Consider the following 56,116-nt stretch of genomic DNA (forward strand, 5'->3'; position numbering starts at 1 on the left):
GCGCCATGGATGGCGCGACCGAGCCTCCATGGACGGATTTACGGCGTCCCCCGCAACCGGACCCACCCCGCCATCCCACAGAAGGCCAGCTTTTGCTGTTGCTGTTGCTGTTGCTGTTGCTTCGGCTGTTGCTGTTGCTTCGGCCTCTGCAGGTGCCGGGCGCAGCCCGGCCGGACCCCCTACAGCACCTGGTACGCGCGCTCGGCCGCATCGAACACATTGCCCGGCGCGAACTGCTCGCCCAGGTAATGCAGCGCTTGCCGGTGCTGCTGCAACGAGCGCTGCGCCGCGCCGGGGCCCAGCAGCATCTGCTCGAATTCGATCAGGTCCTGCAGGATGCGCCAGTGCCGATACCACGCAATCCAGCGCGGATCGCCCAAGTCGCTGCCATAGCCTTCGGCGAAGCCCAGCGGATGCTCGCGCCCCCAGCGACCACCTACCGCGGCGCCGACAAACATCAGGTCGCGCTCGCGCGGGGCCAGTGCCAGTCCGTCCCAGTCAATCAGGTGCAGCGCATCGTCCTGTCCCATCAGCAGGTTGCCCGCGTGCAGGTCGGTGTGGCACAAGCGCAACGCCGGTGCTTCATCCTGCAATTGACGATGCAGCGCTTCGGCACGCTGGTGAAGTTCGGCGATGCGCGGCCGCTGCTGCTGCCACAGCGCCAGGAACGCACTGCCGGACCGATCCTGCGCCTGCGCCAGCGTCGAGGGATCGCGCAACCATGTCCCCACCGTGTCGACCGCTGCGGTTTCAAGCCGCAGCGTCGGCAGTGCCTGGCGCAGCGCCGGTGGAATCTCGGCCTCATGCAGGCGACGCAGCACTTCGCCCAGCTGGCGCCATTGCGCACGGCTCAGCGGTGCCTCGAAGCCCGACTGCCCTTCGATGTAGGGGAACAACGTGAACTGCAGGCCCCAGCGCTGCACCGATGCGCCGCCGGTCAATGCTGGCCACGGCGCAACAATCTCTTCTATGCCCAAGGTGCCACGCAGCCAATGCAGGCTGTCCCACACCGCGGGCGCCACCTGGAAGTTGCGGCACTTCAACCACCAATGGTCGTGGCGGGCATCGATGCGGAACACGCACGCATTGGCGTCGGCGCCCACCGGACGCGGCACCACCGCCGTCGCGTTGATGTCGTAGGACTGCTGCAGGACTTCAACGATCTGCTGCGCCGAAGCGAATGACATGGATGCAGGCGTGCTTTGGTGACGACACCTACTATCGCAGATGGCCCTGCATCCGCACAGGCAAACTGGTCACAACATCGCTCTCCTGCGACGAAATAACTAGCCGGCGATGCGTCGCATCACCGCTTCCAACGGACCGCGCGCGAACTGCCACGACCACAACCAGGCCGCCGCGGTCGCCAGCATCACGAACAGCAACGCGGCCATCAGCACCCACGACAGGCTTGCGCTGCCATCAAGCAGTCCGAGCGATTCCAGCACGCCCATGCCGATCAGGATGTGCGCCACGTACAGGCTCAGCGTCATCCGTCCGGCCGCGGTGAACGGTTCCAGCCAATCGCCAGGATGCAGCCGCACCAGCCACAGGCATGCCGCGATCAGTGCACACGCCGCGCCTGCGCCGGTCAGCAGATAAGCCGGGCCGGGCGGCATCGGCTGTGTCGCCAGCCACACCTGCCACACCGTGCCGTGACCCCACTGCTGCAACATCTGGCCGGCCCCCATCAGCAGCAGGCCGAGCAGCAGCAAGGCACGCTGCACCCGTAGTTGCGACAGCGGCAGCCGCGCCAGCAGCATGCCCAGAAGGAAAAAGCACAGCCACGGCAACACCGGATGGAAGCCATTGAACAGCAGGTTGCGCATCGCACCCGGCCATTGCCACAGCCCCTCGTAAGCCAGCGTCTGCCAGTTCCAGCCCTGGCTGTAGTCCCAGCGCAGCAGGGCCCAGCACGCGACCATCGCCAGAGCCACCATGCTACCCAGTAGAACACGGGGCGACGCGCGCAGCCACAGCACCGCCAGCGCGAAGTACACCGCGTAGTAATGCAGGATATCGGCAGGAAACACGGTCAGGTTGAGCAGGCCGAGCACGGCCAGGAACACGGCCCGCCGCCAGGTCTGCACGCTTGCCTGCCACCACGCCAGTCGCTGTGTGGCCAGCATCAGGCCCACCCCGGCCAGCGTCACGAAGGTCGCCGAAGCCTTGCCTTCCAGCAGGTGGAAGAATCCAGCAAGCCAGCCGCCGCCGTCGGTCTCGGCGGCCATCGCCAGGCGGAAGTTGACCAGCACCATGCCGGCCAGGGCGAGGTAGCGCGCCAGGTCCAGCCCATGCAGCCGCCGATCGTCAGTGCTCACGCACGCGCCCCAAGCAGTGCTGCCAGCAGGCCGGGATCAAGCACGTTGGCATCCGCCTCGCGCGCCTCGCCCAGCCCCTGCCGCAACGCATCGCTTTCGATCGCATCCAGCAGCACCTGCGACTGCAGCGTCGCCGACAGCGCGGGCCGGCGGCGCTCACGCCGCGCAACCTCCTGCAGGGCCTCGGCCAGACCGCGCTGCAACTGCGCGCGGTTGCCTGCAAATGCCGCCGCCACCGCCGGATTGCGCGCGCTCTCGGCCAGCACTTCCACACTCAGCAGCGCCCATTCCGGCTGCCGGCACAGGGCGTGGAAGTCCCGCAGGAACCCCTGCACCTGCGCACGTTCGCCATTGCATCCCGCCAACCGCTGCAGCAACGGCTGCAGTTCGTCCTGTTCGGCCTCGGCCGTGGCCAGGATCAGCGCCTCCTTGCCGGGAAAGTGGTTGTAGAGATTGCCCAGGCTCACCCCGGCCGCCTGCGCGATGTCGCGCATGCTGGTCTGGTGGAAGCCCTTGGACAGAAAGCACTGCAGGGCCGCCTGCAGGATCTGCGAGGCGCGTTGCTCATTGCGGTCGGTGCGGTTCATGCCGCAGACAATGAACGAACGTTCGTCCATTTGAAAGCCGAATCCAAGCCTTCGGCCAGTCGCCGTTCAGGCCGTCGCGCTTGACCTCAACCGCTGTTGAGGACCGATCCTGCCGCGCCCTGCTGCAACTGCGGACCCTGCATGTACCTAGAAGAACTCGTCCAGCAGGCGGTAGAACGCGAGTCGGCGTTCATCGGCACCCATGCCATAGCGGGCCAGCAAGGGCGCAACCCAGCGGGTGTCGTCATAGTTGTGGACCAGGCTGCGTGCGGCCAACGCCAGGTCCTGGCAACGATCAGCCACACCCAGCCGGCCACAATCGATGAAACCGCTGAAGCGGCCGTCGACCGCCATCAGATTCGGCAGGCATGCATCGCCGTGCGCTACCACCAGATCTTCATCCGCCGGGCACGTTGCGATCAGCTCGGCATACACCTGCTCGGCGCTCTGGCCCAGACGCTCATCGTCGAAATCATCCGCATCGATCAACCCTGCGGCAACGCGCGCAGCGACCTCCGGCAAGCGCGATGCAAGGCGATGATCGAACGGACAACCGGCAACCGGCAGCGCATGCAGGGCGCGCAGCGCGTCAGCCAGCAGCACGACCACCTGGTCGGGCGCCAGCGTCGGCGAGGACGCGAGGTCATGGCCGGGCAACGCGCTCATCAGCAGCCAACGCCGACCGCCCTCCTCCGCCGTATCCAACACCGTGGGCACCGGCTGTCCCTGTGCCCGCAACCAGCGCAGACGCAGGATTTCGCCCTCCAGTTCGCTGAAGGCGTCGATCACTTCCGATTTCAGGAACGCATCCGGCAACCCTTGACGTCGCACCCGCGCTACATCAGCGCGCGACACGCCGATGCCCTGCATCTCGATATCTGCATCGCGCAGCATGCTGCGCCAACGCGACGGCAAGGGCATGGCACCGCCATCGCTCGATCCTGCTTCCATCTTCGCCGCTCCGGCTCCGGTGACACCCTGGATTCTCTCCGAAGCGCACACTTCACAGCAAAGGACATCGCATGAAACTCATGGTCATCGGCGCCAGCAAAGGCCTCGGCCGCGCCTTCGTGGAAGGCCTCTGCCGGCCCGGCGATACCGTCATCGGCGTATCGCGCACACGCCCCACGCAGCTGGACTGCAGCGAGGGCGTCGACCTGCACTGGATTGAAGCAGACCTGAGCCAGCCGGTAAGGGCCGCTGCCAGCATCGCAGCGCAGGCGCCGTCGGATCTCGATGTGCTCATCCATAACCTTGGCATCTGGGAGGAGACCGCATTCAGTGACGACTACGATTTCCTCAACGAAAGTGACAGCGCGCTGGCGCAGCTGGTGGACGTCAACATCACCGCCACCCTGCTGCTGCTCAAGCAACTGCTGCCCCGCGTTCTCGGCGGGCGCCGCCCGCAACTGGTGTTGACCGGCTCGACCTCGGCGCTGCCACGCAGTGGCCGCCCCGAGGTGGCCTTCGGCGCGTCCAAGTTCGCGCTCAACGGCATTGCCGATGCCCTGCGCGAGGGCTTCCGCCAGCAGCGGCTGGCCGTGACGACGCTGCAGCTGGGCTACCTCAATACCGACGATGCACTGTCGGTGCCGCTGCAGCAGGCCGCCGCACGCGGCAATGGCGAGTACGTGCCGGTGCACGACGTGGTGGCGATGGTGCGCGCCCTGCTGCAGCTGTCGTCCTCCAGTTTCGTCCGCGAGCTGGTGCTGCCTGCGATCGCCGATCCGCGTTACTAGCGCTCGGCACACACTGGCAGCCCCGGTTTGGCCGCACACGCGGCCGTGGTTTACTCTGCGTCTACTGGCAGTTGGCCGCACACAGGACCGGCTATGGCTATGGATGCGCTATCAAGGGTTTCGACCCGGATCCTGGACAGCGCCCTGCCCAGCCTGCCGCTGTACCTGCTGCAGGCCACTGCGGTGATCGGCATGATCGGCGTGTTCCTGATCACCACCCGCCGCGGCGGCCATGCCATCGAGGGGCGCCGCGTCTACATCGGCGCGATCCTCGGCCTGATCTACCTGTTCAACTCCTGGTTCGTGGCCGGCTACGCGCAAGGCGTGGTCAAGCTCAACCTCGGCATCGACATCCTGCTGATCAGCGGCCTGCTGGGCGGCTGGCGCGGCGGCGTGACCTGCCTGCTGGCCAGCCTGCTGGCGCGCTACCAGTTCTCCGGCACGCAGTACTTCCTGCCCGCCGGCCTGGAAGCGGCGCTGCAGGTGCTTGCAGGCATCTGGCTGCGTGGGCGGATGTATCCACGCATGCTCACCCAGCTCTCGCTGCGGTTGATCCTGCAGGCCTGGGGGGTACGCATCGCGGTGACCCTGCTTGGACTGGCGCTGGGCGTGGCGATCATCGGCAGCGCGCAGCTACCCCTGCTGGAACTGGCCACCCAGCGGCTGCTTGCCCTGCCGGTATCGCTGCTGGTGCTGGCGGCGGTATTCGCACTGATCTACAACGATGCGCAGATCGATGCCCAGCGCCAACGCGAACATGCCTGGATGCGCATCGATCCGGTCAGTGGCCTGCCCAACCTGCGCGCCCTCGACGAGCGCCTGCAACGTCACTGGCGCAGCAGCGAAGATCGCGGCAATGCGTGCCTGATCGTGACCGAGATGAGCAACCTGCAGGACCTGCTGCTGCGCTATGGTCCGCTGAATGACAGCGGCCTGTGGAACCGGCACAACGCCGAAGCCGTGCATCGCACCCTGCTGCACGCAAGGCCAACCGGCACGATGGAGGTCTATCAGTTCGGTGACAGCGCGCTGGCGATCCTGCTGTTGGACGCAAGCCTTGCCGATCTCCGCGCGGATACCGAACTGCCAGCATTGGCCGACCGGTTGACCACGGTGATCGGCGATGATTGGCCGGGCTTCCGCCCGGTATTCCGCTGCGCGGTGGTCGAGCTGCAGCCGCCCACGCAGGACGACAGTTCCATCCCGTTCCGCGCGGTCACCCTGGCCTTGAACGCGATCGAGTCGGGCGTGGTGTTCTTCGATGATCCGATCCAGCGCGACAGCGAAGTGGATGCCCTGATCGAGACCGCGCTGGACCACTGGCTGCAGCACGCCGATGCACCACTTTACTACCAGCCCAAGTTCCGCCTGCAGGACCGCCACCTGGTTGGCGCCGAGGCGCTGCTGCGGATGCGCGATGGCGATGGCCACCTGATTGCACCGATGCGGGTGGTTTCGCTGCTGCGCCGTCGCGGACGCCTGGCCGAACTGGAATGGGCCACGCTGCAGGCGGCCACCGCCTTCCTTGGCCACTGCAGGGATGACGGGCATACGCTGACGATCGCAGTGAACGTGTCCGCCGAATCGCTGCGCCAACCCGGCTTCGGCGCACGCCTGTGCACCTTGCTGGAGCAGCAACGCATACCCGGCGCGATGCTGCGGCTGGAGATCGTCGAGTGGACCGAAATCGTCGAGCGCGACGTTGTCGACGCCAACGTCGTCGTTCTGCTGGCCGCTGGCATGAGCCTGTCATTGGACGACTTCGGCGCCGGCTATTCGACGCTGATCCTGCTGTCACAACTGTCGGTGGCCGAGGTCAAGATCGAGCGGGCGCTGATCGCCACGCTGTCCGATGCCAAGTCGCAGTCCATCGTCCGCTTCATCGTGGAAGTGGCGCACCGCTGCGGTGCCGTCGTCGTCGCCGAAGGCACTGAGACCTCGGCACAGGAACAGATGCTGCGTGCGCTGGGAGTCGATGTGGGCCAGGGCTATCTGTATGCACACGCCCTGCCGCCGGAACAGTTCCGGCAGCTGGCATGAGGGCCTTTCAGGCGAGACGCATCGACAGTTCCACATCCTCGGCGAACGGTACCGACAGATAGCCTGCGTTGCCCGAGCGCATGCGCTGCTGGTAGCGCGGGCTGTCGTCGGCATTGTCGGCCACCACCAGTGCGCCCGGACTCAGGCGTTCCTGCAGCAGGTCCAGCACGTCGTCGTACAGCACCTTGGCACCATCGAGCAGCACCAGATCGATCGTATCGGGCAGGTCCACCGCCAGCGTCTCCAGCGCATCGCCCACGCGGATCTCCACCAGATCGTCCAGGCCCGCTTCACGCAGGTGGCCGGCGGCACGGCGCGCCTTCTCCGGCTCGAACTCGGTGGTGATCAGGCGGCCGCCGCCGTTGTCACGCAACGCCGCAGCCAGATGGATGCTGGAGATGCCGAACGACGTACCGAACTCAACGATGCTGCGCGCGCCACTGCTGCGCGCCAGCAGGTACAGCAGGCGGCCGGTTTCCGGCGACACCGGCAGCCACAGGTCCTTCAGCAGCTCGCCATACAGGCGCCGGTATTCGGTGCGGCTGCCCAGCAGGCGCTGCCGCTCTTCGGGGGAAACGGAGGTCAAGGCCGGGCTGAGCGCGCTGTCGGCTTCGGTGAACAGGCGCGCAAGCAGGGGCGCGACCGGGGCGGAGATCAGGGTGGACATGGACGGGTGTTCCTTTCGTTGGCGGGGTTAGAATGCGAATGATTCGTCGCAATCAAGAATACGGACGATCCCCCGTTCCGCCTATTCGCATTGGAAAAGCCTCATGTCCGAACGTCGTCCGCCGCAGATTTCCTCGAGAAAACAGCCTTGCCAGTCACGATCGAACGACCTGGTCGCAGCCATCCTGGAAGCTGCTGCTCAGGTTTTGAAGCACGAAGGTGCCACTCGGTTCACAACCGCGCGGGTAGCCGAACGCGCCGGCGTCAGCGTCGGCTCGCTGTACCAGTACTTTCCCAACAAGGCAGCAATCCTGTTCCGCCTGCAGCGCGACGAGTGGCAGCAGACCGGCGCGATGCTGCGCGACATCCTGCAGGACACACGACAACCGCACCTGCAGCGCCTGCGCACGTTGGTGCATGCCTTCATCGTGTCGGAATGCGAAGAAGCGCAGACCCGTGGCGCGTTGAACGATGCCGCGCCGCTGTACCGTGATGCGCCGGAGGCGCAGGAAGCACGCAGCGAGTCCGACGAAGCGATGCTCGTGTTCATGGCCGAACTGCTGCCGCAGGCCTCGGCGGGCACGCGCCAGCTGGCGGTGGATCTGATCGATACCACGCTGGGTGCCACCGGTCGCGAATTCTCCAGTGAACCGCGCACTGCCGCCGAGATGCGCGTCTATGCCGATGCGGTCGCGGATATGTTCTGCGCCTATCTCAGGCAGCTGGGCGCGCACTGACGTGCAGCCGCTGGCTTACACCGCGTAGAAGCCCAGGAACATCGCCACGGCCGACTCGGCCACGCGCGTGCGTTCGGCCTGCGCCAGCGGCGCCTGGCCCATCGTCACCTGCGGCCAGAACGCGAAGCTCTTCACCAGGCCCTGCAGCTGATGGCCGGCGAATTCCGGATCGATCTCGCGCAGCCGCCCATCGGCAATGGCTGCACGGATCCACGCGCTGACGCCGCTCTCCTTCTCGCCCATGCGGCAGACGATCGCCTGCGCGCGCTCGGGTGAATGGATGATCTCGGCCATCGCCACCCGCGCCAGATCGATGAAGTTGGCATCACCCAGCAGGTCCAGCTTCTGCCGCAGCAGCTGCAGCAGCTGCACATCCAGCGGCTGGTCGGCGCAGTACGGCAGCTCGACGCTGGCCACGCTGCTCTGCCACAGCTCTTCCAGGATCAGCGCGAACAGTTCTTCCTTGCTCGGGAAGTGGTTGTAGACGGTGCGCTTGGAGACGCCAGCCACCGCCGCGATGCGATCCATGCTGGTCGCCTCGTAGCCGGCTGAGCGGAACTCCTCCACCGCCGCGCGGACGATGGCCTCGCGTTTGCGATCGGTAAGGCGTTGCGGGGCACGGGGCATGGCGGAACCAGACAGCTGAACGGATGCCACCATTTTACACCCAGCAGTGTACTTTCTGAAATCCGGAAACTACACTGTGCAGTGTACCCTGCGGACGTCACCCATGAAGCGCCTGCTCCTTGTCCTCCTGCTCGGAATCCTCGCCGTGACCGCCTATACCTTCTGCAAATCCTGGTCCCTCCCCGACTTCCCCGATTCGCCGCAGTACCGCGAAGGCAAGTTCCGCAATGCCCTGCCGAAACCGGCAATGGGCCTGCGTGATGGCCTGGAGATCTGGTGGACCTTCCTGTTCAACAAGCCCAAGGGCACCGTGCCCGACCACCCCATTCCGGTGCAGGCGCTGGACCGCGCCATCTTGGATGCGGCGCCCGACCGCAGCCTGTTCCGCCTGGGGCATTCGACGATCCTGCTGAAGCTGCGCGGCCAGTACTGGCTGACCGATCCGGTGTTCTCCGAACGCGCCTCACCGGTGCAATGGATGGGCCCGGCGCGCTTCCATGCGCCGCCGATCAGCATCGACGAACTGCCGCCGATCGCCGGCGTCATCCTCTCGCACAACCACTACGACCACCTCGACCACGCGGCGGTAATGAAGCTGGCCGGCAAGACCGCGCGCTTCATCGCACCGCTGGGTGTGGGCGACCAGCTGATTGCCTGGGGCGTGGATGCAGCCAAGGTCGAGCAACTGGACTGGTGGCAGTCCACCGAAGCCGCTGGCCTGCGCCTGACCGCAACCCCCGGCCAGCATTTCTCCGGCCGCGGCCTGGGTGACAGCGATCGCAGCCTGTGGGCGTCGTGGGTGATCCAGGACGGCGACTTCCGCATCTTCTTCAGCGGCGACACCGGCTACTTCGACGGCTTCAAGGCCATCGGCGAGAAGTACGGTCCGTTCGACCTGACGATGATCGAAACCGGTGCCTACGATCAACGCTGGGCGTTCGTGCACATGCAGCCCGAACAGACCCTGCAGGCGCACCTGGACCTGCGTGGCAAGTGGCTGCTGCCGATCCACAACGGCACCTTCGACCTGGCCCTGCACGAGTGGCAGCAACCGTTCGAACGCATCAGCGCATTGGCTGCAGCGAAGAACGTGCCGGTGGCCACGCCGATGATGGGCGAGGCGCTGGACATGCAATCACCGACCGCTGGTACGCGCTGGTGGGAGCGTGTGCAACTGTAACGGCCTGTGGCGCAGCGCCCCTCAGCCGGGAGGCTGAACCAGCCGTTCCTGCTCCTTGGCTACATTGATCTGCAGCGCCGCAGCAGCGAGCTCCGCCAGCTCGCTGCTGACCTTCTGGCTGCCGCGCGCCTGCATCCACGAAAGAATATCGGCCAGATGCCAGATCGACGCGCTGCCTTCGTGCACCGGTGCCGGAAACGTCTGCGGGTGCGCGAGCAGCAACTTGCGCATGTTCTGCCGTGACATGCCCAGCAGATCAGCGACATCCGTCAGCCCTACCAGATCGGGACTGACTTCGATCAGCTCTGCATCGGGTACGGCACGCTGGACGTCTCCCAGCGCGGAGCGCATCGCCTCAGCGGCACTGCTCGCCTCACGACAGAATTCCAGCGCCAGCCTTGCCGGGCTCCCTACGCCCAGCAGTGCATCTCCACATCCCGCATCGAGCAGGTGCCGTTCGAGGACGCCAGGATCACCCGAGGTATCGGGCAGGCGGTATCTCAGGGTGAAGTTGAATTCCGTCTTCAAAGGACCTGCGTCTCCCTGAGTCAGCAACGGCGGCTACCGCGAGCGCCACCAGACTGCCGAACCTACAGAATCTCCGTCGCGTTTCCAGAGGCGAATGCGCCACTCACAGTTCGAGGTGAACTCCCAACCCTGCCTCACCCTCGGCCAACTCAGGCCGCAGGCTCAGTGCAGGGATCAGATAATCACCGCCGTTCTGCCGCCGGTAGGCAATCACCGGATCGCTCGCCAGCCCATCCAGCCGCGCGCCCAGCCCCTCCAGCACGCCAGGCAAGGACGCCTCATCGATACGGCTGCTGCGGTAGATCACATGCGCGGGCAGCACGTCAAAGCCGGGATAGAACAGGATGCCATGCTGGATCGGGAACAGCACATCGTCGATCGGCCCATTGATGCCGCGCGGACCGTAATGCGACTCCCAGCCACCGGTGGTTACCACCAGCATCGCGCGCTTGCCGGACATCGCGCCCTCGCCGTAGCGGTCGCCCCAATGCCGGTCGGAGTGTTCGCCCACGCCATAGGCAAAACCATAGGCATACACGCGATCCACCCAACCCTTCAGGATGGCTGGCATCGAGAACCACCACAGCGGGAACTGCAGGATGACCGCATCGGCCCAGCGCAGCTTTTCCTGTTCGGCGGCGATGTCGGCGCTCTGCCGGCCGGTCCTGAAGGCGTCGCGCGAATCCAGTGACGCGTGGAACGGCACCGAAGGATCCCGCCCGGGGTGATCGTCGGCATCGATCTGCGCCTTCCATTGCATGGCATGCAGGTCGGACACCTGCACGGTGTGGCCGGCGCGTTGCAGGTGCTCAACCGTGAAGGCCTTCAGGGTGCCATTGAGCGAGGTGGGTTCGGGGTGGGCGTAGACAAGCAGAACGTTCATGGTGGCACCAGGGAGGGAATGCCAGCCATGTTGGGTGCCGCCACGCTATAGTTGAAATGAATTCCTGCAATCCCCGGCATTGCCATGGACAATACTCTGCGTCGCATCGACCTCAACCTGCTGGTAACCCTGCAGGCCTTGCTGGAAGAGCAGAACGTCACCCGCGCGGCCGAACGCCTGCATCTGGCCCAGCCCACGGTCAGCGTGCAGCTGGCGCGCCTGCGCCACCTGTTCGATGATCCGCTGCTGCTGCCGGGGCCACGCGGCATGCGTGCTACTGCACGTGCCGATGCGCTGCGCGAACCATTGGCCGAAGCACTGGCTGCACTGCAGCGTGCGGTCGCACCGGTGCAGGCGTTCGATCCCGCCCAGGCTACGCAGACCTGGCGGATCATGGCGTCGGACTTCGGCGAAACCACGATCGTCCTGCCGGCATTGGCCGACCTGCGCGTGCGCGCACCCGGCACGCGCCTGGCCGTGGTCAGCCTGGCGCCGGCGCAGATGGTGGCGCAGAGCGAGCGCGGCGAGATCGATCTCGCCCTCCACATCACCTCCGACGCGCCTCCCTCGCTGCACCATCGCCCGCTGTTCCAGGAACGCTACGTACTGGCCGGGCGTCGCGATCATCCACGACTGAAGCGGCGGCCGACGCTCAAGCAGTTCTGCGCGCTGGACCATGTGATCGTGTCACCGGATGGCGGCGGTTTCCATGGCGGCACCGACAGCGCGTTGGCGCATGTGGGCGCGCGTCGCAACGTGGTGCTGTCGGTGCCGCACTTCCTGTTCCTGCGCAGCGTGCTGCTGCGCACGGACCTGGTGGCGATGATGCCCTCGCGCCTGGTCGCGCAGGACCCGGCCTTGAAGGCGGTTGCGGCGCCCATTGATGTGCCGGGGTTCGAGATGGTGATGCTCTGGCACGAACGCGTGCATCGCGATCCGGCACATCGCTGGCTGCGCGAGCGTATCTGTGCGCATTCATGAAACGTCGCGCCAGGACGCGCCCGGGAAATATTGCGACGCGTCATGTAACCGGTTACATCCCTTGCTAGCGTAGGCCCGCCCGTTCCCGGGCCCTGCCGATGTGAGGCCTTCGCAATGACGTTGTGCGCTGACCGCTGGACCGCTCCCTGCCTGCCGAACCGGCGCCTTGCCGCGGCCCTGCTGCTCGGCCTCTCACTGGCCGCCACCGCCACCGCACAGAACCTGCCACCGCGCGCGCAATGGCAGGCCAGCGCGTCGTCGCAGCAGGTTCCGGCGATGGCGATCAGCCACCTGATCGACAACGATCCGAAGACGGTGACCGGCGGCGCGTTCAGTCCTGGCCACTGGTTCCAGGTCGATCTCGGCAAGCCTGCGATGCTGGCCGGTGCACGCCTCACCTGGGATGTCTCCAACCCCGAGGGCTATTCGCTGCAGACCTCGCTCGACGGCAAGCAGTGGCAGAGCGCCTACGTGATGGGCGATTCGCTGGGTGGCATCGAGACCCTGTACTTCGCGCCGCGACAGGCCCGCTACCTGCGTCTGGCCAGCCCGCAGCGCACCTCCGACTGGGGCGTATCCATCTTCGAAATGGAACCGCTCGACACCGCACTCAGCGCACGGGTGACCGGGCTGGACGCCCCCCAGTCCGCTGCGCTGTGGCAGGGCGGCGGCACGGTTGCCATCCCCGCAGGCAAAGGCGGCATCCACACGCTCGACATCACCCTGCCCCGCGCCCAGCCCAGCACCGGGCTGGCGGTGGACTGGGCCAACGTACACGGCGCTGCACGCCTGCAGGCGCAGGACGCACAGGGCCGCTGGCACGAACTGGCGCGCGACGCGCAGGCGGCGACCCGGCAGCAGAGCTGGCTGGCGGCCGACGCGCCACTGGACATCAAGGCACTGCGGCTGACCGTGGAAGGCGATGCCCCCCAGGTCAAACGCATCCGCCTGCTCGGCCCGAAGGCGGTGATGACGCCGATGAAGCGCTACCAGATCGCCGCCAGTGGCGCGCAGCGCGCGTTGTTCCCGGCCTCGCTGCACATGCAGCAGACCTACTGGACCGCGGTCGGCGTGCATGCGGGCCGGCAGAAATCGATCTTCGACGAATACGGCAACATCGAGGCCTACAAGGGCGCACCGCTGGTGCAGCCGATCTGGCGCAGTGCCGATGGCCGCGCGACCGGTGCCGCCGAACAACCGGTGCAGCACGCACTGCGCGATGGCTGGAAGCCGATGCCGTCTGCCACGTGGTCACCGCAGCCCGGGCTGGAACTGCGCAGCGAAGCCTTTGCCATCGAGCGCGACGGGCAACCGGTCACCTTCGTGCGCCATCGCCTGCGCAACACCGGCAGCGCGGCCATCGAAGGCACGCTGACCCTCGCAGTGCGACCGATGCAGATGAATCCGCCGTGGCAGAACGGCGGCCTGTCGCCGATCCGCCAGGTGGCCGTCGAAGGCAACAGCGTGCGCGTCAATGGCCGCACGCTGCTGCAGTCACTCAGCGCGGTGGATGCCGCTGGCACCGCCCCCTTCGGCAACGAAGGCGACACCGAGATCACCACGGCCATCGCCAGCGGGCAGCTGCCTGCCGCTCAGCAGTCCAGCGATGCCGCAGGCCTGGCAGCGGCGGCGTTGAGCTACCGCGTCACCCTGGCACCCGGTGCCAGCGACGCGGTGGTGGTGGTCTTCCCGCTCGGTACCGCCACCGCCGATGCCAATGGCGTGCTGCCGGAAGCACCGGCCCTCAACCTCGCCTCGCTGCCGCGCGACGGCGACAAGGCGTTCGACACGCTGGCCAGCCGCGCCTCCGCTGATTGGCAGGCGCGGCTGGGCCAGGTCGGCCTGCGCCTGCCCGACCCTTCACTGGTGGACATGCTGCGCGCGCAAGCCGCCTACATGCTGATCAACCAGACCGGCCCGGCCATGCAGCCCGGCCCGCGCAACTACAACCGCTCCTTCATCCGCGATGGCATGGCCACCTCGGCCGTGCTGCTGCGCATGGGCGAAGCCAAAGTGGCACGCGACTACCTGGCCTGGTACAGCGAACACGGCGTGCACGGCAATGGCCTGGTGTCGCCCATCCTCAACGATGATGGCAGCGTCAATACCGGCTTCGGCTCGGACATCGAGTACGACAGCCAGGGCCAGTACGTCACACTCGTTGCCGACGTCGCCCGGCTCGATGGCGGGCCGGAAAGCGTGCGTGCCTACCTGCCCAAGGTGAAGGCCGTGCTGCGCTTCCTGCAGGAACTGCGCGAACGCACCCTGGTGCCGGGCTACATGGCCGACCAGCCATCGCCGGAGCGCTTCGCCGGCATTCTTGCACCGTCGATCAGCCACGAGGGCTATCCCTCACCCACCCACAGCTACTGGGACGACTACTGGGGCCTGAAGGGTTGGCATGACGGCGCGTGGTTGGCCGAATCGCTGGGCGACCACGAAACCGCCACGTGGGCGCGCGAACAGTACAAGGCGCTGTATGACGCACTGCATGCCTCGATCCGCGCAACGATGGCATGGAAGGGCATCGACTTCATTCCGTCATCGGCCGACCTCGGCGATGGCGACCCGACCGGTGTATCGATCGCGCTGGATCCCACCGGTGCGCAGAGCGTGCTGCCGGCCGAGGCCCTGCGCACCACCTTCTCCCGCTACCTGGACGATGTGCGCAAGCGCAACCAGCCTGGTGCGCTGTATGCCTACACGCCGTATGAAATCCGCAACGTGCTGAGCTACGTGCACCTGGGCCAGCCCGAAGCGGCCGACGAACTGCTGCAGGGCCTGCTGCACGATCGTAGGCCGCTGGAATGGCAGGTGCTGGCCGAGGTCGTGCACTCGCGGTTGCGCTTCCCGCGCTACCTGGGCGACATGCCGCACACCTGGATCGGCGCCGAATACGGCCGCACCCTGTTCGGCATGCTGATGCGCGAGGACGACGACGCGTTGTCGCTGCTGCCGGGTACGCCTCCTTCGTGGGTCGCTGGCGAGGGCCTGGCCGTGGACCGCCTGCCCACCGCCTATGGCACCCTGCAGATGCAGGCACGCCAGCGCGATGGAACTCTGCAGGTCTCGCTCGGCAAGGGGCTGCGCAAGGGCACGCCGGTACGCGTGTGGTGGCCGAGCCGTACCCTGCCCAAGGACGTGCGCGTGGATGGGCGATCGGTACGGAACTTCGACAAGGACGGCGTGCTGCTCGATGGCCCGTTCCGCACCCTGGAGGCACGTTGGCAGTAGTGCCGATGCAGGAACCGAAGTGATCGAACTTGTACTCGATGGCAGCCCTGTCGCCGCCGCTACCGACGTTCAGCTGGCCAGCGCACTCGCGCTGGCCGCATCCATACCCCAGTTCGAACTGTGGGCATCGGTGCCCGACGGTCCATCGCTGTGCATGCTGCGCAATGCCGAGCATGCATGGCTGATGTACCTGCGCGAGCCCGGCGACGACGGCTTCCATTCCTGCGGAAACGAACACCGCGCCGGCAACGCCTACTTTCGGCTCGACAATGGCCAGGTGGATGGCTATCCCCTGGCGTGGTGCATCGGCATCGAGGCGTGCTTCGCCGGGATCAGCTTCTTTCACGGCAATGGAGGCGCCCGCCTGGAACACATCGATTGGCAGCCCTGACCCCGGTAGAGGCCGACCTTGGTCGGCACGACCCGCCTCGCATTCCGGTGGGTGCCAACCGTTGGTTGGCACGCCTGCTTCAGAACCCTGGCAACCCCGGCGGATTGGTCTGCGACTGCGGCACCGCTTCTTCGGCCACATTCCAGCGGGCCAGCACCTTCGCGTAGGTGCCGCTGCTGATCTGGGTGTTCAATGCCTGGGTCACCGCATCGGCCAGGCCACTGCCCTTGCGCGTGGTCACCGAAATCGCCGCTGCGTCCGGCCAGCCACCCGGGAACAGGCCGACCCGGCGCACCTTGCCATCACGCGCCGAATAGGCGCCGGTGGCATTCGGCTCGAACGACACGTCGGCGCGGCCGGTGATCACTGCCAACCGCCCGATCACCGCATCATCGAAGTACTGGTACTCCACCGGTTTCAGGCCTGCGGCGATGTTCTGCTTGTCCCATTGGCGCAGGATCTGGTCCTGGTTGGTGCTGGCCCCCACCACCACTTTCAGCCCTGCAACGTCGGCCGGTGTGGCGATCTTCTGGATCGGTCCATCGGTGCGGGTGTAGATGCCCAGCAGGTCGAAACGATAGCTGGAGAAATCGAACTTCTTCTTGCGTTCTTCAGTGACCGTCACGTTCGACAGCACCGCATCGTACTTGCCCGACTCCAGCCCCAGCGGCCAGTCGGCCCAGGCCACCGGCACCACCACCAGCTTCAGGCCCAGGCCATCGGCGATCAATCGTGCGATGTCCGGCTCCACGCCCACCACTTCCTTGCTGTCGGCACCGTAGTCGGCCAACGGCAGCTGGCCGGGATGGGTGGCGATGGTGAATGTGCCCGGGGTGACGAAGCGATAGCCGGCCGGAATCAGCGCCTGCGCCTTCGGATCGGGCGTGCCCTTCAGTATCTGCGCGTTGCTGGCGGCCAGCGAGGTCGCCGCAACGGGCACGCCGTCGGGGCCCTGACGCACGCGCGAATAGACGATGCCGGCAATGCCGATGACCAGCACACCGACGATCAACAGGGTGCTGCGGGCGGGACGTCGCTGCGATGCTGGGCTCATGGCGGTTCTCGAAAGGGGTTACAGGGTCTTGGCCAGGAAATCGGCGGTGCGTTGCTGGCGCGGGTGTTCAAACAGCGCGTCCGGCGTGCCCTGCTCGATCACCCGGCCCTGGTCCATCATCACCACGTGGTCGGCCACGCGGCGGGCGAAGCCCAGTTCGTGGGTGACGATCACCAGCGTGGTGCCGGAACTGGCCAGTTCCTCGATCACGCTCAGCACCTCCGACACCAGCTCCGGGTCCAACGCGGAGGTCGGCTCGTCGAACAGCAGCACCTTCGGCTGCAGGGCCAGCGCGCGGGCGATGGCCACACGCTGCTGCTGGCCGCCAGACAGCTGGCGCGGGAAAGCATCGGCCTTGTCGGCCAGCCCCACCCGCTCCAGCAGGGTGCGTGCCTGCTGCTCGGCCTGGGCGCGCGAAATGCCGCGCACCGCGATGGGCGCTTCGATGATGTTCTCCAGTGCGGTCATGTGCGGGAACAGATTGAAGCCCTGGAACACCATGCCGACTTCCGCGCGGCGACGGCGGATCTCACCTTCCGGCAGCTCGTACAGGGTGTCGCCGTCGCGGCGGTAACCGATCAGCTGGCCGCCCACGGTGACGAAGCCGCTGTCAGCACGCTCCAGGTGATTGATCAGCCGCAGCAGCGTGGACTTGCCCGCACCGGACGGACCAATCAGTACGGTCACGCTGCCGGCCCTCAGTTCCAGATGCACGTCATCAAGCACCGTCTGCTCGCCGAAGGCCTTGCCCACCCCCTGCAGGGACACAGCCGCGCCCGTTCCGGCCTCGATCGGCACGGCAAATGCCGCACGGCTGGGCGCGCGTGCAGCGGTCGCCGCCGCCCGCGGTGCTGCAGACGATACCCGCGACACGTTGCGCTCGTGCTGCAGCTGGCCGCGGGCAAAGCGCTGCTCCACCCGTCGTTGCAGCAGCGAAAGCACCGTCAGGATCACCAGGTACCAGACGGTAGCCACCATCAGCAGCGGCACCACCTCCAGGTTGCGCCGGTAGATCACCTGCACGGTGTAGAACAGCTCCGGCAACGCCAGCACGTAGACCACCGACGTGCTTTTGGCCAGGCCGATCACATCATTGAACGCTGCGGGCAGGATCGAACGCATCGCCTGCGGCAGGATGATGCGGCGCACCTGGCGCCCACGCGGCAGGCCCAACGCTGCGGCCGCCTCGTACTGGCCGTGGTCGACCGACAGGATGCCACCACGGATCACCTCGGCCGAGAACGCCGCCTGGTTCAAGGTGAGGCCGAGCACGGCGGCAGTGAACACGCCGATCAGCTGCGTGGTCGGGTACGAGAACAGGCTGATGCCGGTGAAGGGAACGCCCAGTTCGATGGTGCTGTACAGGTAGCCCAGGTTGTTCAGCAGCAGCAACAGCACCAGCAGCGGAATCGAACGAAACAGCCACACGTAGCCCCACGACACCGCCGACAACAGCGGTGAACCGGAGACCCGGGCCAAGGCCAGCAAGGTGCCCAGCGCGAAGCCGAGGCCGGTACCGAGTGCGGTCAGCAGCAGCGTTCGCCCCAACCCTTCCAGTACCGGCCGGGCAAAGAACCACTCGGCGAACGTGCCCCAGCCCCAGCGCGGATTGCCCAGCACCGACTGCAGGCCGATCAGGATCAGCGCGAGTGCCAACACCGTGCCGATCACCTGCAACGGATGCCGCGCCGGCACGATCTTCAGCGCCGTGGCCGGCTGGCGGACAATGCCCTCGATGGCAGTGGAAGGCGTACTCATGCCGCCGCTCCATGCAGTGCGAGGGCGGTTGCGTCGCCCGCCTGTGGCTGTGGCACCAGATGTTTCTCGAACGGCAGATGCGCGATGGTTTCCGGGTCCGCATCCAGATCGAACAACGCGGTGTAGCCGTGGCTGAGGTACAGGCCGACCGCCTCGGGCTGGCGGAAGCCGGTGGTCAGGAATACACGCCGATAGCCCTGCCGTGCAGCCTGGTCTTCCAGTTCCTGCAGCACGCGCCGGGCGATGCCCTGCCGACGCAGGCCAGGCAGCGTCCAGATGCGTTTGAACTCGGCGGTGTCCACATCGCGATGCGGCATGAACGCGCCACCGGAAATCGCCACGCCGTCGCGCAGCAGCAGCACGAACGCACCGACCGGGGTAGCGAAGGCTTCGGCCGGATAGCGCTGCAGTTCCTCGCGCGCACTGCCACCGATACGCCGGCGCACGTCCGCATAGCGGTTGTCGTACTCCTGCTCCAGGCCGTCGAACAACGGGCGCGCCAGCGGGTCGTCCACCGAGGTGTACAGGAACCGATCGTTGTCGTACCGCACGCTCATGCCACGTCCTCCACCAGATAGTGCTCGGCCAGACGCGCCCACAGGCTGGCCGCCGGGGCGATGGCCGCGTCGTTGAACACATAGCGCGGGCTGTGCAGCGGCGCGCTGTCGCCGTTGCCGACGAACACGAAACTGCCCGGCCGCGCCTGCAGCAGGAAGGCGAAGTCCTCGCTGGCGGTACGCGGTGCGAAGGCCTCCACCACCTGCCCTGCACCGAACCCCAGTACCGCCACCTCGCGGACGTAGGCCGTCTGCTCGGGGTGGTTGATCACGCTGGGGAAGCCGCGCGGGAATTCGATCTCGGCACGTGCACCGAAGGCAGCGGCGCTCTGCTCGGCAATTTCGGTCACCCGTCGGCGCAGCGTATCGCGCACCTCCGGCAGGTACGCGCGCACGGTCAGCTTCAGCTCCACCACATCGGGGATGACATTGGCCGCCTGCCCACCGTGGATCGAGCCGACGGTGACCACGCCCATCTGCCGCGGATCGACATTGCGCGACACCACGCTCTGCAGCGCGGTGATGATGTGCGCGGCAGCCAGGATCGGATCGACGCTGCCCTGCGGCTCGGCGCCGTGGCCGCCCTTGCCGATCACCCGCAGACGCGCCCAGTCCACCGATGCCATTGCCGGTCCGTCGACGAAGCCGAAGTGCCCCACCGGCACGCCCGGCCAGTTGTGCAGGCCATAGATGGCATCGACCGGGAAGCGCTCGAACAGGCCATCGGCGATCATCTTCGAAGCGCCCGAGCCGGTTTCCTCGGCCGGCTGGAACACCAGCTGCAACGTGCCATCGAAACGCCCGTGGTGCGCAAGGTAGTGGGCAGCCGAGAGCAGGATGGCGGTGTGGCCATCGTGGCCGCAGGCGTGCATCAGTCCTTCGCGCTGGCTGGCATAGGCCAGCCCGGATTCTTCATGGATCGGCAGCGCATCGATGTCGGCGCGCAGACCCAATCGGCGACTGCCCTGCCCACGCTGCAGCGTACCGACCACGCCGGTGCCACCGATGCCGGTGCTGACCGCATAGCCCCATTGCTGCAGCAGCTCGGCCACGCGGGCGCTGGTGCGGTGTTCTTCGAAGGCCAGTTCCGGGTGCTGATGCAGGTCGTGGCGGATCGCGATGGCCTGGTCGGCACGTGCCACGATTTCGGGCAGTACGCCCGTTGCCGGCGAACTCCGCCGGGCATGGCCCGGCGCTACCGAAGTGTCTCCGCTCATCGCCTTATCCCGCCTTCCGCGCCGGCTCGGCATCGGTGCTGTAACGGCTTGCCTTGCGCGGCAGGCCCAGGTGGTCGCGCAGGGTCTGTCCTTCCAGTGCACTGCGGTGGTAACCGCGTGCTTCCAGCAGGGGCAGCACCAGCGTTACGAAATCATCCAGGCCTTCGCGCTGCGCGGCGAAGCCGAGGATGAAGCCATCGCTGGCGCCAGCGTCGAACCAGCGGATCAGTTCGTCGGCCACATGTTCCGGCGTGCCGATGAAGTTCGGCCGCGGGCTCACCGCCTGCAGTGCCACCTGGCGCAGGCTCAGGCCCTGCTCGCGCGCATCCTGCTTGATGCGGTCGGTGGTGGAGCGGAAGGAATTGGCGCCGATGTCACCCAGCTCCGGGAACGGTGCATCCGGGTCGTACTGGCTGAAATCATGGTGGTCGAAGAAGCGGCCGAGATACGCCAGGGCATCGTCCAGCCCGGCCAGCGCGGCAATCGCCTGGTACTTGGCCTCGGCGTCTTCCTCCGTGCGGCCGACGATCGGGCCGATGCCCGGGAAGATCTTGACGTCACCGGCGCTGCGGCCATGGGCGATCGCCGAGTTCTTCACCTTCTGGGTGAACGTACGGGTCTCCTCCAGCGACGGCGCGTGGGTGAATACTGCATCGGCGTACTTGCCGGCCAGCGCAATGCCATCGTCGGACGATCCGGCCTGGAAGATCACCGGCTGGCCCTGCGGCGAGCGCTGGATGTTGAGTGGGCCTTCCACCTGGAAAAAGCGGCCCTTGTGATCCAGCCGGCGGAACTTCTCCGGCGCGAAGAACGTGCCGCTGTCGCGGTCACGCACGAACGCATCGTCATCCCACGAATCCCACAGCCCCTGCACCACCTCCAGGTACTCATCGGCAATCTGGTAGCGCAGCGCATGCTCAGGATGCGGACGCCCGTAATTTCGTCCCGAGCCTTCCAGCGGCGAGGTCACCACGTTCCACCCTGCACGGCCACCGCTGAGCAGATCCAGCGAAGCGAATTGGCGCGCCACGGTGAACGGGTCGCTGTACGAGGTGGAGAGCGTTCCGGCCAGGCCGATCTTCTTCGTCGCCGTCGCCAGCGCCGACAGCAGCGAGATCGGCTCGAAGCGGTTGAGGAAATGCGGGATCGACTTCTCGTTGATGTACAGCCCATCGGCAACGAAGCCGAAGGCGATGCCGTTATCCTCGGCGGTACGCGCGATGTCGATGTAGTAGCGCAGGTTGACGCTGGCATCGGGCACGTTGGACGGGTGCTTCCACGCATGCATGTGGCTGCCGGGGCCCTGCAGCATGATGCCGAACGGGATGGGACGCGGGGTCGTGCTCATGGGGTCGCTCCAGCAGTCAGGCCACCGCCGCGCGGGGTGCGGGCGACAGCAGTTCAAGGGACGTCAGGCGTGCGTCGAGGTCGGCCACCGGCGCGTCGAGGATGAATTCACCGACGCCGAAGCGGCGGTGCAGCGCATCCAGCTCGCTGCGTACATGCTGTGCATCGCCAGAGAGCACGCTGGGGCGTGTTTCTTCGACGCGGAAATCAGTGACACCCACCTGCCTTGCGTACTCGGCAGCGGCCTCGGGGCTGGGCAGGTTCACCGTCTGCCCTGGGGCCAGGTGCAGCTTGTAGACCCGCAGCGCGCCGATATAGCGGGCGGCGGCCTCGCTGGTGGGCGCGGCGAAGGCCACGGTTGCCAGCAACGGTGCGTGCGTGGAGACCGTGCGATACGCCTCGAAGGCGGCCTCGATGTGCTTCGGGTCACCATCGAAGTGCGCGGCATACACGAAGCGCCAGCCAAGTTCCGCAGCCTGCCGCGCGCTCTGCGGGCTTGCACCCAGCAGGAAGCGCTCCGGCGCCGTCTGCGGAATCGGCCGCGCCTTCGCATCAGCCTGCGTATCAGACAGATATCCTTCCAGGTCGCGCAGCTGCTGGTCGAAATCGGCGAACGCCGGACGCCCGGCGGCCAGTGCGGCGGTCGATGCAGGTAGACCACCCGGCGCCTTGCCTACGCCCAGATCTACCCGCCCTGGCGCCAGTGCCGCCAGCAGATTGAAGTTCTCGGCCACCTTGTACGGTGCGTAGTGGCGCAGCATCACCCCGCCACTGCCGATGCGGATGCGCCGGGTCTGCGCCAGCACCCACGCCGCCAGCACTTCCGGTGCCGGGCTGGCCAGCGTCGGCGCGGCATGGTGTTCGGCAAACCAGTAGCGGTGGTAACCCAGTTGCTCGGCGCGCTGCGCCAACTGCAGGCTGTTGCGCAGCGCCTGTTCCGGCGTGCTGCCGTCGGCCACCGGGCTCTTGTCCAACACGCTGGTGAGGTAGCTCATCGTCACGTCCTCGCTCAGGGATGGGCCACGGGAATGCCGAGCAGGCCATTCAGTGCCGCCAGGATCGGCTCGGCACCGGAGATGTACTGGCGTTGCTGGTACTCGCCACTGGCGTGCTCATTGACCACGCCCTGTGGCAGCACCAGCTTCGGCAGCGACTGGTCCTGCTCGCCGATCTCGGCGATCACCTCGCGGCGCGGCCGGCTGAAGCCGATGCGGCGCACATCCAGTTGCGCGTCCAGGCCCTCGATGCTCGACAGCGCACCTTCCAGCAGCAGGCTGTGCCGGCAGAAGAAGCGCTGGCCGGGCAGCTGGCCGTCCTCGAACTCGCGGTCCAGCAGGAACAGGATGGGTTTGTGGGTTGCGTCTACAGCCACGGGATCGTCCTCGTTGGGGCCGGCAATGCACTGCCGCTTCGATATCGATGCTAGAGAAGGACGGCCCGATGCCAGCGCAGGAACTCGACAATCCACGGTCGGATCCGGCCATGCAGATGCAGGTTGGCAATAAGCAGACTGCCGGCCGTTATGGGCGCGGGCGGCATCACGCCGCTTGCGCAGGTGCGCGCCAGCCCAGCGCCGGCGCGATGTCCTCGATCACCGTGGTGAGGATGCGCCGGTAGTCCTGCTCGGGCAGTTCATAAGGCAGTTCCACCCGCAGCTCGTCCACCTGCTGCAGCAGCGGATCGGCCTGCAACCGCGCGATGATCTGCGCCGTGCTGCCGACCACGTCGGGTGCGAACATCGTGCGTCGCGGCCCTTGCGGGGCCAGGGTGCGCGCATGCCGCTGGGCACTGAAGGCCTCGATCCGCTGCCGCGTGGCCGCATCCACACCGTCGGTGGGCACCAGCACCCGCCCCACCGCCACGCGGCGTGCGCTGCCTACCGGCAATGCCGCACGATAGGCCTGCAGGTGCTGCAACTGCGCGCCAAAGAAGTCATCACTCAGCTCGGCACGGTTGACGTTGCCCAGCAGCAGATGCAGCCCCTGCTCACCCGCAGAACGCGCCGACTGCAGAGAGCCAGCGCCATACCAGACCCGGTCCACCAACCCCGGCGCATGTGGCTGCAGACGCGGGCGATAGCGCGTGGCGGCGTTGCCGACTTCGGCATCGGCGGCGCCCAACGGTTCACCCCGCAGCGCTTCCAGCAACCGCGCCACCCGGCCATGGGAAAAGTCGATGCGCGCAGGGTCGCTGTCGTACAGCAAGGGCCCTACCAGCCCGCCGTGTGGCGGCGCGCCGGTACTGACGCCTACCTGCAGCCGGCCACCGGCCAGCGCGTCCAGCAACGACAGATCCTCAGCCAGGCGGAATGGTGTTTCATAGCCCAGCTGGATCACCGCACTGCCCAGTTCGATGCGCGTGGTGTGCTGGCTGGCCGCCGCCAGGAACACCGCTGCCGAACTGATGCCTGGCTCCAGGTGGCGGTGGCGAACCCATGCGCCGTCATAGCCCAGCTGTTCGGCAAACGCGATCAGCGCCAGCGTCGCGTCCAGGCCCGCGCGTGGTTGTTCCGGCAGATAGCTTCCCGGCGTGAGGAACGCCAGGTGCCGCAGCTGCACCGCCACGTCCTAGGCGATCCTGCGCAGCGGCGCAGGCAGCACCGCCGCCAAGTGCGCCACGTGTCCCGCCGCTCGCTCGGCCGCCAATTGGATGCGTGCCTGCAGTGCAGCGCTGTTGATCCGGTCGCCGTCGAAGTCGGCCGGCGTGGCATACACCCCGATCGGCAACGTATGCGCCTGCAGGAAGCTGAAGAGTGGACGCAGCTGATGATCGATCACCAACGCGTGGCGCTCACTGCCACCGGTAGCCGCCAGCAGCACCGGCGTATCCACCAGCGCGTCCAGCCCGATGAAGTCGATCAGGTGCTTGAACAGGCCCGGATAGGACCCGCGATAGACCGGCGCGGCCGCCACCAGCAGCTGCGCCGATTCAATCGTGGCCAGCGCGCGCTCCACCTGCGGCTCCACTTCACTGCGCTGCAGCGCCTGCCCAAGCGAGCGCGCGATCGGCGCCAGCTCGACCAGCTCCACGCTGATGTTGACCCGCTCGCGCAGTTCTTCCAGCAGATGCCGCACCAGCAGCAACGTGCGCGAGTTGGCCGACGCCGTCGGCGAACCAATCAACGCAACCACATTCAATGCAGATGACATGAAACGCTCCCATGTAGAGCCGAGTCACACTCGGCTGCGTAGTGCATGAACCTCAGAACCGGTAATTGACACGCCCGTACCAGAACGTCCCGACGTTGCTCAGCACATCACCGCTGTCCCAGGTGGTCTCGATGCTGGCCACATCGGTGGCGCTGCGTGCGTACGCAGGCACCTTGCGGGTGCGCTTGTCGAACACGTTGTTGATGCCCAGCGCCGCACTCCAACCGGCACCCAGCTCGACGCCACCGGACAGGTTGGTCACCAGCACCGGCGGCTGCTTGTACTCCACACCGTTGTTCAGGCGCTTGATCGGGCCGTAGTAAGTGAAGTCTACGTTCGAACGCCAGCGCCCGTTCTGCCACCCCAGCCCCGCCACCTGCGTGTACGACGGCGTGCGGAAGCGCAGCGCGTACTCGCTCGACTTGGTCAGCAGGTTGATGTTCGGCAGCCCCTGCAACGCCTGCGGAATCGCGCTCACTTTCTGGATGGTGGTGCGGCCCACGTTGGCCGCGTAGCTCCAGCGCAGCTTGCCCCACTGCGTTTCCTGGTTCGCCTCCAGGGTCAGCTCCACGCCGCGCGTGCGGGTGTCGCCCACGTTGGTGAAGTAGCTGGCATAGAACGCATCACCGGGCAGGATGCTGATGCCGGCCGTGCCCAGCAGCGCATCGATGGTGTTCTTCTGCGCGGCGGTCAGCACGGTCCCACTGTTGTCGGTCACCCGTGCCGGGTCCTGCGCGTTGTAACCGATCTGGCTGGACTGGCCCAGCTGGCCACGGATGTCGATCTGGTACGCATCCACCGCCAGGTGGAATGCCGGGCTCGGGTCCCAGGTCACGCCGAGGCTGTAGTTGGTGGCCTTCTCCGGCTTCAGTGGCGTAGCGCCCAGCGCCACTGCTGCCGGCGAAGCGACCTGCGCCACCAGCGTGGTACCGCACGGGCAGCTGCCGGTGGCCTGGTAGAACTGCGCGCCCAGGCTCGGCGCGTGGAAGCCATTGCTGACCGTGGCACGTACGCCCAGCGCATCGGTGAAGTCGAAGCGCGTGGTCAACCGACCGGTCGACACCGTGCCGAAGTCCGAGTGGTCTTCCCAGCGCGCGGCGGCGTCCAGGTACCAGCGCGACGTGATGTTGGTGGCTGCACCTGCATACACCGCCTTGCTGTTGCGGGTGGCCTTCACCGCATCGGCGGTGGAGTAGCCGACGAAGGCAGCCGCACCAAAACCAGTGTACGACTCCCACTGCCCTGCCCCGCGTTCGTATTGTTCGTGCTGGTACTCGGCACCGGCACTCACTTCCAGTGGCGATGCGAAGGCCGCCACCTCGAAGCCGCGACGCAGATCAAGGTTGGCGATGCCCTGCTGGTAATCCAGCTTGCCGTCATAGAAGTCGGTCGGCGAGCCGGGGTACGGCAGCGAGTAGTTCACCGAATTGCGGGTGTAGGTGCGCACCGTGTTGCGGTTGCCGGTCAGGCTGAAGTCGTAGTCCCACCCCGCAACCTGGCCCTTCACCCCGGCCGTGCCGGTGTACTGCTTCTCCTTGGTTTCCAGCACCGGCAGGAAGCCATCGGGAAACACGCGCAGCACGCCCGGCGCCTTGTAGGTGGTGAAGATCGTCGCCGGCAGGCGGAAGTTCTGGATCGCCTGCGCGGTGCGGTCGCTGGCGGTCGCATTCGCATAGAACTGGGCGTTCTCGCCCAAACCATGGCCCACGTTCACCGCGAAGGCCTTCAGCGCATACGACGGCGAGCTGAGGATGATGTTGGCCTCGGCATCGCGCCCGGCCTCGGCCGGGTTCGGCGTCGCTCCAGCCGGCAAGCGGTTGTTTGGACGCAGCGCCACCAGGTTGCCGTTGCCATCCACGGCGGGATAACTCAGGTAGCCGTCGATATAGCGCCGCGTACGGATCGCATGGTGCTGGCGCGTGCTCTCGCCGGACAGGTTGATGAAGCCGTCCTCGCCCCACGGCAGGCCGATGTTGGCGCGCACGCTGGTGCGGCTGCCGTCGCCATCGGTGCTCTGCCCGCTCTCCACCGACACATCGCCACCGTGCGCCTGCGATTTCAGGATCACGTTGATCACTCCGGTGATCGCGTCCGAACCATAGATGGCCGAAGCGCCATCACGCAGCACCTCCACATGGTCGATGGCCGACACCGGAATCAGCGCCAGATCGGCCCAGGCGTGGCCGGGGTAGCCGCCACCGTTGGCGCCACTGACATACGCGCTGGCGTTGCGGCGCTTGCCGTTCACCAGCACCAGCGTGTAACCCGGCGACAGGTTGCGCAGCTGGTAACCGCGGATCAGGCTTTCCTGGTCGCTCTGGTAACCGCCGATCTGGCTCAACGATGGCAGGCTGCGCTGCAGCGCTTCCAGCAGGTTGGCCTGGCCGGTCGCGGCCAGGTCCTCGGCGGAGATCACGTCGATCGGTGTCGAGCTGTTCTTCACCGTGCGCGTGCTGGTGCGTGAACCGGTCACCACCACCGCATCCAGCGTGGACGCGGCAAGGTTGGCGGAGGTGGCGGTGGTCGCCGACGGTGCATCGGCCTCAGCCGCATACGCCGGGGCAGCGGCAAGAGTGGCGGCAATCAGCAGGGAGAGCGTGGACAGCGCAGGAATGTGGGCAGAAGGCATGGGGGCTCGTGGGGGTGGGCCGGAGACACGCCTCCATTCAAGAGCCCACGCCCAACACGCAACAGCGGATATCGCGTCATGTGACCGTCACATCGCGCCAGCCACATGACTGCTGGTAATGATCTTACGCAGCCTGCACACACCGGGTCGGATCCCTTTCCAAAGGAAAGGGCTCTGACCCCATACACGCGAATCCGCAGGGTCAGAGCCCTTCCTGCGGAAAGGATCTGACCCCTGTCTCCATATACCCCGCGGGCATCACCTCATGCCCGCGCGCCACTCAGCGGCACGTGCCTTCATCGGTAGCATCAAGCCATGCCCACCCTGCCTGCCGATCCGACCGCGCCCACCGTCGCCATCGTGGCCTGCCACGGCCAGGGCCTGTTCGAATTCGGCTGCGCGGTCGGCCTGTTCGCACCCATCCGCCCTGAACTGGGCGTGGCCTGGTACCGCACCCAGCTCTGCGCTGGCGAGCCCGGTGCACTGCGCATGCTCGGCAGCGCGCAGGTGCAGCTGCCCTACGATCTGAGCGCCGTCGACGACGCCGACATCATCGTCATTCCCGGTTGGCGCGAACCCAGCGAGCGCCCACCGCAGGCGTTGCTTGATGCCCTCACCCGCGCCCACGCGCGCGGCGCACGCATCACGTCCATCTGCTCCGGTGCATTCGTGCTCGCCTGGGCTGGCCTGCTCGATGGTCGCCAGGCCACCACCCACTGGCGGCTCACCGACACACTCGCCCGCGAGTTCCCACGTATCCACGTGCGCGACGATGTGCTGTACGTGGACGCCGGCAGCATCATCACCTCGGCCGGCTCGGCTACCGGCATGGACATGATGCTGCACATGGTGCGCAAGGATTACGGCGCGCGCGTGGCCAATCTGGTGGCCGAACGGCTGGTGCTGGCACCCTGGCGTGATGCCGAACGCAGCCAGCGGGTCAGCCGCGCGATCCCGCTGGGCGAGCCCACGCGGCTGGCGAAACTGATGGAATGGATGCGCCGCAACCTGCGCGAGCCGCATTCGCTGGGCAGCCTGGCCGAACAGGCCGCACTCAGCCAGCGCACCCTGCAGCGGCAGTTCCTGGAAGCCACCGGCCTGTCGCCCATCGATTGGCTCATCCGCGAACGCGTGGCCTACGCACGCGAACTGCTGGAAACCACCGACCGTCCGCTGCAATGGGTGGCCGAACAGGCGGGGTTCGGCTCGCAGGAATCGTTCCGCCGGCACTTCCGCGGCATGGTCGATGCCAGCCCCATCGAATACCGCAACCAGCACCGCAGTGGCCTCAGCGCCGACCGGCTGGTGGGTTGCTGACAGCCTCGCCGTCTTTGCAGGCAGCGATCCACCCGGCAAGATGCAGGCACGCCCTGGCCTGCCGATGGAACGGTGATGACTGCTACCCCGTACAGGAACTACCGCTTCGGTATCGGCGTCTCGCTGGTCCTGGCCAGCCTTCTCGCCGCGCTCGGCCTGATCGCGGTCTGCACCCCGAATCTCGGCTGGGGCGTGGTGGCGTTGATCACCCTTGCGCTGTGGATCGGGGTGCCGCTGCTGGTGCTGCTCCTGCTGGCCTGGGGCCGCTACATGGTGCGCGAGCGCGGGTACGTGCCGGGCCGGGTGCATGCCCTGATGTTCGTGCCCACTGTCCTCGCCCTGCTCATCTATCCGCTGGGTGATTCACTGCGCGGGCGCTTGGATACCGCCACCGGTGGCTCGCGTGCGGCCATCGCAGAAACGCACATCAACCTCAGTGGCCATGCACTGTGGCTGGACACCTCACCCTATGCCTCCACCTACTCCGGCGCGGGACCGGACCTGCCCATGCAAGGCGACAACCCCCAGCGCTTCGTTGCCTTCCACCGCTACCCGAACGCGCAGTCCGATGCAGACAGCGCTTTCCCCTACGACAACGCACGACTGAAGCCGGGCATCGACCGCTACCGCTATGGCGCGCCCTCCGAAGGCACTGCAAGCACCCTGCCCCTGCGTCGCCAGTCCTATCCGGATACCACAGCGCTCATCCGCGTGTGGGGCACATCGGGGGGGCCAGGCATCGTGCACCTCTACTACCACTATGCCGACCACGTCGAGGTTGCCCCCGCGCTGGCGCGTCTGGCCGGCGCTACCGAATACGAGCTCGAGCGCAGCCGCGTGGAAGGGCTGGTGCAGTTCAAGACGCACAACTACGGCGCCGCGCCGATCGTGCGCCTGGAAATCAATGGCGCGACGCTGGACATCGGCGACGACGCCATCGCGCCCATTCCTGCGCCCCCGGCCGCGTGCACGGCGTCCAACCACACCACCGGCGTCGCGCTGTTGAATCTCGACCAGCCGTTGCAGGTTCGCTGGCAGACTGCCGCCGCACCGCAGGTATGGCATCGCGCACGCGTGCAGGTTCCTGCATTCCGCCAGCCACAGCCACTGGATGGCCAATCCACCCTGCAGCGCGTGCTGCTCTATGTTCTGCCCGACGGCACGATGGCAGCAGAGCGCTACGTGGAAGTGCTCACGGGCGATTCCCGGCGTGGCATCAAGGCCACCGGCCTGCCTGCCAATGCGGCGGCACACGCGACGTGTGGCAGCGCCTACGCCACTTACGGCGAAGACGCACCAGCGCCGCTGGCGGACTGATCATCCGGACTGTCCCTTGCAGCGTCAGACGCGTGCGCGTGCGTTGCCCGCATGTATCCGCCAGCACTGCGCCACGAATCCGATCGCAAACACCACCGCGCACCCCAGCAACGTCTGCAGGATCACCGGCGCCAACGGTGCAGGCGCAATCGGGTGCGCCACCGGCAAGCGTGTCAGCGTTTCATTCACGCCTGGCACCAGCGACAGCAGGAAGCTGAAAGACAGCGCGAATGTCGACAGATAAGGCGCCAACCGCCCCAGGAACCGCAGCCGCGTCGCCAGCACGCCGCCGAATGCAATCAGCAGAATCACCACACCAAACGCATGGCCAGGATTGAGGCCCCCGGTGCTGGAGACGGTGAACGAGGTCACCACCGACAGCACCAACCCCAGCAGATAGAGCTTGCCGGCGCGCGTAGCCGGATCAATGGCCCGATACCGGATGAAACCGAACAGGCCGGCAGCGATGGGAACCAGGCTGATCGCGGTGTGCACGATGCCCAAGGAAGAAAGCGGATGACTCATGGCGACCTCTGCTGGAGTTTTGAACCTACTAGTAGGTAGTCTATACGGACAAAAAGAAGGCCCGCTCCGCGCAGGCCTTCATCGAAACATTCAGACCGCCGGCACCAGCCGGGCAATCGACAACCGTGCGAGTGCCGCGAACGTCGCCGCATCACCAAACCCACGCGCGGCTAGCATCGCGCCGTGCACCGAGGCCATGAACGCCTTGGCCTCATCGGCAGGCGTGCCCTGCAGCCTCAGCTGCCCCTGCGCCGCACCCTTTTCCAGCGTGATCGTCAGCCAGCCGCTCAGATCCTCGAAATGCCCGCGCACTTCATCGGCAATCTCGTCGGGGATCATCGGCGCTTCGGCCGCCAGCATCGCGCAGATGCAGAACGACGAGGTGCCACCGGCAATGCAGCTGGACCAGTAATCCACGTAGGCGTTGAGCGCCAGCAACGGATCGCCCAGCTGCCGGTCCAGCAGCGCCAGGCCTTCCCGTGCCTCCGCCCGGTACAGCTCCACCACCGTCCGCACCAGATCCGCCTTGCTGGGGAAATGGTGGTGGATGCTGGCCTTGCTGATGTTCACCCGCGCGGACACGTCGGCATAGCTGAAACCGTTGTAGCCACCGGCTTCCAGCAGCGAACGGGCGTGGGCCAGGATCTCGTGGGCCTTGGGGGACAGTGACTCTTTCATGGATGCAAACCTACTAGTAGGTAGATTGCATGTCAAGCGCGTCGTTTGTCGCACGCGGCCCGGCCCTACCCAGGCCACACGCCCGCCCAACGGTAGCGCCGGGCCATGCCCGGCGAGCCCAGCGGTCAGTGCGAAGACACATACAGCGCATCGGCCGGCGCCGGCGGCAGCGCAAAACTTCGCCGCATGCGCGCCACCTCGGCCGCCGGCGGCAACCCGAACAAGCGCTTGAACTCCCGGTTGAACTGCGACGGGCTGGCGTACCCCACCGCCAACGATGCCGCCTCAGCCGTCATGCCCTGCCGCAGCATCAGCAGCCGCGCCTGATGCAGCCGCGTGGACTTCACATACTGCATCGGCGAGGTACCGGTAATGCTGCGGAAGTGATCATGGAACGTGGCCACGCTCATCTCCGCCTGCGCTGCCAGCGCATCCACATCCAACGCCGTCGAATAGGCCGCGTGGATATGCCGCAGCACCTTGCCGATGCGGCCGAAGCGCCCGCGCATCGCCAGCGCCTCGCGCAGCGCCCCACCCTGTGCGCCGGTCAGCACCCGGAAATACAGCTCGCGCACCAGCGAGGGGCCCAGCACGTCGGCCTCCAATGGATCGGCCAGCGCTTCCAGCAATCGCAGCACCGTGGCCTGCATCGCAGGCTGCATCGGGCTGGACATCATGCTTCTTGCCGGCGCTTCGGTGCTGGCAGTGCGCTCGCCAAGTTCTATCAGCAGATCTGCGGCCAGCTGCAGATCAAGATGCAGGTAGATCGCCAGCAGCGGCGCCTCGGCCGTGGCCTCGGTTTCCATGGTGAAGGGCACCGGCACCGACACTGCCAGGTAGTGCTGCGCGTCGTACTGGTAGACCTGCCCGCCCAGATAGCCGCGCTTCACCCCCTGGCAGACGATCACGATGCCGGGGTCGTACAGCACCGGCGTGCGCGCCAGTGGCCGGTTTGAGCGCAGCAGCCGCACCCCGGGCACTGCCGTCAGCGTGTAGCCCTCGTCCACGGCCAGCGCCTGCAGCAGGCCCACCATGCGTGCCTGGGCCGGATGTTGCAGCGGATCGTCAGGCGGCCCCATCAGGTGATCCAGAGGAATAGGCAAGAAAGCCCGAAGCTTAGGCCTGGGCGGCCGCGCACTCAATCACTAACGTGCAACTCCCCAGCCACGAGCCCTCAGCCATGACCGTATCCCGCCTCCTCCTCATCACCGGCGTCAGCAGCGGCTTCGGCCGGGCCCTGGCCCAGCAGGCCCTGCTGGCCGGGCATCGCGTGGTCGGCACCGTGCGCAGCGAATCGGCCCGCCAGCAATTTGCAGCCCTCGCACCCGGTCGCGCCTTCGGCCGCCTGCTGGACGTCACCGACGCCGCAGCCATCGATGCACTGGTGGCCACCGTCGAAGCCGACATCGGCGCCATCGACGTGCTGGTCAACAACGCCGGCTACGGCCACGAAGGCATCCTCGAAGAATCCACGCTGGACGAACTGCGCCATCAGTTCGAAGTGAACGTGTTCGGTCCCGCCGCACTGATCAAGGCCGTGCTGCCGCACATGCGCGCGCGCCGCCGCGGCCACATCCTCAACATCACCTCCATGGGCGGCTTCATCACCTTGCCGGGCATCGCCTGGTACTGCGGCAGCAAGTTTGCGCTGGAAGGCATCAGCGAGGTGCTGGGCAAGGAAGTGGCGTCACTCGGCATCCACGTGACCGCGATCGCGCCGGGCTCGTTCCGCACCGATTGGGCTGGCCGTTCGATGGTGCGGGCCTCGCGCAGCATCGGCGACTACGACGCGCTGTTCGACCCGATCCGCAGCGCACGCGAGGAAAAGAGCGGCCATCAGCTGGGCGACCCGATCAAGGCCGCGCAAGCCATGCTGCAGGTGATCGACAGCGATGCACCGCCCAGCCATCTTCTGTTGGGCAGCGATGCAGTGCAGCTGGTGCGGACAAAGCTGGCATCGATGACCGGCAGCATCGACGCGTGGGAACAGCTGAGCCGCTCGACCGACGGCGGGGTGTAAGTGCGGGCGGTAGCGCCGGGCATGGCCCGGCGCGCGATGCGGCACCGAAAGAAGCCGCCGGGCGTGGCCCGGCGCTACCTGCGCCCCGCTCCCTCAGTCGTCCTGCACCAGCTTGAACTCACGCAACAGCCCACCAATCTGGGTCTTGTCCAGCTTGTTCATCAGCAGGTTGCGCAGGAACGCCGGCCCCGGAATGTCCAGTTCCTTGCCATCGCGAAGACGCCCGGTCGCGGCCAGCAGCGTGCGCACGTCGTAGGTGGAATTAAACACCTCCGGCACGCCGCGCTCGATGCCCAGCATCGTGTACACCGCTTCCATCGGCGTGCGCACCGAATACTCGGTGGTGAAGATGCAGTCGCGCTGCTTCGATTCGGCGAACTGGCCGATGAACGCGAAGTTCACCGCGCCTTCCGGCACCACGTCCGGGCGGTCACCGGCCTGGCGCGGCATGAAGAACGCAGTGATGTACGGCATCATCACCGGCACCGTCTTCGCCCCGGTCGCCGCCAGCTCGTCGATCTCCTCCACCGGCACACCCAGGTGGTACAGCCACTCGCGGGTGATCTCCTCGCCCGTGCAGTCCTGCATCGGCTTGTTCACGTAATCGCCCGGCGTATCCACGAACAGCGAATACACCCACACCACGATCTGGTCTTTCGGCTGGTTCTTGAAGTGCGGCTGGCGGTTCACCGTCCAGCTCATCAGCCAGCGCGAGTCACGCACGCTCACGATGCCACCAGTCACCACCTGGCCGCTGAACGGATCGCGCTTGGCAATCTTCTCGATGTACGCCGGAATGCGCGCGTCCAACGTGGTTACCGTCGCCGATTCCCACTTGGTTTCCGGTATATGCGCACCGAATACATCCGGGCGCCCGAACGCCGCATCCTTGGCCGCGATGCGTCGCCACAGGTCCCAAGCCGGTGCCGGGCCTTCATTCAAGCGCGCAGCGGTGTGGTGATCGCCGTTGTCGGAATTCTCGGTCAGCGAGCCGATCGTCATGAACACCAGATCGTCCGCGCCCAGGTCCACGCCACCGGCCTGTCCATCCTGCATCCAGTGGATGCGCGTGGCCTGCTTGCGGCCCGCCTGCAGCGCGAAGTCCACATCGGTCACTTCAGTGCCGTACTGGAACCGCACGCCGCGCTCCTGCAGCCACTTGACCAGCGGCAGCACCAGCGATTCGTACTGGTTGTACTTGGTGAACTTCAGCGCCGAGAAATCCGGCAGCCCGCCGATATGGTGGATGAAACGATGCAGGTACAGCTTCATCTCCAGCGCCGAGTGCCATTCCTCGAACGCGAACATCGTGCGCCAGTACAGCCAGAAATTGCTGTCCAGGAAATCGCGGCCAAGCACTTCGTTGATGCGCTTGTTCTCCATTTCCTGCCGGGTGGCCAGGAACAGCGCGATCACGTCCTTCTGCGCCTGCTCGCTCAGGGTGAACAAGCCATCGGTATGCGCATCTTCGCCGCGATTGATCGTGGCACGCTGCAGCGAATAGTTCGGGTCGTCCTTGTTCAACCAGTAGAACTCGTCCAGCACACTGGCATCGTCGATTTCCAGCGACGGAATCGAGCGGAACAGATCCCACAGGCACTCGAAATGGTCTTCCATCTCGCGGCCACCACGGATCACGAAACCCTTCTCCGGCACCTTCAGGCCATCCAGCGCGCCGCCGGCAATCTGCTGCTGTTCCAGGATGGTGATGCGCTCGCCGGGCATGCGCCCATCGCGCACCAGGAACGCCGCACCGGCCAGCGAAGCGAGGCCCGAGCCTACGAACCAGGCCGTCTTGTTGTCCACGCCCGCTGGCTTGCGCGGGCGCGCGAAGGCCTCGTAGTTGCCACTGCTGTAGTACATGCGCGTCTCCTTCCTGGATGGGGTAGCCCCCACTCTAGCTCTGAACCGATGTACCGCATCCTGCAGAGAGGCTGCGACGCAGTGACGCAGGTGCTTCCCGTCCCCGCGTTGCAAGCGGCCTCAACCGCCGTCAGCGGTCCCCTCGGCAGTGAACCAGCGCTGGAACCCGTCGATGGCGTCCGGCATCAGCGCGCTGGCGCGCTCACGCACAATGGACTCGGCGTGGCGAATGGCACTCACCGCATCCGGCTGCGCACACAACGCCATCGCCACATCCGACGCGTCCAGCATCGCCAGGTTCACGCCCACGCCCACCGGCGGCATCAGATGGGCAGCATCGCCGATCAGTGTCACGCCGTTGCGTGGTGTCCAACGGAAATCCGGCGGCAGGCTGTAGATCGGCCGCCGCACGAAGTCGGTGCACGCCTCCAGCAGCCGCCGCAGGTTCGGTGCCCAGCCGGTGTAGCTGCCTGTCACCAGCGCGCGCATGCCTTGCTGCGCGATCTGCGCATCAAGCCAATCAGAAGGCCGCTTCAGCGCTGCATACACGCAGAATCGATCGCCGCTGTTGCGCTGACCGAACAGCGCTTCCTCGCCGCCAAAGCAGAACAGGCTGCCCTGCCCCACCATGCCCGCGATATCCGCCGCAGGCTGCGCGATCCATCCTTCAAAGAAAGTAATGCCGGTCGGCAGCGGCTGGCACGCACTCAACGCAGCGCGGACTTTCGACCACGCACCATCGGCACCAATCACGATGTCCGCCTTGGCCTGCACGCCATTGGCGAAGCGCAGGCTGTGGCGGCCGGCATCTGCAGGTTCCATCTCACTCAGGCAATGGCCCCACTGCACCGTGTCGGCCGGCAACGCGTCCAGCAGCAACTGGCGCAGGTCACCGCGGTCGATCTCCGGCTTGTCCATGGTTCCCTCCGGCCCGAACCCACCTGCGGTAATCGCCCCGGACCACGGATCACCCACCCGCGCCTCCTGGCCTTCATGGCGCGCCACCACCCGGAACGCCTCCAGCAGACCGGCGCGCTGCAACGCCACCTGGCCGGAATCCTCGTGCAGGTCCAGCGTGCCGCCCTGGGTGCGCTGCTGCTTGGACGACTCGCCCTCGTACACGCTCACCCGATGGCCGCCGCGATGCAGGATGAGCGCGGCCGTCAGGCCGGCGGGGCCCGCGCCGATGATGGCGATACGTGGAGGGTGCGGCATGAGGTGGCCTGCTGGTGGTTGATATATCAACCGTAGAACGTTCAGGTTGACACGTCAACCCGTCCCGGGCAACGTGGGCGCATGACCCCACCCACCATCACCCCTGACGAGTGGGCCGCTTGGCGCGGCTTCCGGCGCATGGCCGAGATCACCTCCGGCCGCATCGTCCACGACATCACCCGCAGCACCGGGCTTTCCAGTGCCGACTTTGTCGTGCTGATGGAACTGAGCAAGGCCAAGGACCGCTGCCGCCGCCAGCGCGAACTGCTGGACTACCTGGAATGGGACAAAACCCGGCTCTCGCACCAACTCACCCGCATGGCCGGCCGTCGCCTGATCGAGCGCGACACCGACAGTGACAACGTGGTGGTGATCCGCATGACCGCAGAAGGCCGCACCCAGCTAGGCGCAGCGCGGCCGGTACACGTCGCCAGCGTGCGCCGGAATTTCCTCGATCATCTCTCAGCCGATGACCTGGCCGCGCTGCAGCAGATCACCGACAAACTGCATGCAGCACTACAGGACGCAGAGAACTGAGACGCCGCCAGGTCACAGACGGCGGCCCAGCACCTGCCCCGGCCAGCCATCCACGTTGAAGGTCGACAGCCGTTCGTAACCGCACGATTCGTAGAAGCGCACCAGCTCGCCACTGCCACCGCCATAGCAATCCACGCGCAGGTAATCCAATCCCGCTGCGCGTGCCTGCTCGTCGGCAAACGCCATCAAACGCCGGCCGATGCCACGCACCCGCGCATCGCGCGAAGCAATCAACACGCGCACGTACAGCTCCGGCTCGGTCGCCGCAGGCACATAGGGCATGGCCTCGCCCAACGCCAGGAACGCACGCACCTTGCCCTGCGCGGTTTCCGCCACCCACGCACCGGGCAGTGCGCAGGCATCGGTCACCTGGGTAATGCGGCGCGGAATGGACGACCACGCCTCGGTACCCCACTGCTGCGGATTGCCGATGGCCACGAACCACGCAATCACTTCATCGAACAGCTCCAGCACCGCAGGCGCATCGGCCACGCTGGCGCGACGAATCGTCAGCGCCTCTTCTCCAGCATCACTCACGCGTAGTACTCCTTTCATTCAACGAACCCGAACGGCTGCAATCACCCGGCTCCGCCCAGAATGCCGCCGCGCACCAGGCATCACCACGGCCAAAAGTCCATTGCGCGCCGCTGACCGGTAGTGCCGGCCGCTGGCCGGCAGCTGCAATTACTCACTCCACTAGCTGGCCGACCAGCGGCCGGCACTACCCAGACCGACAATCCATGCCGCTTCATTGACCGGTCCGGCATGACCACGGCGAAAACCCATGGCGCCGCATTGACTGGTAGTGCCGGCCGCTGGCCGGCAGCTGCAATCACCCACCTTCCCCCAGGCTGCCGGCCAGCGGCCGGCACTACCACGGCGAAAATCCATGGCGCCGCATCCACCGGCCAAGGCTCCACGGCGACGGAGTTGACATGCAGGCATTTACCTGCCTATTGTGATCCCACGGACGGCACCCGCCGCCCACCGTGGAGCCGCAGTCATGGTGGATATCGCACACAGAGTCGGCATCAACGCCCCATCAGCCCAGGTCTACCAGGCCCTGGCCACCCCCGAAGGCATCGCCGCCTGGTGGGCCGAGGACACCACCGGCGACCGCCACATCGGCGGCACCATCACCGCCCGCTTCACCGCCAACGGCGTGCAGATCGGCGCCATGCAGATGAAGCTGCTGCAGCTGCAGCCGAACGAGCGGGTGCTGTGGGAATTCACCGACGGCCCACCGGAATGGATCGGCACCACCGCGCGTTTCGCCCTGCACCAGGACGGCGACTACTGCATCGTGCTGTTCAGCCATGAAGGCTGGAAGGAGCGCGTGGAGTTCATGCACCACTGCAGCACCAAGTGGGCCATCTTCCTGATGAGCCTGAAATCCCTGCTGGAAACCGGGCGCGGTCAGCCCAGCCCGCACGACGTCAAGATCGACAACTGGAACTGAAGGCACCCCATGGATGCAGACAAGGTGTTCAAGGCACTGGCCGACCCCACGCGCCGCACGCTGCTGGACCTGCTGTGCGAGCGCAACGGACAGACGCTGGGGCAGCTCTGCGAGCACCTGCAGATGGCCCGGCAATCGGTTACCCAGCACCTGGGCCTGCTGGAAGACGCCAACCTGATCAGCACCGTCAGGCGTGGCCGCGAGAAGCTGCACTTCATCAACCCGGTGCCGCTGCACGATGTCTATACGCGCTGGGTAAGCAAGTTCGAGCAGCAGCGCCTGAGCCTGCTGCATGACCTCAAACAGGAACTGGAAGGAGAATGACGATGAGCGCTGAATCCACCCGTTTCATCCACGTGATCTATATCGCCTCCACGCCGCAGAAGGTGTTCGAAGCCATCACCCGGCCGGAGATTGCCCGCACCTACTGGGGGCACGAAAACGTATCGGACTGGAAACCCGGCTCGCGCTGGCAGCACGTGCGCGCCAATGACGAGCGCAAGGTCGAACTGGTAGGCGAAGTGGTGGAAAACACCCCACCCTCGCGGCTGGTGATCACCTGGGCTGCCGCCTCGCAGGCGGACAATCCGAAAGCCTACAGCCGGGTGACGTTCGAGATCGTGCCGTATGAGGACATGGTCAAGCTGACGGTGACCCATGACGAGCTGGAACCGGGCAGCGGCATGGATACCGGCATCCGCCAGGGCTGGCCGATCGTGCTGTCGAGCCTGAAATCGCTGCTGGAAACCGGCAAAGGCCTGGACGTCTTCGCCAAACCACAGTAATGCCAGCCCATGGCTGGCAATCTGCCCACGGCCCAAGCCAACCCGTGAAGGCGCCTTGATCCCGCTGAACGACGCATGCAACGCGTGCTGGCCGCTCGTCCGCAAAGTACGCGTTACGTCACGTCAACACGGCATCATTGCGTTGCAGTTTCAATACCCTTCCACAGGTTCCTCTTGCAGCCCTCTTCCCTTTCGGCCGGTGAACCGGCCCCGTCGTCGCCGGCCTTCATTGAAGTTGTTGTTGTGCGGGCCGGTACCCACCTGTTTGCCATCGATGTCGAAGTCGCGATTGAAATCCGCGGCCCGGAAACCTTTGATCGCCCCGGCAGTGGCGCGCGCCCGCACCTCACCGTGCGCGGCCACGCACTGCCGGTGGTCGACCTGCGTCAGGCCATCGGCTTGAGCGGGTTCGCTCATGGCTGCCCGGCCATGCTGCTGATGCAGGCCGGCACGGAGACCTTTGCCTTTGCCTTGGCCGTAGACGAGGTGCGGGACATCGAAAGCGTGCCACGCCACAACGTGCGGCCCGCCGCGGACACCCCGTTCGGGTTCTGCGGCCATCACGTCATGCTGGATGCACTGGGCGAGATTCCCCTGATCGATCCCACCCGCCTTCGATAACACCGAACCACCGCACCGCCCTCCCGATAACACCGGACCCCACACCGATCTCCCGGTAACACCGGACTCCGCCCCGATCTCCCGGTAGCGCCGGGCCATGCCCGGCGGGCAGCCGGCCAGCTAGCGCGCCGTCCAGCCCCCATCCACCGGCAGCGCCGTGCCCGTGATCTGAGCCGCAGCATCCGAGGCCAGGAACACCACCATTTCCCCCAGCTGCTCAGGCGTCACGAACTGCAACGAGGGCTGTTTCTCGGCTAGCAGCGCGCGAGCGGCGGACTCCTGATCCGTTCCCTCCCGCTCCGCCAATGCGGTGATCTGCTGCTCGACCAGCGCCGTTCGCACCCACCCTGGGCAGATGGCGTTGGCGGTGATGCCCGTGCCCGCGTTCTCCAGCGCGGTCACCTTGGTAAAACCAACCACGCCGTGCTTTGCCGCTACATAGGCCGACTTGTTCACCGACCCAACCAGCCCGTGCACCGATGCGATGTTGATGATGCGACCGGATCCCTGCTGCTTCATGTAAGACAAGGCCGCCGCCGTTGCATGGAACACCGCAGAGAGATTCAGCGCGAGGATCGCATCCCACTTCTCGACGGGAAATTCCTCGATCGACGCGGTGTGCTGGATGCCCGCGTTGTTCACCAGAATGTCGATGCGCCCCATCTTCGCCACGGCGTGGTCGATCATGTCCCGAACGGCGTCGCCGCGAGACAGGTCGGCGCCATCGTGCGCCACCCGTACACCGAACTCGGTTTCCAGGTTGGAACGGATGCGTTCGATTTCCTGCGCATCGCCGAAGCCATTCAGCACGATGTCGGCGCCTTGCCGCGCGAGCGCCGTGGCAATGCCAAGACCGATACCGCTGGTAGAGCCGGTAACCACCGCAACTTTTCCATTGAACATGGGCGAGCTTCCATCGGGCGTAGGCAGCCAGTTTACCTTCGTAGATCCACGCCACGCGTGGATGCTCTGCCCCTCCTGCCACAACGAAGACGCTCCTCGATCAAGGCGTCAGGCAACCCGCCCAACCGCTGTCGCAAATGACATTGGACCCAGAGAGTCATGTGCGGATACTCTCGAACCCGCATGGATCTGCAGAAATGGTGACAGTCGTGACTCCCTCTTCCCCTCCCGTTCCAGCAAAACTCCGGGAAATGCTTAAAGACTATCCGGAGCATATCGAACGGCTGCAGGAGGCTCTCAACTCGGTAGAGCACAGAAGAATCAAGTCCGACCCGCCTTTTGAGAGAGCGGCATGGCTATTGGAGGACTGCCTTGATGGCTTTATCAGCGAAGCCCGCATTCACCTGGCCGCCGTTGAGGCATCGTGCGAAGCTCGATCTATTGCGAAAGCAGATGAGAAGTTCAAACTGATGTTCCGGGCGCGCTCCGGCAACGGGGGAATGAAGGGCCTCCATGAGCTTTACGAGTACCTTCAAGTCAACCCCGGAGAGATCTGACCACTCCTCTGATGTCCAGCAGGACCTGGGTGGCGTTGAACTCATACCTGCAAGTGCAGATACTCATGAAAGCGTGTCAAATCGCTGACCAGGTGAAACCCATGCCTCATTCCCCTCCCCCGGTACCGGCAAAGCTCCTTGAGTTGCTCAAGGATTATCCGGATCACATCGAACAACTGCAGAGGGCTCTCATTTCAGTGAGCGACGGGCGGCAGAGTTACGCCCCCCCCTTTGAGGCCGCAGTCTGGCTGTTGGAGGACTGTCTTAGTGCATTCAAGAGTGAAGCGCGCGCTGAAATTGATGCCGCTGTGGCATCAGGCGATCCGCAAGCCATCGAACGAGCCAAAGAAAAGGAACGACTGATGTCATTTGCCGGGTCCAGCAACATTGGCATGGCCAGACTCGACGATCTCAGGAAGTACTTCGACCTTAATTCAAGAGGCGCCTAACGCCGCCTTCCGATAGTCGGCAGCTACAGATGGCATTGAACTCGCCATTCCAAGTTTAGATACTCATGAAAACGTGTCAGACCACTGAATAGGTGTCGACTATGCTTCAAGCCACTCCTCCAGTTCCAGCCAAGCTTCGCGAAATGCTCAAGGACTATCCGGAGCATATCGAAAGACTGCAGGTAGCTCTCAATCGATCGGTTGAACGATCGCGAAGGGTTCCGCTGATGCCGTTCGATGACGCGATCTGGGCCCTGGAAGCGGCGCTCGGGGCGTTCATCATGGAAGCTAGCGATGAGCTTGAGGCTGCGGAGACGTCGGGCAATCCCAAGGCAATAGCTGAGGCCAATGAGAAAAAACGACTGATGTCGTTCGCCAGGTCCAAGAACATTGGCATGGCTGAAATTGACGATTTGTGGGAGTACTTTCAAGTCAACTTCAGAGGGTCCTGATGGCTTCCACCGCTAGCCCCCTTTCGCCGGAGTTGCACCAGCAAATTCTATGGGAACAGATCATTCCCAAGAGCGGCCTGGATAGCCGGACGTCATATGGAAATCCCCAGGCAGTGATACTCGCCGGTCAACCTGGGGCTGGCAAGGGTGGCCTAGCGGGTCAGGTTAGGCGGGAACTGCACAACGATGTCATCACTATCGATCCCGACGCGCTACGTGATGAGCATGAGTACGTTCGGAGTCTGCGAGTCTGCGCAAGCAATATCCTTACACTTGGTCAGGCCACACTCACGACGACGCCAGCCAGTGGGCCAAGGAACTGCGGTCTTCAGCAATCGATGGTCGCAACAACCTCATCCTCGATACTACGCTGGGCAATGGTGACAGCGCAGTTGCCTTGATCAGAGATCTACGAGCCAAGGGCTATGAAGTCGAGGTTCGGGGAGTTGTAGCGCACCGGCTGGAGAGCGAGCTTGGTGTCGATAGACGTTTCACGTCTGACTTGGACTTGGTCGGCTTCGGCCGCTACGTCCCCGAAGACGTGCGCAAACACGTCTACGAAGCCTTGCCTGGCAATCTGGACAAGGTCCAGGCCGAGACCGGCATCCAGATTCGGCTCTACGGACGCGAAGGCGCGCAGGTCTACGACAGCCATAGCGACACCCGCCTACCGGGCGCAGCACTGGAAGCCGAACGCGAAGCTCGACTGAAAGACCCTCGAATCACCCAAGCAGTGCGCGATGGCTGGCGCACACAAGGCCGCTGGCACGCCGAGCTTGGGGACACCCTACCCCTCAACGACAAGGTCAGTCCACCAACAGCGGCAGCCGTTTTCGATGAACGCGCAACGCTCAAGGTTGTTGAGGGCATAACGCCCAACATCCAGGAAGCACGCAGCGTCGACCACACAATCCGCGTCCGTCCAAACATGGTGCGAGGCGCCATCATCGGCGGTGCCGCAGCAACTGTTGTTGAAGCAGCCACGGAAGGGACAAAGATTGCCGACCTGTACGCGCGCGACAACCGCACAGGCGCGGAAGCTGCGATATTGGACTTCGGTGCGCGCAGTGTCGGCGGCTGGACCGGGGCAGCGCTGGGCGCCAAGGCGGGCACGCTGCTGGGCATCGAGTCCGGCCCCGGCGCGATTGTCACCGGCATTATCGGTGCCGGACTGGGTGCGTGGGGTGCCAGCGAAGTTGTCGAATGGGTCGAGAAGTACAAGATCAACAATCAGGGCGACGGCTCCGGCAGAGTCTGGACGTTTGATCCCGCGCATCCTGAGAAGGGCTGGACGCACAGCGAGCGGGAAATCATAGGCACTGTCGGCACCTTGGCCGATCGCCCGATCTACGGCCCGGCTACGCTGCTGACGGCCGATGCCGAATTGACCCAGCAACTGAACTACCAAGCCTCAAGCTTGGCCGTTGGCCTGCGGATGCGGGAGCCTGATCAACCGATAAATCCTTTCAGCATTGCCGGCGACGCCACCGACACACCCAGCGCACTGCCGCGCTCCTGGGAGCGCAGTCCGGAAACCGGCGAATGGCGACGTGAGGTCGTCCATCAAGTCCTTGAGCACGGCATCAAGAACACGACGGTGGAAGTAGCCGATGCCGCCAAGGCGGCCCATCTCGATGAGACCGCTCAAGGCATCATGGCCTTCAACGCCGCCCGGAGTTCAGCCGCCTTCGCCAAGCAGTACGAGCAGGTATACACCACGCAAGGCTGGTCCCAGTACGGCGAGATTCCGGAGGAGGTGGTCTTCGCCCGGAACCATCCAGATCACGTTCTGGCATCCGATGGGCGCACCTATCAGCGCCAGCACGATGGCGAATGGCTGCATGACGGTTGGATCTACGATTCGCTGGCCGAGGGCAACATCCGCGACGAGTTGAATGGCACCTACCCGCAGATCCGGGCGATCCAGCAGCAGGAGGCTCCCACACCCGGCTCCCATGAGCGACGTATTGATGCCCTGACCGCAAACGAGCGCGATGCCTACGATCAGGCCACGCAGGAAGCGAACCGGCTGGGCGTCGCGGCTCCCCAGGCGCAGCAACTGGCCGCCGCAGCGGTAGCCGAGGTGCGCGGCGAACACGCCGATGAGCGCCTGACGCCGCAGGCAGTAGTCGATGCGCACGCCGAGGAGCGAGCTGCGCCGGCGCCCAGCGCACCACCCCTGGTGCAGGAGCACCGCACTCCCGCGCCTGCAGCACCGACGCCGTCGGTTCGTGCCGAGCCGGCACAGGAACCGGCGCGCCCGGAAGGGCCACGACCCGAGCCAACTGCAGCTAAAGCGCCCCCAACGCAGGAAGATTCGAGCGAGCAGAAAGTGCGCACGGATGCAGACTCTCCTGCGCAGCAGACGCCGTCTGCGCCCGCGCCATCACCCTCCATTCCCGCGGCTGAGCAATCTCGCGCCCAGCCCGAGGCGAGGGCGCTGCCTGCTTCCGGTGTTGAGCGCCGCGCTCCCGCGCAGGATCCAGTTGCGACTCACGCCCACTCCCTGGCCCCAGCGAACCAGACCGAAGTGGCCGACGCCGCGCCAGTGACTGCTCGCCTCCACGAAAACGACGCAAAGCCGGCGCCGATCCAGCCCGAGTCAGAAATTCCAGCTAACCGCGCCGCAGTCGAGCCGGCTGCGCCCCCGCCGGCAACAGACGCCGCGCCCAAGGTCTCGGAGCACGAGCGTCCTTACACGCCATTGCCAATGGACGTGCAGCCCACCCCGCCGTCCAGCGCAATGGCCTTTCAACAGCCTGAAGCACCGCCCGCTCCCCTGCTGCCGACCCAGCCCGAGCATCCTGATCACGCCCTCTACCAACAGGTACGAGAGGGCGTGGCAAGGTTGGACGCCAAGCACGGCCGCACCTTCGACGAAGCCAGCGAGCGCATGACCGCCAGCCTGCTGGTGCTGGCCAAAGACAACGACCTGGACCGTGTCGACCACGTGCTGCTGAGCAACGCCACAGCCGACAAGCCCACCGGTCACACCCTGTTTGTGTTCCAGGGCGAGCCCAGCGACCCCGCACACCAACGCGCCGCAATGCCCACCGAGCTGGCCGCACAGACCTCGGTTGAAGAATCAATGCAGCAGTTCGACGCGGTCAGCCGCGAGGCGCAGCAGCGCGCCATTGCCAACCAACTTGAGCAGCAGCTGGAAGATCAGCGCGTGCAGCAGGATATCCAGATCCGCGCCGCCAGCATGGGCTGAGTGGGTGAGACACGTGCGAAATCATCTACGACAACCATCCACCTAGCCCCTCTGTTTACCAATCGGCGCCGCTGATGTCGCCGCGCGATTAGAAGCGCAGGCCCGCTCGATCGACCGTCGCCAGCGGATTGGCTTTCCGCACCGCCTCCAGGAAGAGCAGGAAGTCTCGGTTGAACAGCGTCAGGTTGTTGGTGAACGTTACGCACCATCTGCCCGCTGCGCGGCTGAAGCATACCTGCCAGACATAGCGCGCGTAGATGACGTCGGAGGTTCGTGTGACTGAGGTGATCTGCGAGAGCGGAACTGCCGTGGGCATTGGGCCCCGATGCAGATAGAAGGTATCTGTATCAAAGAAGTAGTGCTCTCGATCCTCTTTCCCATTAACCATCACCAAGGTCATGGACGTACCGGAAATCCGCCGAGGCGGGTTCAAGCGCAGCCCAGATTCCAACGCGGAACGGGCTCTCAGTGTCCTTCGCCGCTGGATGAACCAGATGGTCAACAACGGAAGCACCGCAAGGACAATCAAGCCTACGGTCTTCAACACAGTTTCCAGTGTGCTTGGCACACAGATCTCCAAGATGAACGTTCAGGCATTGGCGATGCCCGGGTAGATCCACGCCACGCGTGGATGGCGCTCCCTCAACGCCCCATCACTTCCAATGATCCGGCCCCAGGAACGGCAGGCTCAACACAAACACCGGAACCGCCACAGGTACCAACGCCGCACCCAGCACCTTGCCGGTCGCCGCATCCACGCCCGGCTTGTCTTTATCCTCCGGCTGGATCCGCTCAGCCCGCGCGGTAATCGACTGCGGCAGCTTCGCCTTTGCGGCCAGCGCAGCAGCGTCCGGCAATTGCACCCGCTCGCCATCACCCTCGAACAGCGCGCTGTAATAGCTGCCGCCCTTCTTGGAAAGATTGCAGTCCGGGTCGGCCGCCAGTTCGTAGCGGCTCCGGGCTTCAAGGATGTACGGTCGGCGCGTCAACTCGTCGATGGCCTTGGCCACCCGCGGGCTGATCTCCAACCGTTCCAGCTTGAACTGTGCCGCCTGCTCCGGCGTCACCTGCTCCGGCTGCAGCAGCAGCGCGTAGCTGCCATGCACCTTGGTCCTGTCGGCCGGCACACGCCAGTCCTCACGGATGTACATCTGCGCGCAGACCACGGCCTCGCGCAGCGGGCTGTCCATCAGGGCGCGGTAATCACGGAACGGCGCCGCATCGAAGCGCATCGGCTCGTCATAGACCGGCAGCAGGTACAGCTTGCCGTCGTCGGCCACGAACGCGCCGGTAATCTCGCGACTGTAATGGTGATACTCCGGCCCGCTGGCGCAGCCAGACAACAGGGTCAGACACAAGGCGGAGAGAATGAAGAGGACGGACGTTCGCATGTCGTAGTGAATGGCTTCCCTGGGCAACCGGCCTCGCCCATTAAGAACGAAGCCGATCCATCATGGTGCCACGGCACCGCATGCGATGCAGAGCCCGCCTTACTTCAACCGCTCAACCAACCGCTGCCCGACCTCCAGCGCCGAAGCCGGGTTCTGCCCGGAAATCAGCTCACGGTCCACAACCACATGCCCCGTCCACGGCGTGCTGTTGCTACTGAACCGCGCACCCGCCCGCTGCAGCGCGGTCTGCGGGTAGAACTTCATCTCACCGCCGCCCAGCAGCGGCTTGGCCTGCTCTTCTTCCTGGTTGCTGATCACCGTCATCTGGTAGCCGCTGTAGATCCACTTCGGCATGGCCGGCGTCGCACTCGCTTCCAGCGTCGCCACGAAACCCACAGCATCCGGCAGCGTGGACAGCAGCGCGATCGGCCCATGGCAGACCAGCGCGGTGGTCTTGTTGCGCTGGTGGAAGTCGGCCAGCAGCCGGCCCAGCGCCGGGCTCTTCAGCAGGTCCTGCATCGGCGCGTGGCCACCGGGAATGTAGACCGCATCGAAACGCGCGTAACCCTGCTGCTCGACGCGCGCTAGGCTGACCACCGGCGAGGCGGTCGGCGAGGTCAGCGCCAGTTTCTCCAGCAGATCCTTGTGCAGCTTCAGCTGCGCAGCGTCGTTGCCGAAGTACGCCGGCGTCACCGAGGACACATCCACCGTCGGCGCCCGCCCCTGCGGCGTGGCGAAGGTCACCTCGTGGCCCGCGTCCAGCAGCAGCTTGATCGGCTGCATCAGCTCGTTGAGATAGAAGCCGGTGGACAGCACCTTGCCGTCCTTCAGGTCCAGGTGGTTTTCGTCGGACAGCACCACCAGCACGTTGGCGGCATGTGCGCCGCTGGCGGCCAGGGTCAGGGCCAGCGCTGCGGCCAGCCGGGTCATCAGGTTCATGGGGAGCTCCTATTGGGGAATGGCCGCCACTTTATTCATCGCCCCAGCGGCGATAAATTGGCCCCATCGCAAAACATCTGTTCCCCGGAGAGCCAAATGAGCCGCAAGTTCGACTACCTGGGCGATGTGGAGGTGTTCCTGGCGGTGGTCGAGCACGGCACGTTCACGGCCGGCGCGGTGGCGCTGTCCACCACGCCCTCGGTGCTGAGCCGCGCGGTCACCCGCCTGGAAGCGCGGCTGGGCCGCCAGCTGCTGCAGCGGACCACCCGCCGCGTGGGCCTGACCGACGCCGGGCGGCTCTATCTGGAACAGGTGCGCACCGCCTTCGGCCTGCTGGACGACGCCGAGCGCGACGTACTGGCCCAGGACGGTGCGCTGGCCGGCCGCGTGCGCCTGAGCGTGCCCACCACCTATGGCCACTACCGGCTGCCGCCCGTGCTGGCGCGCTTTGCGCAGCAGTACCCGCAAGTGCAGGTGGAACTGAACATCACCAACCGCAACGTGGATCTGGTGGCAGAGGGTTTCGACCTGGCCATCCGCCTGGGCCAGCTGCCGGACAGCGGGCTGGTGGCACGCAAGCTGGAAGACGCGCCACTGCTGCTGGTGGCAGCGCCGGACTACCTGCAGCGCCGCGGCACGCCGCAGACGCTGGACGATCTGCAGCAGCACCTGTGCCTGCCCTTCGTGATGCCACGCACCGGCCGCTTGGCGCCGTGGATCTTCCGCGACGACGGGCGCGACGTGGACTGGCTGCCGCGTTCGTCCATCGAGACCTCCGACGACGTGCTGGGCGTGGTGTCACTGGCCGAACAGGGCATTGGCATCTGCCAGAGCTATGAGTTCATCGTGCACGAGCGGTTGCAGCGCGGGCAATTGGTGGAAGTGCTGCCGCAGCTGCGAGGGCGGGCAAGGCCGTTCTCGGTGATCTATGCGCCGCATCGGCGCCAGTCGGCGGCGGCGCGGGCAATGATTGAGTTGCTGGTGGGGAATGCGTCGGTGGTTGAGGACGGCGTTGGTCGAGGGTTCTGATGCTCTGGCGATGTCGGGTTTGAACCGAATTTCGGGCTGTGCCACTGATCGGGCGCCGCCGCCTGCCTAGGCAGACCAAGAACTGTTGCAAAGAAGGCCATCGCACTATTCGCTTGCGGCATAGGCGATTGCGCCACTTTGATTCGCAATCAACATAGCGGCTGCGCGAATGCGTCTTGTGGCGTCGCGTGCTGCACGAAGGGCGCGTGCAACAATAGTTTTTCGCTCTCGAATCGCGCGATTTCTTCGCGAATTTCAATTTGCATTCGAAGCGGCAGCGTAAACACCATGGCGCGCCACCGACAACGGGTGGCATCGGGTCTGCAAACCCGTGATGAGCAACGACTGTTGTTTACGCTTGCCCGTCGGCACCGTCCTTAACCGGTGCCGGCGGGCAATCCGTCGGCCTTTATGGCGGGCGGTGCGTGGGAGTCTTCGGACTCACCGGATTATTCGTTGCTTCATCCCGGTTTGCAGCCACGCATCGTCCGCCACCCCGCTCACGCGGTGGCGCTGTTAAGCACAGCCAAGGAAACCGACGCCATGAACGAATCCGACACCTTCTCCCCGTACGCCGCTGTTGAGCCCGTCAACGACGACACGCCACTGCCCGACCTGAACTCCCTGCTTGGCATCCTCAAGCGCATGCGCGGCTGCGAGGGGGCTGATGGGCTGCCCTGGCCGGAGAACGACGTGTCACCCGGCCGCCGCGTGAGCCTAGCGAGGACCGAGCGCGCGTTGGTGGGGCTGCTGACGGTGTTGGAGGTTCTGCACTCGGCCGACCGCTGCCGGGTCGCTGCCGAGCCTGAGCGACATCTGGATGAGGGAACTGTTGATGGGCTGTTTCTAGCTTGCCGGGGGTTGGCTGAGTGGGCGAACCGGGAGGTGAGGCCGGAGTGATTATTTGACTACCTCACTCTCCCAAAATTAAAAGTAGGCCTCTCTCCCCTATCAGCACCATGCACCGCGGTGACAATCCAATGCTGACATTATCGAGGCTAGCAGCCTGACACATCGGACGTCCAATCGGCTGGCTGCTTCAGATTGTCCACCCAGGTCGTCCTTCTGAACTCGACCGCGATGAATGCTTCATGCAACGAGCACCAAGCGAAAACGGCGCGCGACTCGCGCGGTTTCACCGCCGGCTGAGGGCACGGCGTGCCGTGAAAACAATCGCGACGGAGCTCCTGCGTTCTCTCTTGACGCATGTGCCATTGATGATACCTGGCAATCCTTCCAGCCTCTAGGCCTGTCCGGCCGATTCGCATTCCTCCCCATCGAAATTTCGGATCATTTATTTCGGTCACTGTTCGTTGGGTAGAGGCCGCATGCTCTACCCGGCGTTAGGGCAACATCCGCGTCCGACGTAGCCGACAGACGTCAACTGTGACCAGCCTATCCGGAGCCCCCCCCCCCGATCGAGCTCCACCCGATCGAGCTCCAGATGCCGAAAAATCGGGTCTGCACACCTCTGCACAGACAACCAAGCAACTAGCCTTGAATCGCAGAACGCGTGGCCAAACTAGGCAACCAAGGCGTCTCTCCGTTGAGCGAGACGCCGCCAGCCCGCCTCCGCTGTACCGCGCACCCTTAGCTGGCGAGACACTGTACGCGTGCCTGCCCAACTGTTTGGGTGCATGCAGCTGGCAATGGCCCTATGCTAGCCAAGCTAGCACTCATGACGCCACATATCTCCCGGCTGACACTGTCAAGCTAGAGCTTGTGAACGACCTAGAGCTTACTCAACCAACCTGAAGTTATCGCATGAAAGACGTGCCAGCTGGATGGCAACTCATTAGCCTCCCTGAATCACTTGAGATACAAAAAGGAAAACGACCACATGATCTCGGCGGCCGCAGCGACGCACGCCATATTGCCTATGTGAACATAGCAGCCTTTGAAAAGGGAATAATAACCCAATACGCGCCGGAGCAGAACGCACCCCTATGTGAACCTAGGGATGTACTGATGGTGTGGGACGGATCGCGCGCAGGATTGGTTGGCCGTGGGCGATCAGGATTCGTTGGATCCACACTGGCACGGATTCGTTCAGATCTATTCGATCAAGATTACTTGTTCCATTTTATCTCATCGAAATACTCCGACATTAACGAGCGAACCAAGGGCATCGGCATCCCTCATGTAGATCCTGAAGTCCTCAGGAGCATTAGCATTCCACTGCCCCCGATTGAGGAGCAGAAGAGAATCGCGGTTAAAATTGAGATGATTCTGCGCTCCCTTGATATCGCACAAGCCGAGATAACCCAAGGCACGGACAAACTGCGAGAATATCGCAGAAGTCTACTAACCTCGGCCATGTCAGGCGAAATGACAGAGAAATGGCGTAGCGATAACATCCAGCCTCAGACTGGAGACGAATTGCTTTTATCCATACGGGAAAGAAGACGAATTGAGTGGGAGACTCAAGAGCTTGCCAAGTACACAAGAAGGGGTGTCAAACCCCCAACGAATTGGCAATCGAAGTATCGTATCCCGCCGAAACCGGATCCGACAAACCGCGCTCTATCTAGCCTGCCCGCGAGCTGGACGTGGAGCACAATTGGTGAGTGCTTTCTTGTCACAGTTGGCGCCACGCCAAGCAGAAAGGAACCCCGCTACTGGGGCGGTGGAATCCCTTGGGTGAGCTCGGGCGAGATCAAATTCAATGTAATAAGCTCCACCAAGGAAACCATTTCCGAGGAAGGCCTTAATAACAGCAGCACTCAAGTCAACCCAGCGGGAAGCGTGATGCTAGCGATGATTGGCGAGGGAAAGACTCGCGGTCAAACCGCCATCCTTGGAATCGATGCCGCAAATAATCAGAATAGCGCATCCATACTCGTTAACAATAGCGGGGTACCCTCGCTCTATGTCTATCATTGGCTCCAATCCCGGTATGAAGAGATAAGACGAAGCGGAAGCGGGAACAATCAGCCAGCATTAAATAAATCAATCATTGAGCAGATTGCCATACCAATTCCACCCCAAGATGAAATGGATGAGATTGTCGCTCAGATTGAGCGCGAATTTTCGGCAATCGCAGCTCAAGAATCGACACTGGAATCAATCTCATCGAAGATTCATCTGCAGCGCAGCAAAGTTTATGGCACTGCATTCTCGGGAGAGCTCACAGAAAGGAGTCCACTTGACGAGCCTGTTACCGACCTAATTGCGCGAGTTAAGCAACAGAGGGAAGTGATTACGTCAGGACCCGCACCTCAAAGGAGGCCGACCTTGAAGGCCAATAAAAATAAGCCCCTTAGCCTGCTCCAGGCTCTGAAGAAATCGGGAGAGTGGACGCCAGCCCAAGACGCATTTGCAGCATGCGGGATATTAGACGGGGCGGACACGGAGGCGATTGAGTCCATCTACGCTGATCTTCGACAACTCTTGAAGTCCGGAGAGATAGAGATCAGAGCAATACATGATCAAGATGGACTTAAAAAAGAAGATCAACTCAGAGCAAGGAAGCAGTAGACATGCGCCTAATCAAAGCTACTATTGGCAGTCAGAAGGATGGACCAAAACATGAATTTAAAAATCTAAAGAACGTCACAATAGACTTTGATGAGAATCACCCGATTACCGTCGTAATTGGATGGAATGGCACGGGAAAATCAAACGTACTTGAAGCCCTTGCGGTTATTTTCAGGGATTTAATTCAGGGCCGACGAAGCCCTCAGTTCTCCTTTAGTCTTGCATACAGCATGGGATCAGGAAATGATCTCAGAAAGATATACATTGATTCAGATCCCGATAAAGAAAAAGACAAGATTTCTGTAAGAGTTGCGGATTTTCGCCCGCCCGCCAGCGGATCGGAGGAAGGCGATAGCGCGCATCCTAGGAACTTAACCAGCATCCGGATTGCAGATTTCTTCGCGAGGGACAAAGATCTCCTCCCCCGCTACGTATTCAGTTACTATTCGGGCGAGAGTCGACGCATGCACGATGTCTTTGAGCCATACCTCAAAGACTATTACAACACACTTCTTAAGTCCGAATCGGATCCTCCCCCCAAGAGGCTTTTTTACGCACTCCCCGTTCACAGTCAGTTTGTTCTCCTGGCATTCCTTATAAACCCTGATAAGGCCACAAGAGAATTCCTCATCAATGAACTAGGGGTAGATCCAGATCTCGGAATTGAATCGGTCTTGTTTGTGCTGCGCCGCCCGCCGTGGAAGTCCAAGAAAGGCGACGAGCGGTTCTGGAGGGCTCGGGGACTAGTTCAAAGGTTCTTGAGCCGACTGATGGATGTTTCGATCGCGCCGATATCAATCAAACGCGAGCTACAGACTTCCATCTGGAACAAGAACCGAACTGAGCTCGAGTACAAGTATCTATTCATAAAGGATATTGATGCACTTAGGGATTTGGTCGGTCAGCAGCCCGCAAACGAATTCTTTAGAGACCTTGAAAGCACATATGTCTCTGAATTAATCGAAGAAGTTAGAATCCGCCTGAGACTGCGGGACAAGGGCTCAAGCACTGTGATTTTCCGAGAACTGAGTGAAGGCGAGCAACAATTGCTGACTGTACTGGGCCTCCTCCGTTTCACAGCCTCGGAGGAGAGCCTTTTTTTGCTTGATGAGCCGGACACCCATCTGAATCCACGATGGTGTGTGGATTATCTGAGCCATCTTTCCCGTTTCACAGGCCACAACGGAAGCCAAGACAGCAGCCACATCGTTCTTACCACTCATAATCCTCTTTCAATTGCGGATCTTGTTAAGGAGCAGGTACAGATCCTCTACAGGCCAGAAAACTCCGCCCTGATAAATACTGGAAATCCCCCCATAGACCCGAGAGGAATGGGCTTTGCTGGAATTGTTACTAGCGAAATGTTCGGATTGGGATCTAGCCTTGACAATTCGACAAACCACGATTTGGTGGAACTTCACCGACTTTCGATGAAAGAGGGTCCGCTAAGTCCAGAAGATGAGGAGAGGCTAATCCAACTCAGATCTAGACTAGAACAATTGGATTTCAACTTCGCCTCTAGGGATCGACTTGAGCAAGAATATCGGCGAGCGAGATTTGATCTTGGGCAAGATAATCCGGAAATGGATCCCGTTATCTCACTAGAAAATAGGAAGAGCGCGTTAGTCGCGTTGGTAAAGGGCCTCCTGAGAGACCAAAAGGAGGCTGCCAAGTGATTTTTATCGACATCCAGCGCCCTGTTAACCTCCCCCTGGATTTCAGAGCGCAAGTGGCCAGCCGCCTGCGCTACCTATCGAAAGCGTCCGACCCAAAAGTTCGCGCAAAATATATTAGCAAAAACAATAGCTGGTCACTATTGAAACCATGGCTTCAGGAGAACGGAGGAGAAAAATGCTGGTATTGCGAGGCAATGAGCACTCGCTCGCCGGTCGACGTTGATCATTTCCGACCAAAGCTTGCCGTGACTATTGATGGCGCAAAGCTCGCGGACCATCCTGGCTACCACTGGCTCGCGTACGAATGGTCAAACTATAGAATATCTTGTCAGCGCTGCAATCGACCGGAGAGCGAAGGAGATGTCCTTTGCGGAAAAGCAAATGAATTCCCTCTCCGAGACGAGGGAAGCCGATGCTCGACAGAGAATGACTCACTCGACGGGGAAGTGCCGAAGCTTTTGGATCCATGCGTTCAGGCCGATGTCGATCTACTAGCTCACGGTTTAGACGGCGAGGTCAAGCCCTCTGCACTAGAAGGGACATGGGAATTTGAGCGCGCTGACTATACAATTAAACGCCTTGGATTCAACAGCTGGAAGACTCCTAAGGAGAAGCGAGACGCTTGGCAGACGGTCGAAACATTGATTCGGGCCGCGGGAGATATTCCCGATGTGGTTGAAATTGTCAAGTCACATCTTTGCCCTAGCAAGGAGTATTCGAGCTTCTTCCGTTCAGCCATTGGCTCCCATCGGGAAAAGCCATGGATCGAAGCACTTTTATAAAGCACCTAAATGAAAAATAACGATCTCGTCCAGAAAGTTTGGAGTTTCTGCAATACACTTCGCGACGACGGAGTTGGCTATGCTGACTATCTAGAGCAGCTTACGTTCTTGATATTTCTCAAGCTCGCGAACGAGTACTCCGCCCCGCCCTATAATCGAAAGATGGCCATCCCAGAGAAGTACACTTGGGCCAGCCTTTTGAGCCGCTCGGGGAAATCGCTCGACTCTCACTATCAAGCAACCCTCAGCCGCCTTGGCCGAGAGAAGGGAACTCTGGGCGCTATTTTCTTTAGAGCACAGAATAAGATTCAAGATTCAGCAAAGCTTGCCCGCCTTATCCAGCTAATTGATGCGGAGAGCTGGGTAAGCCTTGACTCGGATGCGAAAGGTGATCTTTACGAAGGAATTCTTCAAAAAAATGCGGAGGATACAAAGAGTGGTGCTGGCCAGTATTTCACACCGCGCCCGCTGATCGAGGCAATCATTAGCTGCGTTCGCCCCAAGCCGATGAAAACAATTGCCGATCCATCTTGCGGAACTGGCGGCTTCTTCTTGGGTGCATATAACTGGCTAACCACCAATTCCACTCTAAATGCAAAACAGGAAGCATTTCTGAGGAAGAGAACTTTTCACGGAAACGAAATTGTTCCGGGCACAAGGAGGATGTGCCTTATGAATTTGTTTTTACATAACATAGGCGAAATCGACGAAGAGCCGCTAATCCTCAGTGGTGACGCGCTAATCGGAACACCCAACGAGAAGTTCGACTATGTCTTCGCGAACCCCCCATTTGGCAAGAAAAGCAGCATGACTTTTGTCAATGAGGACGGAGATGAGGAACTCGAGCCATTGACATACGAGAGAAAGGATTTCTGGGTATCCACATCAAACAAGCAACTTAATTTCCTTCAACACATTTGCAGCATCCTCAAGGAGGGCGGCGAAGCAGCTGTCGTTCTACCCGACAACGTTCTTTTTGAGAGCGGCGCTGGCGAAAAGGTGCGTCGAAAATGGCTTGAATTGTTTAACGTTCACACAATCCTCCGTCTCCCGGCGGGCATCTTCTATGCCCAAGGAGTGAAAGCCAACGTAGTATTCTTTAGAAAACCAGCAACCCGATCAAATAGGGCCAATGCAGGAAAGGGAATCTGGTTTTACGATCTTCGAACCAGCAAGAGATTCACTTTGAAAACGAAGACGCTTGGTCCAGAGGACCTTCATGACTTCGTTGCACACTATCGAGGGGATGCCAAAGAGCTTCGAGAGGAGAGCGAGCGGTTTCGAT

54 protein-coding genes and 1 pseudogene (1 of these 55 cut by a window edge) are annotated in these 56,116 nt (G+C 64.0%); 27 read left to right on the forward strand and 28 right to left on the reverse strand.

Translation table 11 applies throughout. From position 1 onward, the window contains the following. Positions 1-179 precede the first annotated feature (179 nt). From AC07UW_RS16160 to AC07UW_RS16175, 4 genes are all read right to left on the reverse strand, one after another. Entirely contained in the window at positions 180-1,187 is a 1,008-nt protein-coding gene (locus tag AC07UW_RS16160) for an aminoglycoside phosphotransferase family protein (protein ID WP_033830954.1), read from the reverse strand. Positions 1,188-1,286: 99 nt separating this feature from the next. Beyond that, positions 1,287-2,321, reverse strand: coding sequence for a DUF418 domain-containing protein (locus AC07UW_RS16165; RefSeq protein WP_495212416.1), 1,035 nt, complete (start codon positions 2,319-2,321; stop codon positions 1,287-1,289). Then, the gene (locus tag AC07UW_RS16170) at positions 2,318-2,908 is read right to left on the reverse strand and encodes a TetR/AcrR family transcriptional regulator (protein ID WP_495212477.1); all 591 of its coding nucleotides are present in this window, start codon (positions 2,906-2,908) and stop codon (positions 2,318-2,320) included. The genes AC07UW_RS16165 and AC07UW_RS16170 overlap by 4 nt, the downstream gene beginning before the upstream one ends. 147 nt (positions 2,909-3,055) lie before the next feature. Further along, positions 3,056-3,829 (reverse strand): APH(3')-II family aminoglycoside O-phosphotransferase, encoded by a 774-nt coding sequence (locus AC07UW_RS16175; protein ID WP_495212478.1) that lies wholly within the window; start codon positions 3,827-3,829, stop codon positions 3,056-3,058. A 101-nt stretch (positions 3,830-3,930) separates the two neighbouring features. Here AC07UW_RS16175 and AC07UW_RS16180 point away from each other — a divergent pair, with 101 nt between their 5' ends. Then, on the forward strand, positions 3,931-4,647 hold the full coding sequence (locus AC07UW_RS16180) for an SDR family NAD(P)-dependent oxidoreductase (protein WP_495212417.1): 717 nt from the start codon (positions 3,931-3,933) through the stop codon (positions 4,645-4,647). A gap of 99 nt (positions 4,648-4,746) precedes the next feature. Beyond that, on the forward strand, positions 4,747-6,687 hold the full coding sequence (locus tag AC07UW_RS16185) for an EAL domain-containing protein (protein WP_495212479.1): 1,941 nt from the start codon (positions 4,747-4,749) through the stop codon (positions 6,685-6,687). A 7-nt stretch (positions 6,688-6,694) separates the two neighbouring features. On the opposite strand, the gene AC07UW_RS16190 is transcribed toward AC07UW_RS16185, so the two are convergent. Continuing rightward, positions 6,695-7,354: an O-methyltransferase gene (locus tag AC07UW_RS16190; RefSeq protein ID WP_313249039.1), complete on the reverse strand. Its 660-nt coding sequence runs from the start codon at positions 7,352-7,354 to the stop codon at positions 6,695-6,697. A gap of 103 nt (positions 7,355-7,457) precedes the next feature. Between AC07UW_RS16190 and AC07UW_RS16195 the strand changes: the two genes are divergently transcribed. After that, entirely contained in the window at positions 7,458-8,090 is a 633-nt protein-coding gene (locus AC07UW_RS16195) for a TetR/AcrR family transcriptional regulator (protein WP_495212418.1), read from the forward strand. Positions 8,091-8,105: 15 nt separating this feature from the next. Here AC07UW_RS16195 and AC07UW_RS16200 read toward each other — a convergent pair whose 3' ends face one another. After that, a complete protein-coding gene (locus AC07UW_RS16200; protein ID WP_312786011.1) occupies positions 8,106-8,717 on the reverse strand; it encodes a TetR/AcrR family transcriptional regulator in 612 nt (203 codons plus the stop codon). Positions 8,718-8,820: 103 nt separating this feature from the next. On the opposite strand from AC07UW_RS16200, the gene AC07UW_RS16205 reads away from it, so the two are divergent. Further along, entirely contained in the window at positions 8,821-9,897 is a 1,077-nt protein-coding gene (locus AC07UW_RS16205; protein ID WP_336027596.1) for an MBL fold metallo-hydrolase, read from the forward strand. Positions 9,898-9,918: 21 nt separating this feature from the next. Here the strand turns inward: AC07UW_RS16205 and AC07UW_RS16210 are convergent, their stop codons facing one another. Further along, the gene (locus AC07UW_RS16210) at positions 9,919-10,425 is read right to left on the reverse strand and encodes a helix-turn-helix transcriptional regulator (RefSeq protein WP_495212419.1); all 507 of its coding nucleotides are present in this window, start codon (positions 10,423-10,425) and stop codon (positions 9,919-9,921) included. Positions 10,426-10,528: 103 nt separating this feature from the next. Further along, positions 10,529-11,308: an NAD(P)H-dependent oxidoreductase gene (locus AC07UW_RS16215; RefSeq protein WP_088100665.1), complete on the reverse strand. Its 780-nt coding sequence runs from the start codon at positions 11,306-11,308 to the stop codon at positions 10,529-10,531. An 84-nt stretch (positions 11,309-11,392) separates the two neighbouring features. Here AC07UW_RS16215 and AC07UW_RS16220 point away from each other — a divergent pair, with 84 nt between their 5' ends. From AC07UW_RS16220 to AC07UW_RS16230, 3 genes are all read left to right on the forward strand, one after another. Further along, positions 11,393-12,289: a LysR family transcriptional regulator gene (locus AC07UW_RS16220; RefSeq protein ID WP_099842360.1), complete on the forward strand. Its 897-nt coding sequence runs from the start codon at positions 11,393-11,395 to the stop codon at positions 12,287-12,289. A gap of 114 nt (positions 12,290-12,403) precedes the next feature. Next, a complete protein-coding gene (locus AC07UW_RS16225; RefSeq protein ID WP_495212420.1) occupies positions 12,404-15,523 on the forward strand; it encodes a discoidin domain-containing protein in 3,120 nt (1,039 codons plus the stop codon). A gap of 19 nt (positions 15,524-15,542) precedes the next feature. Beyond that, a complete protein-coding gene (locus tag AC07UW_RS16230) occupies positions 15,543-15,914 on the forward strand; it encodes a hypothetical protein (protein ID WP_495212421.1) in 372 nt (123 codons plus the stop codon). Between the two features lie 79 nt (positions 15,915-15,993). On the opposite strand, the gene AC07UW_RS16235 is transcribed toward AC07UW_RS16230, so the two are convergent. The 10 genes from AC07UW_RS16235 to AC07UW_RS16280 form a co-directional block, all read right to left on the reverse strand. Then, positions 15,994-16,968, reverse strand: coding sequence for an ABC transporter substrate-binding protein (locus AC07UW_RS16235; protein ID WP_223494940.1), 975 nt, complete (start codon positions 16,966-16,968; stop codon positions 15,994-15,996). An 18-nt stretch (positions 16,969-16,986) separates the two neighbouring features. Continuing rightward, a complete protein-coding gene (locus AC07UW_RS16240) occupies positions 16,987-18,726 on the reverse strand; it encodes an amino acid ABC transporter permease/ATP-binding protein (protein ID WP_336027573.1) in 1,740 nt (579 codons plus the stop codon). Beyond that, complete coding sequence (locus AC07UW_RS16245; protein WP_495212422.1) at positions 18,723-19,283, reverse strand: GNAT family N-acetyltransferase; 561 nt, start codon at positions 19,281-19,283, stop codon at positions 18,723-18,725. The genes AC07UW_RS16240 and AC07UW_RS16245 overlap by 4 nt, the downstream gene beginning before the upstream one ends. Continuing rightward, positions 19,280-20,500, reverse strand: a complete 1,221-nt coding sequence (locus AC07UW_RS16250) for a M20 aminoacylase family protein (RefSeq protein WP_495212423.1) — start codon at positions 20,498-20,500, stop codon at positions 19,280-19,282. The genes AC07UW_RS16245 and AC07UW_RS16250 overlap by 4 nt, the downstream gene beginning before the upstream one ends. A gap of 4 nt (positions 20,501-20,504) precedes the next feature. Next, a complete protein-coding gene (locus tag AC07UW_RS16255) occupies positions 20,505-21,848 on the reverse strand; it encodes an LLM class flavin-dependent oxidoreductase (RefSeq protein ID WP_495212424.1) in 1,344 nt (447 codons plus the stop codon). 16 nt (positions 21,849-21,864) lie between these two features. After that, entirely contained in the window at positions 21,865-22,842 is a 978-nt protein-coding gene (locus tag AC07UW_RS16260; RefSeq protein WP_495212425.1) for an LLM class flavin-dependent oxidoreductase, read from the reverse strand. A gap of 14 nt (positions 22,843-22,856) precedes the next feature. Then, positions 22,857-23,219, reverse strand: coding sequence for a DUF3088 family protein (locus AC07UW_RS16265; protein WP_025874933.1), 363 nt, complete (start codon positions 23,217-23,219; stop codon positions 22,857-22,859). 166 nt (positions 23,220-23,385) lie between these two features. Next, positions 23,386-24,411 carry an LLM class flavin-dependent oxidoreductase gene (locus AC07UW_RS16270; RefSeq protein ID WP_495212426.1) on the reverse strand — a complete coding sequence of 342 codons (1,026 nt, stop codon included), beginning with the start codon at positions 24,409-24,411 and terminating at the stop codon, positions 23,386-23,388. A 3-nt stretch (positions 24,412-24,414) separates the two neighbouring features. Then, on the reverse strand, positions 24,415-24,996 hold the full coding sequence (gene msuE / locus AC07UW_RS16275; RefSeq protein ID WP_495212427.1) for an FMN reductase: 582 nt from the start codon (positions 24,994-24,996) through the stop codon (positions 24,415-24,417). 52 nt (positions 24,997-25,048) lie between these two features. Next, positions 25,049-27,625 (reverse strand): TonB-dependent receptor plug domain-containing protein, encoded by a 2,577-nt coding sequence (locus AC07UW_RS16280; RefSeq protein WP_495212428.1) that lies wholly within the window; start codon positions 27,623-27,625, stop codon positions 25,049-25,051. A 315-nt stretch (positions 27,626-27,940) separates the two neighbouring features. On the opposite strand from AC07UW_RS16280, the gene AC07UW_RS16285 reads away from it, so the two are divergent. Together AC07UW_RS16285 and AC07UW_RS16290 are read left to right on the forward strand one after the other, a co-directional pair. Then, on the forward strand, positions 27,941-28,942 hold the full coding sequence (locus AC07UW_RS16285) for a helix-turn-helix domain-containing protein (protein ID WP_336027550.1): 1,002 nt from the start codon (positions 27,941-27,943) through the stop codon (positions 28,940-28,942). Positions 28,943-29,017: 75 nt separating this feature from the next. Next, complete coding sequence (locus AC07UW_RS16290; RefSeq protein WP_495212429.1) at positions 29,018-30,259, forward strand: hypothetical protein; 1,242 nt, start codon at positions 29,018-29,020, stop codon at positions 30,257-30,259. A 24-nt stretch (positions 30,260-30,283) separates the two neighbouring features. On the opposite strand, the gene AC07UW_RS16295 is transcribed toward AC07UW_RS16290, so the two are convergent. The 3 genes from AC07UW_RS16295 to AC07UW_RS16305 form a co-directional block, all read right to left on the reverse strand. After that, positions 30,284-30,784 carry a hypothetical protein gene (locus tag AC07UW_RS16295; RefSeq protein WP_336027542.1) on the reverse strand — a complete coding sequence of 167 codons (501 nt, stop codon included), beginning with the start codon at positions 30,782-30,784 and terminating at the stop codon, positions 30,284-30,286. Positions 30,785-30,874: 90 nt separating this feature from the next. Then, positions 30,875-31,462 (reverse strand): TetR/AcrR family transcriptional regulator, encoded by a 588-nt coding sequence (locus AC07UW_RS16300; protein WP_033830933.1) that lies wholly within the window; start codon positions 31,460-31,462, stop codon positions 30,875-30,877. Between the two features lie 125 nt (positions 31,463-31,587). Beyond that, positions 31,588-32,541, reverse strand: coding sequence for an AraC family transcriptional regulator (locus AC07UW_RS16305; RefSeq protein WP_495212430.1), 954 nt, complete (start codon positions 32,539-32,541; stop codon positions 31,588-31,590). A 101-nt stretch (positions 32,542-32,642) separates the two neighbouring features. Here AC07UW_RS16305 and AC07UW_RS16310 point away from each other — a divergent pair, with 101 nt between their 5' ends. Continuing rightward, entirely contained in the window at positions 32,643-33,482 is an 840-nt protein-coding gene (locus AC07UW_RS16310) for an oxidoreductase (RefSeq protein ID WP_495212431.1), read from the forward strand. Between the two features lie 93 nt (positions 33,483-33,575). Here AC07UW_RS16310 and AC07UW_RS16315 read toward each other — a convergent pair whose 3' ends face one another. Next, positions 33,576-35,345 (reverse strand): oleate hydratase, encoded by a 1,770-nt coding sequence (locus tag AC07UW_RS16315; RefSeq protein WP_495212432.1) that lies wholly within the window; start codon positions 35,343-35,345, stop codon positions 33,576-33,578. A gap of 120 nt (positions 35,346-35,465) precedes the next feature. Further along, positions 35,466-36,560 carry an FAD-dependent oxidoreductase gene (locus AC07UW_RS16320; RefSeq protein ID WP_495212433.1) on the reverse strand — a complete coding sequence of 365 codons (1,095 nt, stop codon included), beginning with the start codon at positions 36,558-36,560 and terminating at the stop codon, positions 35,466-35,468. 81 nt (positions 36,561-36,641) lie between these two features. Between AC07UW_RS16320 and AC07UW_RS16325 the strand changes: the two genes are divergently transcribed. Continuing rightward, positions 36,642-37,097, forward strand: a complete 456-nt coding sequence (locus AC07UW_RS16325; protein ID WP_495212434.1) for a MarR family winged helix-turn-helix transcriptional regulator — start codon at positions 36,642-36,644, stop codon at positions 37,095-37,097. A gap of 12 nt (positions 37,098-37,109) precedes the next feature. Here AC07UW_RS16325 and AC07UW_RS16330 read toward each other — a convergent pair whose 3' ends face one another. Continuing rightward, positions 37,110-37,634, reverse strand: a complete 525-nt coding sequence (locus AC07UW_RS16330) for a GNAT family N-acetyltransferase (protein ID WP_495212435.1) — start codon at positions 37,632-37,634, stop codon at positions 37,110-37,112. 466 nt (positions 37,635-38,100) lie between these two features. Here AC07UW_RS16330 and AC07UW_RS16335 point away from each other — a divergent pair, with 466 nt between their 5' ends. The 4 genes from AC07UW_RS16335 (at position 38,101) to AC07UW_RS16350 (ending at position 39,962) form a co-directional block, all read left to right on the forward strand. Further along, positions 38,101-38,556 carry an SRPBCC family protein gene (locus tag AC07UW_RS16335; RefSeq protein WP_495212436.1) on the forward strand — a complete coding sequence of 152 codons (456 nt, stop codon included), beginning with the start codon at positions 38,101-38,103 and terminating at the stop codon, positions 38,554-38,556. Positions 38,557-38,565: 9 nt separating this feature from the next. After that, positions 38,566-38,880, forward strand: a complete 315-nt coding sequence (locus tag AC07UW_RS16340; RefSeq protein ID WP_100436164.1) for an ArsR/SmtB family transcription factor — start codon at positions 38,566-38,568, stop codon at positions 38,878-38,880. Between the two features lie 2 nt (positions 38,881-38,882). Further along, positions 38,883-39,341, forward strand: coding sequence for an SRPBCC family protein (locus tag AC07UW_RS16345; protein WP_033830924.1), 459 nt, complete (start codon positions 38,883-38,885; stop codon positions 39,339-39,341). A 75-nt stretch (positions 39,342-39,416) separates the two neighbouring features. Then, complete coding sequence (locus AC07UW_RS16350; RefSeq protein ID WP_495212437.1) at positions 39,417-39,962, forward strand: chemotaxis protein CheW; 546 nt, start codon at positions 39,417-39,419, stop codon at positions 39,960-39,962. Between the two features lie 120 nt (positions 39,963-40,082). On the opposite strand, the gene AC07UW_RS16355 is transcribed toward AC07UW_RS16350, so the two are convergent. Further along, positions 40,083-40,865 (reverse strand): 3-hydroxybutyrate dehydrogenase, encoded by a 783-nt coding sequence (locus tag AC07UW_RS16355; RefSeq protein WP_481450826.1) that lies wholly within the window; start codon positions 40,863-40,865, stop codon positions 40,083-40,085. A gap of 209 nt (positions 40,866-41,074) precedes the next feature. On the opposite strand from AC07UW_RS16355, the gene AC07UW_RS16360 reads away from it, so the two are divergent. The 6 genes and pseudogenes from AC07UW_RS16360 (at position 41,075) to AC07UW_RS16385 (ending at position 45,537) form a co-directional block, all read left to right on the forward strand. Next, complete coding sequence (locus AC07UW_RS16360) at positions 41,075-41,422, forward strand: hypothetical protein (RefSeq protein WP_240790689.1); 348 nt, start codon at positions 41,075-41,077, stop codon at positions 41,420-41,422. A 101-nt stretch (positions 41,423-41,523) separates the two neighbouring features. Continuing rightward, complete coding sequence (locus AC07UW_RS16365; RefSeq protein WP_495212438.1) at positions 41,524-41,871, forward strand: hypothetical protein; 348 nt, start codon at positions 41,524-41,526, stop codon at positions 41,869-41,871. A 143-nt stretch (positions 41,872-42,014) separates the two neighbouring features. Beyond that, positions 42,015-42,323, forward strand: a complete 309-nt coding sequence (locus AC07UW_RS16370; protein WP_495212439.1) for a hypothetical protein — start codon at positions 42,015-42,017, stop codon at positions 42,321-42,323. After that, a complete protein-coding gene (locus tag AC07UW_RS16375) occupies positions 42,323-42,724 on the forward strand; it encodes a zeta toxin family protein (protein WP_495212440.1) in 402 nt (133 codons plus the stop codon). The genes AC07UW_RS16370 and AC07UW_RS16375 overlap by 1 nt, the downstream gene beginning before the upstream one ends. Then, positions 42,628-42,921 (forward strand): annotated as a pseudogene (locus tag AC07UW_RS16380) (zeta toxin family protein); the annotation flags it as partial. The gene AC07UW_RS16375 and the pseudogene AC07UW_RS16380, both read left to right, overlap by 97 nt. Before the next feature lie 2,145 nt (positions 42,922-45,066). Then, positions 45,067-45,537 (forward strand): XVIPCD domain-containing protein, encoded by a 471-nt coding sequence (locus AC07UW_RS16385; RefSeq protein ID WP_495212480.1) that lies wholly within the window; start codon positions 45,067-45,069, stop codon positions 45,535-45,537. Between the two features lie 88 nt (positions 45,538-45,625). Here the strand turns inward: AC07UW_RS16385 and AC07UW_RS16390 are convergent, their stop codons facing one another. The 3 genes from AC07UW_RS16390 to AC07UW_RS16400 all read right to left on the reverse strand — a co-directional run bounded on the left by AC07UW_RS16390 (position 45,626) and on the right by AC07UW_RS16400 (position 47,867). Continuing rightward, positions 45,626-46,084 carry a hypothetical protein gene (locus AC07UW_RS16390; protein WP_495212481.1) on the reverse strand — a complete coding sequence of 153 codons (459 nt, stop codon included), beginning with the start codon at positions 46,082-46,084 and terminating at the stop codon, positions 45,626-45,628. 106 nt (positions 46,085-46,190) lie between these two features. Further along, a complete protein-coding gene (locus tag AC07UW_RS16395) occupies positions 46,191-46,928 on the reverse strand; it encodes a hypothetical protein (RefSeq protein ID WP_495212441.1) in 738 nt (245 codons plus the stop codon). A gap of 99 nt (positions 46,929-47,027) precedes the next feature. Continuing rightward, a complete protein-coding gene (locus AC07UW_RS16400; RefSeq protein WP_495212442.1) occupies positions 47,028-47,867 on the reverse strand; it encodes a type 1 glutamine amidotransferase domain-containing protein in 840 nt (279 codons plus the stop codon). A 96-nt stretch (positions 47,868-47,963) separates the two neighbouring features. Here AC07UW_RS16400 and AC07UW_RS16405 point away from each other — a divergent pair, with 96 nt between their 5' ends. The 6 genes from AC07UW_RS16405 to AC07UW_RS16430 all read left to right on the forward strand — a co-directional run. After that, positions 47,964-48,896, forward strand: coding sequence for a LysR family transcriptional regulator (locus AC07UW_RS16405; RefSeq protein WP_495212443.1), 933 nt, complete (start codon positions 47,964-47,966; stop codon positions 48,894-48,896). A gap of 543 nt (positions 48,897-49,439) precedes the next feature. Beyond that, the gene (locus tag AC07UW_RS16410; RefSeq protein WP_495212444.1) at positions 49,440-49,796 is read left to right on the forward strand and encodes a hypothetical protein; all 357 of its coding nucleotides are present in this window, start codon (positions 49,440-49,442) and stop codon (positions 49,794-49,796) included. 864 nt (positions 49,797-50,660) lie between these two features. After that, a complete protein-coding gene (locus AC07UW_RS16415) occupies positions 50,661-52,373 on the forward strand; it encodes a restriction endonuclease subunit S (protein WP_495212445.1) in 1,713 nt (570 codons plus the stop codon). 2 nt (positions 52,374-52,375) lie between these two features. Beyond that, positions 52,376-54,049: an AAA family ATPase gene (locus AC07UW_RS16420; protein WP_495212446.1), complete on the forward strand. Its 1,674-nt coding sequence runs from the start codon at positions 52,376-52,378 to the stop codon at positions 54,047-54,049. Continuing rightward, on the forward strand, positions 54,046-54,831 hold the full coding sequence (locus AC07UW_RS16425) for an HNH endonuclease family protein (RefSeq protein WP_495212447.1): 786 nt from the start codon (positions 54,046-54,048) through the stop codon (positions 54,829-54,831). The genes AC07UW_RS16420 and AC07UW_RS16425 overlap by 4 nt, the downstream gene beginning before the upstream one ends. 9 nt (positions 54,832-54,840) lie before the next feature. Next, positions 54,841-56,116, forward strand: the 5' portion of a protein-coding gene (locus AC07UW_RS16430) for a class I SAM-dependent DNA methyltransferase (RefSeq protein ID WP_495212448.1). The gene runs 179 nt beyond the window's last position; 1,276 of the gene's 1,455 nt are visible here — the first part of the coding sequence; it begins with the start codon at positions 54,841-54,843; its stop codon lies beyond the right edge, outside the window.

This window comes from Stenotrophomonas sp. GW821-FHT02D01 (assembly GCF_059421765.1).

Excerpts from the sequence above, each read along its gene's own strand:
- AC07UW_RS16160 (WP_033830954.1), bottom strand. The coding sequence starts at position 1,187 with ATGTCATTCGCTTCGGCGCAGCAGATCGTTGAAGTCCTGCAGCAGTCC.
- AC07UW_RS16170 (WP_495212477.1), bottom strand. The coding sequence starts at position 2,908 with ATGAACCGCACCGACCGCAATGAGCAACGCGCCTCGCAGATCCTGCAG.
- AC07UW_RS16175 (WP_495212478.1), bottom strand. The coding sequence starts at position 3,829 with ATGCCCTTGCCGTCGCGTTGGCGCAGCATGCTGCGCGATGCAGATATC.
- AC07UW_RS16180 (WP_495212417.1), top strand. The coding sequence starts at position 3,931 with ATGAAACTCATGGTCATCGGCGCCAGCAAAGGCCTCGGCCGCGCCTTC.
- AC07UW_RS16185 (WP_495212479.1), top strand. The coding sequence starts at position 4,747 with ATGGATGCGCTATCAAGGGTTTCGACCCGGATCCTGGACAGCGCCCTG.
- AC07UW_RS16190 (WP_313249039.1), bottom strand. The coding sequence starts at position 7,354 with ATGTCCACCCTGATCTCCGCCCCGGTCGCGCCCCTGCTTGCGCGCCTG.
- AC07UW_RS16195 (WP_495212418.1), top strand. The coding sequence starts at position 7,458 with ATGTCCGAACGTCGTCCGCCGCAGATTTCCTCGAGAAAACAGCCTTGC.
- AC07UW_RS16200 (WP_312786011.1), bottom strand. The coding sequence starts at position 8,717 with ATGCCCCGTGCCCCGCAACGCCTTACCGATCGCAAACGCGAGGCCATC.
- AC07UW_RS16205 (WP_336027596.1), top strand. The coding sequence starts at position 8,821 with ATGAAGCGCCTGCTCCTTGTCCTCCTGCTCGGAATCCTCGCCGTGACC.
- AC07UW_RS16215 (WP_088100665.1), bottom strand. The coding sequence starts at position 11,308 with ATGAACGTTCTGCTTGTCTACGCCCACCCCGAACCCACCTCGCTCAAT.
- AC07UW_RS16220 (WP_099842360.1), top strand. The coding sequence starts at position 11,393 with ATGGACAATACTCTGCGTCGCATCGACCTCAACCTGCTGGTAACCCTG.
- AC07UW_RS16225 (WP_495212420.1), top strand. The coding sequence starts at position 12,404 with ATGACGTTGTGCGCTGACCGCTGGACCGCTCCCTGCCTGCCGAACCGG.
- AC07UW_RS16235 (WP_223494940.1), bottom strand. The coding sequence starts at position 16,968 with ATGAGCCCAGCATCGCAGCGACGTCCCGCCCGCAGCACCCTGTTGATC.
- AC07UW_RS16240 (WP_336027573.1), bottom strand. The coding sequence starts at position 18,726 with ATGAGTACGCCTTCCACTGCCATCGAGGGCATTGTCCGCCAGCCGGCC.
- AC07UW_RS16245 (WP_495212422.1), bottom strand. The coding sequence starts at position 19,283 with ATGAGCGTGCGGTACGACAACGATCGGTTCCTGTACACCTCGGTGGAC.
- AC07UW_RS16250 (WP_495212423.1), bottom strand. The coding sequence starts at position 20,500 with ATGAGCGGAGACACTTCGGTAGCGCCGGGCCATGCCCGGCGGAGTTCG.
- AC07UW_RS16255 (WP_495212424.1), bottom strand. The coding sequence starts at position 21,848 with ATGAGCACGACCCCGCGTCCCATCCCGTTCGGCATCATGCTGCAGGGC.
- AC07UW_RS16260 (WP_495212425.1), bottom strand. The coding sequence starts at position 22,842 with ATGAGCTACCTCACCAGCGTGTTGGACAAGAGCCCGGTGGCCGACGGC.
- msuE (WP_495212427.1), bottom strand. The coding sequence starts at position 24,996 with ATGTCATCTGCATTGAATGTGGTTGCGTTGATTGGTTCGCCGACGGCG.
- AC07UW_RS16280 (WP_495212428.1), bottom strand. The coding sequence starts at position 27,625 with ATGCCTTCTGCCCACATTCCTGCGCTGTCCACGCTCTCCCTGCTGATT.
- AC07UW_RS16285 (WP_336027550.1), top strand. The coding sequence starts at position 27,941 with ATGCCCACCCTGCCTGCCGATCCGACCGCGCCCACCGTCGCCATCGTG.
- AC07UW_RS16290 (WP_495212429.1), top strand. The coding sequence starts at position 29,018 with ATGACTGCTACCCCGTACAGGAACTACCGCTTCGGTATCGGCGTCTCG.
- AC07UW_RS16295 (WP_336027542.1), bottom strand. The coding sequence starts at position 30,784 with ATGAGTCATCCGCTTTCTTCCTTGGGCATCGTGCACACCGCGATCAGC.
- AC07UW_RS16300 (WP_033830933.1), bottom strand. The coding sequence starts at position 31,462 with ATGAAAGAGTCACTGTCCCCCAAGGCCCACGAGATCCTGGCCCACGCC.
- AC07UW_RS16305 (WP_495212430.1), bottom strand. The coding sequence starts at position 32,541 with ATGGGGCCGCCTGACGATCCGCTGCAACATCCGGCCCAGGCACGCATG.
- AC07UW_RS16310 (WP_495212431.1), top strand. The coding sequence starts at position 32,643 with ATGACCGTATCCCGCCTCCTCCTCATCACCGGCGTCAGCAGCGGCTTC.
- AC07UW_RS16315 (WP_495212432.1), bottom strand. The coding sequence starts at position 35,345 with ATGTACTACAGCAGTGGCAACTACGAGGCCTTCGCGCGCCCGCGCAAG.
- AC07UW_RS16320 (WP_495212433.1), bottom strand. The coding sequence starts at position 36,560 with ATGCCGCACCCTCCACGTATCGCCATCATCGGCGCGGGCCCCGCCGGC.
- AC07UW_RS16325 (WP_495212434.1), top strand. The coding sequence starts at position 36,642 with ATGACCCCACCCACCATCACCCCTGACGAGTGGGCCGCTTGGCGCGGC.
- AC07UW_RS16335 (WP_495212436.1), top strand. The coding sequence starts at position 38,101 with ATGGTGGATATCGCACACAGAGTCGGCATCAACGCCCCATCAGCCCAG.
- AC07UW_RS16340 (WP_100436164.1), top strand. The coding sequence starts at position 38,566 with ATGGATGCAGACAAGGTGTTCAAGGCACTGGCCGACCCCACGCGCCGC.
- AC07UW_RS16345 (WP_033830924.1), top strand. The coding sequence starts at position 38,883 with ATGAGCGCTGAATCCACCCGTTTCATCCACGTGATCTATATCGCCTCC.
- AC07UW_RS16350 (WP_495212437.1), top strand. The coding sequence starts at position 39,417 with ATGCAACGCGTGCTGGCCGCTCGTCCGCAAAGTACGCGTTACGTCACG.
- AC07UW_RS16355 (WP_481450826.1), bottom strand. The coding sequence starts at position 40,865 with ATGTTCAATGGAAAAGTTGCGGTGGTTACCGGCTCTACCAGCGGTATC.
- AC07UW_RS16365 (WP_495212438.1), top strand. The coding sequence starts at position 41,524 with ATGCCTCATTCCCCTCCCCCGGTACCGGCAAAGCTCCTTGAGTTGCTC.
- AC07UW_RS16370 (WP_495212439.1), top strand. The coding sequence starts at position 42,015 with ATGCTCAAGGACTATCCGGAGCATATCGAAAGACTGCAGGTAGCTCTC.
- AC07UW_RS16375 (WP_495212440.1), top strand. The coding sequence starts at position 42,323 with ATGGCTTCCACCGCTAGCCCCCTTTCGCCGGAGTTGCACCAGCAAATT.
- AC07UW_RS16385 (WP_495212480.1), top strand. The coding sequence starts at position 45,067 with ATGGCCTTTCAACAGCCTGAAGCACCGCCCGCTCCCCTGCTGCCGACC.
- AC07UW_RS16395 (WP_495212441.1), bottom strand. The coding sequence starts at position 46,928 with ATGCGAACGTCCGTCCTCTTCATTCTCTCCGCCTTGTGTCTGACCCTG.
- AC07UW_RS16400 (WP_495212442.1), bottom strand. The coding sequence starts at position 47,867 with ATGAACCTGATGACCCGGCTGGCCGCAGCGCTGGCCCTGACCCTGGCC.
- AC07UW_RS16405 (WP_495212443.1), top strand. The coding sequence starts at position 47,964 with ATGAGCCGCAAGTTCGACTACCTGGGCGATGTGGAGGTGTTCCTGGCG.
- AC07UW_RS16410 (WP_495212444.1), top strand. The coding sequence starts at position 49,440 with ATGAACGAATCCGACACCTTCTCCCCGTACGCCGCTGTTGAGCCCGTC.
- AC07UW_RS16415 (WP_495212445.1), top strand. The coding sequence starts at position 50,661 with ATGAAAGACGTGCCAGCTGGATGGCAACTCATTAGCCTCCCTGAATCA.
- AC07UW_RS16420 (WP_495212446.1), top strand. The coding sequence starts at position 52,376 with ATGCGCCTAATCAAAGCTACTATTGGCAGTCAGAAGGATGGACCAAAA.